Origin of the sequence: Thermomonas haemolytica (assembly GCF_004346265.1) — a bacterium.
GTDB classification, from domain to species: domain Bacteria; phylum Pseudomonadota; class Gammaproteobacteria; order Xanthomonadales; family Xanthomonadaceae; genus Thermomonas; species Thermomonas haemolytica.
The window spans coordinates 1-54212 of sequence record NZ_SMAP01000009.1 but is presented as its reverse complement, the minus strand read 5'-3'; the positions used below and the strand labels follow the sequence as shown (position 1 = coordinate 54212).

The 54212-nt window shown below is 71.0% G+C and carries 56 protein-coding genes, 2 tRNA genes and 2 pseudogenes (1 of these 60 running past the window's edge); 42 read left to right on the top strand and 18 right to left on the bottom strand.

Annotation, left to right across the window (positions count from 1 at the left end; translation table 11 throughout):
* Positions 1–377: the start of a Fe/S-dependent 2-methylisocitrate dehydratase AcnD gene (acnD, locus tag EDC34_RS10520; protein WP_114960801.1), read on the bottom strand. 2254 nt of this gene lie to the left of the window's left edge; 377 of the gene's 2631 nt are visible here — the first part of the coding sequence; the start codon lies at positions 375–377; its stop codon lies beyond the left edge, outside the window.
* A gap of 74 nt (positions 378–451) precedes the next feature.
* Between acnD and dusA the strand changes: the two genes are divergently transcribed.
* The 4 genes from dusA to EDC34_RS10500 all read left to right on the top strand — a co-directional run bounded on the left by dusA (position 452) and on the right by EDC34_RS10500 (position 4194).
* Positions 452–1456, top strand: coding sequence for a tRNA dihydrouridine(20/20a) synthase DusA (gene dusA / locus EDC34_RS10515; protein ID WP_114960747.1), 1005 nt, complete (start codon positions 452–454; stop codon positions 1454–1456).
* Between the two features lie 137 nt (positions 1457–1593).
* On the top strand, positions 1594–1959 hold the full coding sequence (locus EDC34_RS10510; protein ID WP_132982885.1) for a PepSY domain-containing protein: 366 nt from the start codon (positions 1594–1596) through the stop codon (positions 1957–1959).
* Positions 1960–2040: 81 nt separating this feature from the next.
* Positions 2041–2724 carry a response regulator transcription factor gene (locus EDC34_RS10505; RefSeq protein WP_114960745.1) on the top strand — a complete coding sequence of 228 codons (684 nt, stop codon included), beginning with the start codon at positions 2041–2043 and terminating at the stop codon, positions 2722–2724.
* Between the two features lie 99 nt (positions 2725–2823).
* A complete protein-coding gene (locus EDC34_RS10500; RefSeq protein ID WP_205388077.1) occupies positions 2824–4194 on the top strand; it encodes an ATP-binding protein in 1371 nt (456 codons plus the stop codon).
* Positions 4195–4221: 27 nt separating this feature from the next.
* On the opposite strand, the gene EDC34_RS10495 is transcribed toward EDC34_RS10500, so the two are convergent.
* The gene (locus EDC34_RS10495) at positions 4222–4983 is read right to left on the bottom strand and encodes a M90 family metallopeptidase (protein ID WP_338067053.1); all 762 of its coding nucleotides are present in this window, start codon (positions 4981–4983) and stop codon (positions 4222–4224) included.
* Between the two features lie 13 nt (positions 4984–4996).
* Entirely contained in the window at positions 4997–5299 is a 303-nt protein-coding gene (locus EDC34_RS10490; RefSeq protein WP_114960743.1) for a hypothetical protein, read from the bottom strand.
* 128 nt (positions 5300–5427) lie between these two features.
* On the opposite strand from EDC34_RS10490, the pseudogene EDC34_RS10485 reads away from it, so the two are divergent.
* From EDC34_RS10485 to EDC34_RS10435, 10 genes and pseudogenes are all read left to right on the top strand, one after another.
* Positions 5428–7184 (top strand): annotated as a pseudogene (locus tag EDC34_RS10485) (DegV family protein).
* A 58-nt stretch (positions 7185–7242) separates the two neighbouring features.
* On the top strand, positions 7243–7863 hold the full coding sequence (gene plsY, locus EDC34_RS10475) for a glycerol-3-phosphate 1-O-acyltransferase PlsY (RefSeq protein ID WP_162797710.1): 621 nt from the start codon (positions 7243–7245) through the stop codon (positions 7861–7863).
* The gene (gene birA / locus EDC34_RS10470) at positions 7860–8849 is read left to right on the top strand and encodes a bifunctional biotin--[acetyl-CoA-carboxylase] ligase/biotin operon repressor BirA (protein ID WP_114960739.1); all 990 of its coding nucleotides are present in this window, start codon (positions 7860–7862) and stop codon (positions 8847–8849) included. The genes plsY and birA overlap by 4 nt, the downstream gene beginning before the upstream one ends.
* A complete protein-coding gene (locus EDC34_RS10465) occupies positions 8846–9565 on the top strand; it encodes a type III pantothenate kinase (protein ID WP_114960738.1) in 720 nt (239 codons plus the stop codon). Before birA ends, EDC34_RS10465 begins: the two co-directional genes overlap by 4 nt.
* Before the next feature lie 9 nt (positions 9566–9574).
* Positions 9575–10279: an SPOR domain-containing protein gene (locus tag EDC34_RS10460; RefSeq protein WP_114960737.1), complete on the top strand. Its 705-nt coding sequence runs from the start codon at positions 9575–9577 to the stop codon at positions 10277–10279.
* Between the two features lie 48 nt (positions 10280–10327).
* Positions 10328–10403, top strand: a tRNA-Thr gene (locus EDC34_RS10455).
* Between the two features lie 53 nt (positions 10404–10456).
* Positions 10457–11380: an arginase gene (gene rocF, locus EDC34_RS10450; RefSeq protein WP_114960736.1), complete on the top strand. Its 924-nt coding sequence runs from the start codon at positions 10457–10459 to the stop codon at positions 11378–11380.
* A gap of 160 nt (positions 11381–11540) precedes the next feature.
* Positions 11541–11693: an entericidin A/B family lipoprotein gene (locus EDC34_RS10445; RefSeq protein WP_114960735.1), complete on the top strand. Its 153-nt coding sequence runs from the start codon at positions 11541–11543 to the stop codon at positions 11691–11693.
* A gap of 88 nt (positions 11694–11781) precedes the next feature.
* Entirely contained in the window at positions 11782–11913 is a 132-nt protein-coding gene (locus EDC34_RS10440) for an entericidin A/B family lipoprotein (protein ID WP_114960734.1), read from the top strand.
* Between the two features lie 122 nt (positions 11914–12035).
* Complete coding sequence (locus EDC34_RS10435; RefSeq protein WP_114960733.1) at positions 12036–13355, top strand: tryptophan--tRNA ligase; 1320 nt, start codon at positions 12036–12038, stop codon at positions 13353–13355.
* Between the two features lie 39 nt (positions 13356–13394).
* Here EDC34_RS10435 and EDC34_RS10430 read toward each other — a convergent pair whose 3' ends face one another.
* From EDC34_RS10430 to pdhA, 4 genes are all read right to left on the bottom strand, one after another.
* On the bottom strand, positions 13395–13784 hold the full coding sequence (locus tag EDC34_RS10430; protein WP_114960732.1) for a VOC family protein: 390 nt from the start codon (positions 13782–13784) through the stop codon (positions 13395–13397).
* 76 nt (positions 13785–13860) lie between these two features.
* Positions 13861–15255 carry a dihydrolipoamide acetyltransferase family protein gene (locus EDC34_RS10425; RefSeq protein WP_114960731.1) on the bottom strand — a complete coding sequence of 465 codons (1395 nt, stop codon included), beginning with the start codon at positions 15253–15255 and terminating at the stop codon, positions 13861–13863.
* A 10-nt stretch (positions 15256–15265) separates the two neighbouring features.
* Positions 15266–16267 (bottom strand): alpha-ketoacid dehydrogenase subunit beta, encoded by a 1002-nt coding sequence (locus EDC34_RS10420; protein WP_114960730.1) that lies wholly within the window; start codon positions 16265–16267, stop codon positions 15266–15268.
* Positions 16264–17340 (bottom strand): pyruvate dehydrogenase (acetyl-transferring) E1 component subunit alpha, encoded by a 1077-nt coding sequence (gene pdhA / locus EDC34_RS10415; RefSeq protein WP_114960729.1) that lies wholly within the window; start codon positions 17338–17340, stop codon positions 16264–16266. The genes EDC34_RS10420 and pdhA overlap by 4 nt, the downstream gene beginning before the upstream one ends.
* Positions 17341–17471: 131 nt before the next feature.
* On the opposite strand from pdhA, the gene EDC34_RS10410 reads away from it, so the two are divergent.
* Together EDC34_RS10410 and EDC34_RS10405 are read left to right on the top strand one after the other, a co-directional pair.
* The gene (locus tag EDC34_RS10410) at positions 17472–18350 is read left to right on the top strand and encodes a tryptophan 2,3-dioxygenase (protein ID WP_114960728.1); all 879 of its coding nucleotides are present in this window, start codon (positions 17472–17474) and stop codon (positions 18348–18350) included.
* 141 nt (positions 18351–18491) lie between these two features.
* Positions 18492–20024: a peptide MFS transporter gene (locus tag EDC34_RS10405; RefSeq protein ID WP_114960727.1), complete on the top strand. Its 1533-nt coding sequence runs from the start codon at positions 18492–18494 to the stop codon at positions 20022–20024.
* A gap of 88 nt (positions 20025–20112) precedes the next feature.
* On the opposite strand, the gene EDC34_RS10400 is transcribed toward EDC34_RS10405, so the two are convergent.
* Positions 20113–20580, bottom strand: a complete 468-nt coding sequence (locus EDC34_RS10400; RefSeq protein ID WP_205388076.1) for a MarR family winged helix-turn-helix transcriptional regulator — start codon at positions 20578–20580, stop codon at positions 20113–20115.
* A gap of 76 nt (positions 20581–20656) precedes the next feature.
* Here EDC34_RS10400 and hppD point away from each other — a divergent pair, with 76 nt between their 5' ends.
* From hppD to nhaA, 4 genes are all read left to right on the top strand, one after another.
* Positions 20657–21742: a 4-hydroxyphenylpyruvate dioxygenase gene (gene hppD / locus EDC34_RS10395; RefSeq protein WP_114960725.1), complete on the top strand. Its 1086-nt coding sequence runs from the start codon at positions 20657–20659 to the stop codon at positions 21740–21742.
* Between the two features lie 107 nt (positions 21743–21849).
* Positions 21850–22191: an endonuclease domain-containing protein gene (locus EDC34_RS10390; RefSeq protein WP_205388075.1), complete on the top strand. Its 342-nt coding sequence runs from the start codon at positions 21850–21852 to the stop codon at positions 22189–22191.
* 13 nt (positions 22192–22204) lie between these two features.
* Positions 22205–23554, top strand: coding sequence for a homogentisate 1,2-dioxygenase (gene hmgA / locus EDC34_RS10385; RefSeq protein WP_114960723.1), 1350 nt, complete (start codon positions 22205–22207; stop codon positions 23552–23554).
* A 302-nt stretch (positions 23555–23856) separates the two neighbouring features.
* Entirely contained in the window at positions 23857–25074 is a 1218-nt protein-coding gene (gene nhaA, locus EDC34_RS10380; protein WP_114960722.1) for a Na+/H+ antiporter NhaA, read from the top strand.
* Positions 25075–25111: 37 nt separating this feature from the next.
* On the opposite strand, the gene EDC34_RS10375 is transcribed toward nhaA, so the two are convergent.
* Positions 25112–26008 (bottom strand): phosphoribosylaminoimidazolesuccinocarboxamide synthase, encoded by an 897-nt coding sequence (locus EDC34_RS10375; protein ID WP_114960721.1) that lies wholly within the window; start codon positions 26006–26008, stop codon positions 25112–25114.
* A 72-nt stretch (positions 26009–26080) separates the two neighbouring features.
* On the opposite strand from EDC34_RS10375, the gene EDC34_RS10370 reads away from it, so the two are divergent.
* A complete protein-coding gene (locus tag EDC34_RS10370; RefSeq protein ID WP_114960720.1) occupies positions 26081–26458 on the top strand; it encodes a J domain-containing protein in 378 nt (125 codons plus the stop codon).
* A gap of 4 nt (positions 26459–26462) precedes the next feature.
* On the top strand, positions 26463–27140 hold the full coding sequence (gene rpe / locus EDC34_RS10365) for a ribulose-phosphate 3-epimerase (RefSeq protein ID WP_114960719.1): 678 nt from the start codon (positions 26463–26465) through the stop codon (positions 27138–27140).
* A 10-nt stretch (positions 27141–27150) separates the two neighbouring features.
* Here rpe and EDC34_RS10360 read toward each other — a convergent pair whose 3' ends face one another.
* Positions 27151–28677, bottom strand: a complete 1527-nt coding sequence (locus tag EDC34_RS10360) for a glycosyltransferase family 39 protein (RefSeq protein WP_114960718.1) — start codon at positions 28675–28677, stop codon at positions 27151–27153.
* A gap of 515 nt (positions 28678–29192) precedes the next feature.
* Between EDC34_RS10360 and trpE the strand changes: the two genes are divergently transcribed.
* The 10 genes from trpE to EDC34_RS10310 all read left to right on the top strand — a co-directional run bounded on the left by trpE (position 29193) and on the right by EDC34_RS10310 (position 37344).
* On the top strand, positions 29193–30599 hold the full coding sequence (trpE, locus tag EDC34_RS10355) for an anthranilate synthase component I (RefSeq protein ID WP_425477496.1): 1407 nt from the start codon (positions 29193–29195) through the stop codon (positions 30597–30599).
* 148 nt (positions 30600–30747) lie between these two features.
* Positions 30748–30957, top strand: coding sequence for a hypothetical protein (locus EDC34_RS10350; RefSeq protein ID WP_114960717.1), 210 nt, complete (start codon positions 30748–30750; stop codon positions 30955–30957).
* Positions 30958–31065: 108 nt separating this feature from the next.
* Positions 31066–31302 carry a hypothetical protein gene (locus EDC34_RS10345; protein WP_114960716.1) on the top strand — a complete coding sequence of 79 codons (237 nt, stop codon included), beginning with the start codon at positions 31066–31068 and terminating at the stop codon, positions 31300–31302.
* 227 nt (positions 31303–31529) lie between these two features.
* Complete coding sequence (locus tag EDC34_RS10340; protein ID WP_114960715.1) at positions 31530–32204, top strand: response regulator transcription factor; 675 nt, start codon at positions 31530–31532, stop codon at positions 32202–32204.
* Between the two features lie 5 nt (positions 32205–32209).
* Positions 32210–33565, top strand: coding sequence for a sensor histidine kinase (locus tag EDC34_RS10335; protein ID WP_132982884.1), 1356 nt, complete (start codon positions 32210–32212; stop codon positions 33563–33565).
* 67 nt (positions 33566–33632) lie between these two features.
* Positions 33633–34211, top strand: coding sequence for an anthranilate synthase component II (locus tag EDC34_RS10330; protein ID WP_114960713.1), 579 nt, complete (start codon positions 33633–33635; stop codon positions 34209–34211).
* Between the two features lie 2 nt (positions 34212–34213).
* Positions 34214–34756, top strand: coding sequence for a DUF1543 domain-containing protein (locus EDC34_RS10325; RefSeq protein WP_114960712.1), 543 nt, complete (start codon positions 34214–34216; stop codon positions 34754–34756).
* A 16-nt stretch (positions 34757–34772) separates the two neighbouring features.
* Complete coding sequence (trpD, locus tag EDC34_RS10320) at positions 34773–35810, top strand: anthranilate phosphoribosyltransferase (RefSeq protein ID WP_114960711.1); 1038 nt, start codon at positions 34773–34775, stop codon at positions 35808–35810.
* A gap of 32 nt (positions 35811–35842) precedes the next feature.
* Entirely contained in the window at positions 35843–36631 is a 789-nt protein-coding gene (trpC, locus tag EDC34_RS10315; RefSeq protein ID WP_114960710.1) for an indole-3-glycerol phosphate synthase TrpC, read from the top strand.
* Positions 36628–37344 carry a haloacid dehalogenase-like hydrolase gene (locus EDC34_RS10310; RefSeq protein WP_114960709.1) on the top strand — a complete coding sequence of 239 codons (717 nt, stop codon included), beginning with the start codon at positions 36628–36630 and terminating at the stop codon, positions 37342–37344. The genes trpC and EDC34_RS10310 overlap by 4 nt, the downstream gene beginning before the upstream one ends.
* 12 nt (positions 37345–37356) lie before the next feature.
* Here the strand turns inward: EDC34_RS10310 and EDC34_RS10305 are convergent, their stop codons facing one another.
* Both EDC34_RS10305 and crp read right to left on the bottom strand, forming a co-directional pair.
* Positions 37357–37827: a GNAT family N-acetyltransferase gene (locus tag EDC34_RS10305; protein ID WP_114960708.1), complete on the bottom strand. Its 471-nt coding sequence runs from the start codon at positions 37825–37827 to the stop codon at positions 37357–37359.
* A 20-nt stretch (positions 37828–37847) separates the two neighbouring features.
* Positions 37848–38528: a cAMP-activated global transcriptional regulator CRP gene (gene crp, locus EDC34_RS10300; RefSeq protein WP_114960707.1), complete on the bottom strand. Its 681-nt coding sequence runs from the start codon at positions 38526–38528 to the stop codon at positions 37848–37850.
* 145 nt (positions 38529–38673) lie between these two features.
* Here crp and speD point away from each other — a divergent pair, with 145 nt between their 5' ends.
* Complete coding sequence (speD, locus tag EDC34_RS10295; protein ID WP_114960706.1) at positions 38674–39465, top strand: adenosylmethionine decarboxylase; 792 nt, start codon at positions 38674–38676, stop codon at positions 39463–39465.
* A 114-nt stretch (positions 39466–39579) separates the two neighbouring features.
* Here speD and coq7 read toward each other — a convergent pair whose 3' ends face one another.
* Complete coding sequence (gene coq7, locus EDC34_RS10290) at positions 39580–40236, bottom strand: 2-polyprenyl-3-methyl-6-methoxy-1,4-benzoquinone monooxygenase (protein ID WP_114960705.1); 657 nt, start codon at positions 40234–40236, stop codon at positions 39580–39582.
* A 182-nt stretch (positions 40237–40418) separates the two neighbouring features.
* On the opposite strand from coq7, the gene rplM reads away from it, so the two are divergent.
* The 3 genes from rplM (at position 40419) to EDC34_RS10275 (ending at position 41396) form a co-directional block, all read left to right on the top strand.
* The gene (gene rplM, locus EDC34_RS10285; RefSeq protein WP_114960798.1) at positions 40419–40847 is read left to right on the top strand and encodes a 50S ribosomal protein L13; all 429 of its coding nucleotides are present in this window, start codon (positions 40419–40421) and stop codon (positions 40845–40847) included.
* Positions 40848–40859: 12 nt separating this feature from the next.
* Positions 40860–41252 (top strand): 30S ribosomal protein S9, encoded by a 393-nt coding sequence (gene rpsI / locus EDC34_RS10280; RefSeq protein ID WP_114960704.1) that lies wholly within the window; start codon positions 40860–40862, stop codon positions 41250–41252.
* 69 nt (positions 41253–41321) lie between these two features.
* Positions 41322–41396, top strand: a tRNA-Gln gene (locus EDC34_RS10275).
* A 74-nt stretch (positions 41397–41470) separates the two neighbouring features.
* On the opposite strand, the gene radC is transcribed toward EDC34_RS10275, so the two are convergent.
* On the bottom strand, positions 41471–42145 hold the full coding sequence (radC, locus tag EDC34_RS10270) for a RadC family protein (protein ID WP_114960797.1): 675 nt from the start codon (positions 42143–42145) through the stop codon (positions 41471–41473).
* 96 nt (positions 42146–42241) lie between these two features.
* Here radC and coaBC point away from each other — a divergent pair.
* The 3 genes and pseudogenes from coaBC to EDC34_RS10255 all read left to right on the top strand — a co-directional run bounded on the left by coaBC (position 42242) and on the right by EDC34_RS10255 (position 46289).
* Positions 42242–43452 (top strand): annotated as a pseudogene (gene coaBC, locus EDC34_RS10265) (bifunctional phosphopantothenoylcysteine decarboxylase/phosphopantothenate--cysteine ligase CoaBC).
* The gene (gene dut / locus EDC34_RS10260) at positions 43449–43910 is read left to right on the top strand and encodes a dUTP diphosphatase (protein WP_114960703.1); all 462 of its coding nucleotides are present in this window, start codon (positions 43449–43451) and stop codon (positions 43908–43910) included. Before coaBC ends, dut begins: the two are co-directional and overlap by 4 nt.
* Before the next feature lie 12 nt (positions 43911–43922).
* Positions 43923–46289, top strand: a complete 2367-nt coding sequence (locus EDC34_RS10255; protein WP_114960702.1) for a phosphomannomutase/phosphoglucomutase — start codon at positions 43923–43925, stop codon at positions 46287–46289.
* Between the two features lie 110 nt (positions 46290–46399).
* Here EDC34_RS10255 and EDC34_RS10250 read toward each other — a convergent pair whose 3' ends face one another.
* Positions 46400–47074, bottom strand: a complete 675-nt coding sequence (locus EDC34_RS10250; RefSeq protein ID WP_114960701.1) for a hypothetical protein — start codon at positions 47072–47074, stop codon at positions 46400–46402.
* 31 nt (positions 47075–47105) lie between these two features.
* Complete coding sequence (gene pyrE, locus EDC34_RS10245; protein ID WP_114960700.1) at positions 47106–47756, bottom strand: orotate phosphoribosyltransferase; 651 nt, start codon at positions 47754–47756, stop codon at positions 47106–47108.
* 64 nt (positions 47757–47820) lie between these two features.
* Between pyrE and EDC34_RS10240 the strand changes: the two genes are divergently transcribed.
* Both EDC34_RS10240 and EDC34_RS10235 read left to right on the top strand, forming a co-directional pair.
* A complete protein-coding gene (locus EDC34_RS10240; RefSeq protein ID WP_114960699.1) occupies positions 47821–48639 on the top strand; it encodes an exodeoxyribonuclease III in 819 nt (272 codons plus the stop codon).
* A complete protein-coding gene (locus EDC34_RS10235) occupies positions 48636–49943 on the top strand; it encodes an AmpG family muropeptide MFS transporter (protein WP_425477482.1) in 1308 nt (435 codons plus the stop codon). Before EDC34_RS10240 ends, EDC34_RS10235 begins: the two co-directional genes overlap by 4 nt.
* On the opposite strand, the gene EDC34_RS10230 is transcribed toward EDC34_RS10235, so the two are convergent.
* Positions 49931–51061, bottom strand: coding sequence for an anhydro-N-acetylmuramic acid kinase (locus EDC34_RS10230; RefSeq protein WP_114960698.1), 1131 nt, complete (start codon positions 51059–51061; stop codon positions 49931–49933). The two genes, EDC34_RS10235 and EDC34_RS10230, sit on opposite strands and share 13 nt — an antisense overlap.
* A 26-nt stretch (positions 51062–51087) precedes the next feature.
* Entirely contained in the window at positions 51088–52560 is a 1473-nt protein-coding gene (locus tag EDC34_RS10225; RefSeq protein WP_114960697.1) for a M23 family metallopeptidase, read from the bottom strand.
* 172 nt (positions 52561–52732) lie between these two features.
* Here EDC34_RS10225 and tyrS point away from each other — a divergent pair, with 172 nt between their 5' ends.
* Entirely contained in the window at positions 52733–53959 is a 1227-nt protein-coding gene (gene tyrS / locus EDC34_RS10220; RefSeq protein ID WP_114960696.1) for a tyrosine--tRNA ligase, read from the top strand.
* The last annotated feature ends 253 nt before the right edge of the window (positions 53960–54212 follow it).

Genomic DNA, 54212 nt, shown 5'->3' with positions numbered 1-54212 from the left:
GCCTCCACCGCCAGCGAGTGGTCCACGATCAGCTGCACCGGCACCACCGGGTTCACCTGCGCGGGGTCGCCGCCGGCCTCGGCGATCGCCTCGCGCAGCCCGGCCAGGTCCACCAGCGCGGTCTGGCCGAGGATGTCGTGGCAGACCACGCGCGCCGGGAACCACGGGAAGTCGAGGTCGCGCCGGCGCTCGATCAGCTGGCGCAGGTAGTCGTTGAGGTGCTCGGGGTTGGCCTTGCGCACGATGTTCTCGGCGTGCACGCGCGCGGTGTACGGCAGGCGCGCCCAGGCCCCGGGCTGCAGGGCGTCCACCGCCTCGCGCGCGTCGAAATAGTCGAAGGCGGTGCCGGGCAGGGGCTTGCGGTAGCTGGTGTTCATCATGGCGGCGGGCTGCGTCGAGCGGATCGCGCTATTGTCGCGCATCGCCGCTGCGGCTGCCCCTGCTCCGTACAATGCGCGGCGTGAACGCCTCGCCCGCCATCCCCGCCGACCGCGTGCGCCTGTCCGTCGCCCCGATGATGGACTGGACCGACAGCCATTGCCGCGCCTTCCACCGCGTGCTGGCGCCGCACGCGCGGCTGTATTCGGAGATGGTGCACGCCAACGCGGTGATCCACGGCGACCGCGCGCGCCTGCTGGCGATGGACCCGAGCGAGCACCCGGTGGCGCTGCAGCTGGGCGGCAGCGAGCCGGCGCTGCTGGCGCAGGCGGCGCGGATCGGCGCGGAGGCGGGCTTCGACGAGATCAACCTCAACTGCGGCTGCCCGTCCGACCGCGTGCAGGCCGGCCGCTTCGGCGCCTGCCTGATGCGCGAACCGGCGCTGGTGGCCGAGAGCGTGGCGGCGATGATCGCGGCCTGCCCGGTGCCGGTGACGGTGAAGTGCCGGCTGGGCGTGGACGACGACCACGAGTGGGAGCGTTTCGTCCATTTCATCGACACGATCGCCGCGGCCGGCTGCCGCAGCTTCATCGTGCATGCGCGCAACGCCTGGCTGCAGGGCCTGTCGCCCAAGGAGAACCGCGAGGTGCCGCCGCTGCGCTACGACTGGGCCTACCGGCTCAAGCGCGAGCGGCCGGCGCTGCAGGTGGTGGTCAACGGTGGCATTGCCGATGCAGCGGAAGCTAGCGCGCACCTGGCCCACGTCGATGGCGCCATGCTGGGCCGCGCCGCCTATCACACGCCCTATCTGCTGCATGAACTCGATGTTGCCTGGTTCGGGGGGGCGCTGCGTTCGCGGGCCGAGCTGCTGCGCGCCTATCGGCCGTATGTGGAGGCGCAGTTGGCGCGCGGGGTGTTCCTCAAGCACATCACCCGCCACCTGCTGGGGCTGTTCGCCGGCCAGCCCGGCGGGCGCGCGTTCCGGCAGGTGCTGAGCGAAGGCGCGCACAGGCCCGGCGCCGGCTGGGCGCTGGTGGAACAGGCGCTGGCCCTGACCGAGCGCGCGCAGGCGGCCTGAGCCGGGCCCGGCGCGGGCGAGGGGCGACCGCCGGCACTTGCCTGAACGACGCGCTATCCTGTTCAGGAAACTTCAGGGGGGGTTCACCCCCGGATTCCAAGAATGCCTGCCAACCCGTCGTTCGCCACAGACACGCCATGTCCCGTCTTCCGCACGCTTCGTTGAACCTGCTTGCCGCTGCCGTGCTGGCCGCGCTGCCGGCGGCGTCGGCGTGGGCGCAGCAGCCGCCGCCGTGGATGCAGCAGGGTGCCCCGCGCGAGCGTCCGCAGCCGCCGGTGGACTTGCCGCAACAGCGCCGCGACAACCTCTCGGACGCGGTGCGCCGCGCCGAGCGCGACACCCGCGGCGAGGTGCTCTCGGCCGAGCGCATCCAGTTCGACGGCCGCGACATGCACCGGGTGAAGGTGGTGGACGACCAGGGCCGGGTGCGCGTGTACATGCAGGATCCCGCCCGCCGCGGCGATGGCGGCCGGCGCCCGCCCGCGCGCGACGGCGACGACTGATCGCCCGGGCGCCCGTTCCGCATCGCTTCGCCCAGCCCCACCCCTGCAAACGCCCTTTCGACCGTTTCCCAAGGAGTGACCATGCGTATCCTGCTCGTCGAAGACGAAGCCCCGCTGCGCGAGACCCTGGCCGCCCGCCTGAAGCGCGAAGGCTATGCGGTGGATGCCGCGCAGGACGGCGAGGAAGGCCTGTACATGGGCCGCGAGGTGCCGTTCGACGTGGGCATCATCGACCTCGGCCTGCCCAAGATGAGCGGCATGGAGCTGATCAAGGCCCTGCGCGACGAGGGCAAGAAGTTCCCGGTGCTGATCCTCACCGCGCGTTCCAGCTGGCAGGACAAGGTGGACGGCCTCAAGCAGGGCGCCGACGACTACCTGGTCAAGCCGTTCCACGTCGAGGAGCTGCTGGCGCGCATCAACGCGCTGGTGCGCCGCGCCGCCGGCTGGAGCAAGCCGACCCTGGAATGCGGCCCGGTGATGCTGGACCTGGCCGCGCAGACGGTCAGCGTCAACGGCAGCAATGTGGACCTGACCAGCTACGAGTACAAGGTGCTCGAGTACCTGATGATGCACGCCGGCGAACTGGTCTCGAAGGCCGACCTCACCGAGCACATCTACCAGCAGGATTTCGACCGCGATTCCAACGTGCTCGAGGTGTTCATCGGCCGCCTGCGCAAGAAACTCGACCCGGATGGCGAACTGAAGCCGATCGAGACCGTGCGCGGCCGCGGCTACCGGTTCGCCATCCCGCGCAGCGGCGAGTAAGCGCGCGGCAGGGCGCGGATGACGGCCCCTCCTGTGGAATCCGAGGCGGAGGCGCAAGGGCCGCGCAGGCGGCGCCTGCGCATCGCCCAGCCGCGTTCGCTGCGGTCACGCCAGCTGTGGGCGGCCAGCCTCGGCCTGGTAGCATTCCTCGCGCTGGCCGGTTTCGCGCTCGACGGCGCCTTCCAGCGCACCGCGCAGAGCGGCCTGCGCGAGCGCCTGCACAGTTATGCGCTGGCCTATGCCAACAGCGACTTCGCGCGCGACGGCAGCGTGATCCCGCCGTGGGACCCGCCGGACGCGCGCTTCCGGCGCCCCGGCAGCGGCCTGTACGCGCAGATCGTGCTCGAGAAGGGCACCTGGGAATCGGAGTCGGCGCAGGGCCCGGAGCTGCCGCCGGCGGAGATGCTGCCGCCCGGCAAGCAGGTGTTCGAAGGCCCGCTGCCGCTGAAACAGATCAACGGCGCGCCCGGCTTCGCCTACCGCTTCGGCTATGGCCTGACCCTGAGCGACGACGAGGGCGGCGGCCGCGAGATCCCGTACACGGTGTACATCCTGGAGGACAGCACCGCGCTGGCGCGCCAGGTGTCGGCGTTCCGCGCCGCGCTGTGGTGGTACCTCGGCGGTGCCGGCCTGGTGCTGCTGCTGCTGCAGATGTTCGTGCTGCGCTGGAGCCTGCGCCCGCTGGGCGATGTGATCGACGAGCTCAAGCGGGTCCAGCGCGGCGAGGCCGCCGGCATGAGCCAGGCCCATCCGCGCGAACTGGAGCCGCTGACCGAGAGCATCAACGCCTTCATCCAGAGCGAACGCGAGAACCTGGAGCGCCAGCGCAACACCCTGGCCGACCTCGCGCACAGCCTGAAAACCCCGCTGGCGGTGCTGCGCGCGCGGCTCGATAGCGGCAGCAGCGAGGCCGAGTTGCGCGAGGAGGTGGACGCGCAGCTGCGGCGCATGGGCGATCTGGTGAGCTACCAGCTGGCGCGCGCGGCGCGCTCCGGCCACCAGCTGTTCGCGGCGCCGGTGGAGATCGAGCCGCAGGCCGAGCAGATCGTGGTCGGGCTGGAGAAGGTGTATGCCAGTAAAGGCGTGCTGTGCGAATTCGAGATAGCCCCGGAGGCGCGTTTCCACGGCGAGACCGGCGACCTCCAGGAGCTGCTTGGCAACCTGTTGGAGAATGCCTTCAAGTGGGCGAAATCCCGGGTCCTGCTGACCGTGGCCGAGGGTGCGCAGGTGCCCGGGCGCCGGCCGGGCCTGCGGATCGTGGTGGAGGATGACGGCCCGGGCATCGCCGAGGACCGCATCGGCTACATCCTGCAGCGCGGCGTGCGCGGCGACGAGCGCGTGCAGGGCCACGGCATCGGCCTGTCGATCGTGCAGGACATCATCAAGAGCTACCGCGGGCAGTTGCACGTCGGGCGTTCGGCCGAACTCGGCGGCGCGCGCTTCGAGGTCGAACTGCCGGGCGGCCTGTAGCGGCGGCGTCCACGGCAGGGCGCGCGCCTACGCGCCCGGCAGCAGCGGGTCGCCGTAGAAGCGCTGCAGGTGCGCGGCCACCTCCGGCAGCGCCGCACGCAGCCGCTGCGGCTGGCTGAAGTGGTATTCGCTGCAGACCGCGAAGAACTCCTCGGGCGCTTCCGCCGCGTAGGGGTCGATCGCGCTGTCATGGCCGGCGTCCAGCGTGGCGCACAGGGCGTCGTAGGCGCGCTGGAAATCCGCCGCCCATTGCCGCTGCCAGGCGCGCGGCAGCGGCGGGGTGCCGTCCATCACTCCGTCCAATGCGTCGAGCTTGTGCGCGATCTCGTGCACCGCCACGCAATAGCCTTCGGCCGGGGCGGCGATGTCGGCGCGGATGTCGGCCCAGGACAGGATCACCGGTCCGTGCAGCCAGGCTTCGCCGATCAGTTCCTCCTCGCCCTCGTGCAGCACGCCGTAGGCATCCATGTGGCTGCGGCGCACCCGGAACGCCCCGGGATACACCACCAGCTCGCGCCAGCCGTGCAGGCCTTCGCTGCCGAACTCCAGCAGCGGCATGCAGCACAACAGCGCCAGCCGCAGGCGCTGCACGTCGTCCAGGCGCAGGCCCTGCAGCGGGGTGATGGTCTTTTCGTGCAGAAAGCGCGCCGCCAGCGCGTGCAGGCGTTCGCGGCGGGTGGGGTCGAGCGCGCGCAGCCACGGCAGGCCGGCGCTGGCCTGGCGCAGCAGGGCGGGATCGAGGGTGGGCGGGGACGGTGCGCGCCGGCGGCGCGAGAACGGCCAGATCACGAGGGCCGTGGGCTCAGCGGAACATGCCCGGCAGGAAGCTGTGGAAGCGCGAGGGCAGCATCCGGTCGCCGCCGCTGTTGCCTCCGCGGGCCGGCACTGCGGGCGCGGCCTTCGGCTTGGGCGCGCGTGCGGGATGGCTGGCGGCCACCGCGCCGTCGATGTCCACCTCGTCCAGGCGGTCGATCTGCGCGGGCACCGGGTCGGTCGGCGGGGTGCTGTCCGGGGCCGGATGCCGCATGTCGGCGGCGGCGACCGGGCCGAACGCGCCCGTCAGGGCAAGGCAGACCAGCAGCTGGCGCGAGGAGGGCAGGCGCATGGACGGTCACCGGGCGAGGGCGGACGGGGCGGACGCACCGATCCGGCTCTCGACTATAGCAGCGCGGGCGGGCCGCTGCTGCTGCGCCGCAGCAAGCGTACGGGCGGGCCTGTCTGCACACTGGCGGGATGCACGAAGCCGTCCTCGATCCCGCCCTGCCCGCGCCCGCCCCATCGTTCGTCACCGCCGCCGCCCTGCGCCGCGCCCTGATCGCCGGCGCGCGCCGGGTGATCGCCGCGCGCGAGGAGCTCAACCGCATCAATGTGTTCCCGGTCCCCGACGGCGATACCGGAAGCAACCTGGCCGCGACCCTCGGCAGCGTGCTGCACGGCGTGCTCGGGCGGCGCAGCCGGCATGCCGGCGAACTGCTGGTGCAGGTCGGCCACCAGGCGATCGACGGCGCGCGCGGCAATTCCGGCGCGATCATGGCGCAGTTCCTGGTCGGCCTCGGCGAGCAGGCGCGCAGCCTGCCGCGGCTGGACGCGCAGGCGTTGGCGCAGGCGGTGCGGCGCGGTGCCGACAGTGCGCGCGCGGCGCTGGCGCATCCGGTGGAGGGCACCATCCTGAGCGTGATCGCGGCGTTCTCCGAGGCGTTGGAGGAGGGCGCGCGGCGCCAGGGCGGCGGCCTGCGCGAGGCCTACGCGCAGGCCCTGCAGCGCGCGCGGCGGGCGCTGGCGGACACTCCGCGGCAGATGGCGGTGCTGCAGAAGGCCGGGGTGGTGGATGCCGGGGCGCGCGGTTTCGTGGACTGGCTGGAAGGCATCGCCGACTACGCCGAGGGCGGAGTGCGCGCGCTGCGTGCCGGCGCGGCGGCGGTGCACATCGAGGCCGAGCCGGTGGCGCACGTGCACGAGGACATCGACCCGCAGCGCCGGTTCTGCACCGAGTGCCTGGTGGTCGGAGAGGGGATCGACCGTGCGGCCCTGCGCGCGGCGCTGGAGGCGCAGGGCATCGATTCCCTGGTGGTGGCCGGCAGCTCCGGCCGGGTGCGCGTGCACGGCCATGCCGGCGCGCCGCAGCGGCTGTTCGATGTGTGCGCAGGGTTCGGCCGGGTGGAGGCGATGAAGGCCGACGACATGCTGCTGCAGCAGCGCAGCGTGGAATCGCCCGCGCAGGTGGCGGTGGTGGTGGATAGCGCCTCCGACCTGCCGCCCGTATTGGCCGACCGCTACGGCATCCACGTGGTGCCGGTGCGGGTGAGCCTGGATGGGCGCGATTACCTCGACCGTCTGGGGCTGACCGCGGCCGAGTTCTATCGCCGCATGGCGGCCTGCGCGCAGCTGCCGCAGACCAGCCAGCCGCCGCCGGGCGATTTCCGGCGCGTGTTCGAGCACGTGCTCGCCTACCAGCCGGCGGCGGTGTACGTGGGCTTGTCGCGCCCGTTGTCGGGCACGTTGCAGGCGGCCGAGACCGCCGCTCGCGCGCCGGCGAGCTGGCGCAGGCCGGCGCGGATGCCGAGGCGATCGCCGCCGAGATCCGGCGGCTGCGCCCGCTCACCCGCACCTGGGCGATGGCGCGCGACATCCGGCACGCGGTGCGCGGCGGCCGCATCCCGCGCTGGGCCGGCCCGCTGGTGCGCTGGACTGGGCTGACCCCGATCGCCAAGGTCAGCCCCGAGGGCCTGCTCAAGGTCGCCGGCGGGCTGCTGGCGCGCCGGCGCGCGCCGGAGGCGTTCGCCCGCTTCGTGGCGCGGCGGGTGCCGGCCGGCCAGCGCTGGCGGCTGATCGTCGGGCATGCCGATGCCCTGGCCGACGGCGAGCGCCTGCTGGCGGCGCTGCGGCAGCGCCTGGACGTGGCGGAGGCGCATCTGGTGGACGTGGGCCCGGCGGTCGGCGCGCATGCCGGCCAGGGCACCCTGGTGGTGGGGCTGCAGCCGGCGCCGTGAACGCACAGGCTGCGCCGCGCAGGTGCGGGCCGTGCGCGCGGCTGCGTATCATCCGCGCATGACGATGACGCTTGCCGATGCCGGCGTGCTGCTGGCCGCCTACCTGCTGGGCTCGCTGTCCGGCAGTCTGCTGCTGGGCCGCCTGCGCGGGGTGGATATCCGCCGCCACGGCAGCGGCAATGCCGGCGGCACCAACGCGCTGCGCACCCTGGGCTGGCGCTTCGCGCTGGGGGTGGTGGTGATCGATGTCGGCAAGGGCGCGCTCGCGGCCTGGCTGGGCCTGCGCTTTGCGCAGGGTTTTGCATATCCAGCGGCGGCGCTGGCGGTGGTCGGCCACGTGTGGCCGCTGTGGCACGGCTTCCGGGGCGGTAAGGGCGCCGCCACCGTGGTCGGCGCGCTGCTGGTGCTGTGGCCGCAGGCGCTGCTGCCGCTGCTCGCGGTGTGGGCACTGGTGCTGGTGGCCAGTGGCTATGTCGGCCTGTCCACCGTGCTGGCGATGGCCAGCCTGCCGGTGTTCGCGTGGTGGCAGCAGGCGGGGCCCGCGCGCACCGGGTTCGCGCTGGCGATGGCGCTGTTTCTGCTGTTCACCCACCGCGGCAACCTGCAGCGGCTGCGGCGCGGCACCGAATCGCGGTTCGAACGCGCGCGCCTTCTGCGGCGCCGGCGGGCCGGGGCATGAGCGATGGCCGCGACGAGCGCGTGCTGCTGCGGCGGCTAGCGGCCGGGCCGGTCAGCGGCGACGTGCTGGCCGGCGAACTCGGATTGACCCGCGCCGCGGTGTGGAAGCGGATCGAGGCCCTGCGCGAGGCCGGCCTGGCGATCACCGCGCTGCCCGGGCGCGGCTACCGCCTGCAGCCGCCGCCCGACCTGCTGGAAGCGGACGCGATCCGCGCCGCGCTGCCCGCCGCCGTGCGCGCCGAACTGGCGGCGCTGGAGGTGGCCTGGACGCTGGAATCCACCAATACCAGCCTGCTGCAGCGCGCGGTGCCCACGCGCGGCTGCGCGGTGCTGCTGGCCGAGCGCCAGACCGGTGGGCGCGGCCGCCGTGGCCGCACCTGGGCCTCGCCGCTGGCGGCGCATGTGTACCTGTCGTTGGCGCGCCGCTTCGATGGCGGGCTGGCGCGGCTGGGGGGCCTCAGCCTGGTGGCCGGGGTCGCCGCCGCCGAGGCGGTGCAGGCGCTGGGGTTCCCGCAGGTGCGTCTGAAATGGCCGAACGATCTGGTGGTGGCGGACGGAGCGCAATTGCGCAAGCTCGGCGGGCTGCTGGTAGAAGGCGGCGGCGAGGCGGGCGGCGCGGCGCGAGCGGTGGTCGGCCTCGGCCTGAACGTGCGCATGCCGCCGGCCTTCGCCGCGGCCATCGACCAGCCGTGGACCGATCTGTCCGCACTGACGTCCACGCCGCCGGCGCGCAACGCGGTGGTGGCGCAGCTGCTGCAGCACCTGCTGCCCGCGCTGGCGCAGTTCGATGCCGAAGGCCTGGCGCCGTTCCTGCCGCGCTATGCCGCGCTGGATGCGCTCGCCGGCCGCCGCGTGCGCCTGCATGAGGCGTCCGGAACTTCTGCCACGCTGGCGCTGGGCGTGGCCGCCGACGGTGCGCTGCGGGTACGCGACGAGGATGGCGGTGAGCGCTGCGTGCACGCCGGCGAAGTGAGCGTGCGCGCATGAGCACCTGGCTGTTCGATCTCGGCAATACCCGCCTGAAATGCGCCCCGCTCGGGGCCGACGGCCGCCTCGGCGCGGTGCGCGCGCTGGCGCACGACGAGGGCGCGGCTTGGCTGCAGGACCTGCCGTCCGGCGAGGTGGCCTGCATCGCCAGCGTGGCCTCCGACGCGCGCCGGGTGGCGCTGCTGGAGGCGCTCCTGCCGCGTTTCGCGCGCCTGCACCGGGTCGCCACCGAGGCCGCGCTGGGCCCGCTGCGGATCGCCTATGCCGAGCCGTCGCGGCTGGGCGTGGACCGCTTCCTGGCCATGCTCGGCCAATGCGATGGGCAGGCCATGCTGGTGGTCGGGGTCGGCACCGCGCTCACCCTCGACCTGGTGGATGCCGACGGCTGCCATCGCGGCGGCCGCATCGCGCCCTCGCCGCAGTTGATGCGGCAGGCGCTGCATGCGCGCGCCGCGCAGCTGCCGGAGAGCGGCGGCGCCTACGCCGAGTTCGCCGACGACACCGCCGACGCGCTGGCCTCCGGCTGCGAGGGCGCCGCGCTGGCGCTGATCGAGCGCAGCCTGCACGCGGCACACGCCCTGCTCGGGGTGATGCCGGAGCTGCGCCTGCACGGCGGCGGCGGCGAGGGACTGCGCGCGCACCTGCCGCCGCATGCCTGGGTGCCGGAGGCCGTGCTGCAGGGGCTGGCGCGCTGGCATGCGCTGCGGATCGCATAAACTGCGGCGATGCTGCTGCGCGCCGCCATCGTCATGCTGGTCATGCTCAACCTCGGCGCCGCCGGCTGGTGGGCCTTCGCGCCCGCAGCGCCGAGGGAGGCGCCGCCGCGCGAGGGCCCGGGCCTGCGCCTGCTGACGGAAGCCGCGCCTCCCGCCGCGCAGGCCACCCGCGCGCCGTCCGCGCCCGCCACGCCCTCCGACGCCCCCGCCGTGACGGCCGCGCCCGTGCCGTCCGCGCCGCCTGCGGCGGCATCCCCGGCGGCCGCCTCCTGCCTGCGCTTCGGGCCCTTCGCGGACGCGCCGGCGCGCGATGCCGCGCAGGCGGCGCTGGACGCGCTCGGGGCGTCGGTGCGCGCAGTGCCGGCCGCCGCCAGGAGCACGCGCGGCTGGAAGGTGTTCCTGCCACCGCAGCCCTCGCGCGAGGCGGCGCAGGCGCTGGCCGAGCGCCTGCAGGCCTCCGGCGTGCGCGATCTGTTCGTGCTGTCGGGCGGCGAGGACGCCAACGGCATCGCGCTGGGCCGCTTCAGCAGCGAGGCCGGCGCGCGCCGGCGGGCCGAAGAATTGGCCGCCAAGGGCGTGCAGGCGCAGGTGGCCCCGGTGGAGCCGGCCGCCGGCGTGGGCTGGCTGGACGCACGCCTCCCCGCGGACGTGGAGCCGGCGCGGTTGGCGGCGATCGCCCCCGCGCGCGCGCAGGCCTGCTCCGCGGCGCGCTGAGCCAGGTCGCGGCCGGCGTCGGCCACGGCTGCTAGAATCCGGGTCCGCGCCGCTTTAGCTCAGTCGGTAGAGCAGCTGCCTTGTAAACAGCAGGTCGTCCGTTCGATTCGGACAAGCGGCACCAGTCCCGGGATGCCTGTCGCGCGCGCGGGCGCCCAGCGCCATGCAGGAGGCCCCATGACCCGTTCCTATCCTTCCGTGTCCGTGTTCGGCGTGCCCACCGACATCGGCGCCTCCCGGCGCGGTGCCTCGATGGGCCCGGAAGCCCTGCGCGTGGCCGGGCTGGTGGAGGCGCTGGTCGCGCGCGGGGTGGATGCGCGCGACGTGGGCGACGTGCAGGGGCCGCGCAACCCGATGGCCCCGCCCAGCGGCGGCTACCGCCACCTCGACGAGGTCGTGGCCTGGAACCGTGCGGTGTTCGATTGCAGCACCCGTGAACTGCAGGCCGGCCGCCTGCCGATCATGCTCGGCGGCGACCATTGCCTGGCGATCGGCTCGATCGCCGCGGTCGCCGCGCACTGCCGCGCCGCCGGCAAGCGCCTGCGCGTGCTGTGGCTGGACGCGCACGCCGATTTCAACACCTCCGCCATCACCCCCAGCGGCAACATCCACGGGATGCCGGTAGCCTGCCTGTGCGGGCTGGGGCCGGAGGCGCTGACCGGCCTCGGCGGGGTGACGCCCGCGATCACCCCGGATCAGGTGCGCCAGATCGGCATCCGGTCGGTGGATCCGGGCGAGAAACGCCTGGTCAAGGAATACGGGCTGGACATCTACGACATGCGCTACATCGACGAGGTCGGCATGCGCCGCGCGATGGAGGAGGCGCTGGAAGGCGTGGACGCGGACACCCACCTGCACGTGAGCTTCGACGTGGACATGCTGGACCCGGCGATCGCCCCCGGCACCGGCACCCGGGTGCCGGGCGGGATTAACTACCGCGAGGCGCAGCTGATCATGGAGATGGTGGCCGACACCGGCCGCCTGGGCTCGCTTGACCTGGTCGAGGTCAACCCGACCCTGGACAAGCGCAATGCCACCGCGAAGCTGGCGGTGGACCTGGTGGAAAGCCTGTTCGGCAAGTCCACCCTGATGCGGGATTGAGCCGCGCGGCTGAACGCCAGGGCCGGAGCCGGGCGACGGCGGTTCACCTGCGGTTCGGCCGCAGCGCCCGGCGTCCACGCCAGCTTCACGCAGGGGGATGCTTCCATCGGCACGCGGGCCAGACGTGCCTGCGCCCATCATCTTTCGAGGAGGTATCCCCATGAAGCGTTTGCTTGCCCTGGCCCTGCTGGCCGCCTTCGCCAGCACCACCCTGACCGCCTGCAACACCGTTGCCGGTGCCGGCAAGGACGTGCAGAAGGTCGGCGAGAAGGTCGAGCAGAAGGCCGAGGACTGCAAGGACATGAAGTGCTGAACGCGCACACCGATGCGCGGGCGGCGGGGCGTTGCGTGCCCGCCGCCCGGCTTCTAAGCTGCCGCCGTCCTTCCACTGGAGAGCAGCGATGATGCGTATCGGGAAATTGGCACTGGCGATGCTGGCGTGCATGGTCGCGCTGACCGCCTGCAACACCGTCAAGGGCGTCGGCAAGGACGTGCAGAAGGCGGGCGAGGCGATCGAGCGCGCGGGCAAGTAAGCCTGGATGCGTCTGGCAGGGCCGGCTCCGTGCCGGCCCTGCGCGCGTCCGGGCCGCGCAGGCGGCATCGCCGCGGCGGGTAGAATGCAGGCCCGTTCCATCGTGCCTGCGTGCAGCATCGAATGAGCAAGACCCGCGTCCTGACCGGCATCACCACCTCCGGCACCCCGCACCTCGGCAACTACGTCGGTGCCATCCGCCCGGCGATCGCCGCCGCGCGCGCGCCGGAAGTGGAAAGCTTCTACTTCCTCGCCGACTACCACAGCCTGATCAAGGCCCAGGACCCGGCGCGCACCCAGCGCAGCACGCTCGAGATCGCCGCCGCCTGGCTGGCCTGCGGGCTGGACCCGCAGCGGGTGTGGTTCTACCGCCAGTCCGACATTCCCGAGATTCCCGAGCTCACCTGGCTGCTGACCTGCGTGGCCGGCAAGGGCATCCTCAACCGCGCGCATGCCTACAAGGCGGCGGTGGACAAGAACCGCGCCGAGGGCGAGGACGACGATGCCGGCATCACCGCCGGGCTGTTCATGTACCCGGTGCTGATGGCGGCCGACATCCTGATCTTCAACGCGCACCGGGTGCCGGTGGGGCGCGACCAGATCCAGCACATCGAGATGGCGCGCGACTTCGGCCAGCGCTTCAACCACGTGTATGGCGGCGACTATTTCGTGCTGCCGGAAGCGGTGGTGGACGAGCAGGTGGCCACCCTGCCGGGCCTGGACGGCCGCAAGATGAGCAAGAGCTACGGCAACACCATTCCGCTGTTCGCGCCGCGCGCGGAGCTGAAGAAGCTGATCGCCGGCATCGTCACCGATTCGCGTGCGCCGGGCGAGCCCAAGCCCACCGAAGGTTCGGCGATCTTCCAGCTGTACCAGGCCTTCGCTTCGCGCGAGGAAACCGCCGCCTTCGCGCGTGCCTTCGCGGAGGGAATCGCCTGGGGCGAGGCCAAGCAGGCGCTGTTCGAGCGCATCGATGCGGAAGTGGCGCCGCTGCGCGAACGTTACGAGGCGCTGATGGCGCGCCCCGGCGAGATCGAGGCGATCCTGCGCGACGGCGCCGCGCGCCTGCGCGAGGCCTATGCGCGCCCGGCGATCGCGCGCCTGCGCGAGGCGGTGGGCCTGCGCGATCTCTCCCGCATCAGCGTGCCGGCCGCCGATGCGCGGGCGAAAAAGAGCCATGACGCGCCGACCTTCAAGCAGTACCGCGAGGCCGACGGCAAGTTCTATTTCAAGCTGGTGCAGGGCGAGCGCGTGCTGCTGCAGAGCATCGGCTTCGACTCCCCGCGCGATGCCGGCCAGCGCCTGGCGGCGCTCAAGCAGGGCGAGGTCGGTGAGCCGGGCAGCGATTTCATGCTGGGCGAGGGGGTCACTGCCGACGAAGTGAACGCCGCGCTGGCGGCGTTCGTGGCGGCGACGCTGGAAGGCGAGGCGGGCAAGCCGTAAGCACGGCGCGGACCGGGCGGCTGCGGCCGCCGGCAGCGCTCAATCCCAACGGCGGGGTGGCGCGCCGCGCTCGGGGTGCGCCATCGGCACCACGCAGAAGCGTTGGCCGGTCGGCGCTTCCATCGCCCACCAGCGCTCGCGCACGAAGGCGATCTTCTTCGCGCCCAGCGCTTCCAGCCGAGCGGCCTCGGCGTGCACGTCGTCGGCCTCGATGTCCAGGTGCACGCGCGAGGGGTGCGCCACCTGTTGCACTTCGATGTGCAGTTCGCCGGGCGTGTTGCCCAAGCGCTGGTAGCGCGCGGCGGCATCGCCCGCATCGCGCTCGGCGACCGTGCAGCCCAGGGCCTGCGCCCAGAAGTCGGCGGCGGCGTCGAGGGCATCGGTCTGGCAGTCGATGATGAAACCGGCCAGGCGGCTGCGGTGGGCCATGGCGGAATCTCCGGTGAGAGCTGGAACGACGACGGCGGGCCGGTGCCCGCCGTCGAGGGGAGTGCAGCCGCAGGGATTATTGCGGCAGCGCCAGGTCGTCCAGCAGCGCCTTGAGGAAGCGCGCGGCTTCGCCGCCGGTGCAGGCGCGGTGGTCGAAGGTCAGCGAGATCGGCAGGCGGCGGTGCACCTCGATGCCGCCGATCACCGCGACCACGTCGTGGCACAGCTTGCCGGCGCCGACGATGGCCACGCACGGCGGCACCACCACCGGCGTCGCGTAGCGGCCGGCGAACATGCCGAAGTTGGACAGCGAGATGGTGTAGCCCGACAGCTCGCTGGCCGGGATGGTGCGGCTCTCCACCTGCGCACGCAGGCGGTTGATGCCCTCGCGGATGCCGCGCGCGTCCAGCATGTCGGCGTTGCGCAGGGCGGGCACGAACAGGCCGTCGTCGGTGTCCACCGCGATGCCGATGTCCACCTGCGGGTGCAGCGTGCGGCTGAGGGTCTCGCCGTCGAACCAGGCGTTCAGCGCCGGCACCGTCTTGCAGGCCGTCACCATCGCGCGGATCAGGCGCGCGGTGATGTCCTGCTTGCCGATCCAGGCGTGCAGGTCGGCATCGTCCACCAGCGTGGTGGGCACCACCTTGGCGTGGGCGTCGGCCATCACCCGCGCCATGTTGCGGCGCACGCCCTTGAGCTGCTCGGGCTGGCCGGACGCGGCCACGCCCGGCGGCTGGGTGCGCATCGGCTTGCCGGACTGCGACAGCGTGCTGCGCTGCTGCTCTTCCCTTCTCCCCCCGGGAGAAGGTGCCCGCAGGGCGGATGAGGGTTCGTTACGGGAAGTGGCTGCATGGTGCTGCGCACCCTCACCCCCAGCCCCTCTCCCGGTGGGAGAGGGGAGCAGGAGCGAGCCGTCCGCGGCGGCGCGCTTCACGTCGTCCATCGTCACCGTGCCGTCCGGGCCGCTGGCGCGCACGCGGGTGATGTCCACGCCCAGTTTGCGGGCCATCGCGCGCACCGCAGGCACGGCCTTGACGCCGCCCACCGCGACCGCGGCTTCGCTCACCACCGCGTTGCCGACCTGCATCGCGCCGACCACGGTGCCGGCGTCCTCCTCGATCGGCACGGTCTTGGTCTCCGCCGCCGGTGCGGGCGCGGCCGCTTCCGGCGCGGCGTGGGACGGGCCGTGGTGGTGGCCGGTGTCCTGGCCTTCCGCGCGCTGCGGCAGGTTGGGGTCGATCTCGAACTCGGCCAGCAAGGTGCCGGTGACGATCACGTCGCCCGGGCCGCCGGCCAGCTTCAGCACCTTGCCGGAAACCGGCGAGGGCACGTCGACCACCGCCTTGGCGGTCTCCATCGAGACCAGGTTCTCGTCCAGGCGGATCACGTCGCCTTCCTTGACGTGCCACTCCACGATGGTGGCGTCCGGCAGGCCTTCGCCGAGGTCGGGCAGGAGGAACTTCTTGCTCATGGGGCGTCCTTTACGAATAGGCCATCGCGCGCTTGGCGGCGGCGACGATCTTGTCCACGCTCGGCAGGTACTTCATCTCGAGGCGGAACAGCGGGATGTGGGTGTCGTAGCCGGTGACGCGCTCGACCGGCGCCAGCAGGTCGAACAGGCACTCCTCGGCGACGCGCGCGGCGACTTCGGCGCCGAAGCCGGCGGTCTTGGCGGCTTCATGCACGATCACGCAGCGGCCGGTCTTGGCCACCGACTCGGCGATGGTGGCAAAGTCCAGCGGCTTGAGCGTGGCCACGTCGATGACCTCGGCGCTGATGCCCGCGGCCGCCAGCTTGTCCGCGGCCTCCAGGGTCTCCTTCACCTGCGCGCCCCAGGTCACCAGGGTGATGTCGGAACCGTCGCGCAGCACGTAGCACACGTCCAGCGGCAGGGCCTCGCCGTCGTCCGGCACCAGCTCCTTGTACTGGCGGTAGATGCGCTTGGGCTCCATGTAGATGACCGGGTCCGGGTCGCGGATCGCGGCCAGCAGCAGGCCGTAGGCGCGCTGGGGGGAGCTGGGCATCACCACGCGCAGGCCGGGCACGTTGGTGAAGATCGCTTCGTTGGCCTCGCTGTGGTGCTCCGGCGCGCGGATGCCGCCGCCCCACGGCACGCGCAGCACCATCGGGCAGGTCAGGCGGCCGCGGGTGCGGTAGCGCATGCGCGCGGCGTGGCAGACGATGAAATCCACCATCGGATACATGAAGCCGTCGAACTGGGCCTCGGCGACCGGCTTCATGCCCTGGCTGGCCATGCCGACGGTGAGGCCGGCGATCGTGGTTTCGTCCAGCGGGGTGTCGAGGATGCGCTCCGGGCCGAACTCGGCCGACAGGCCGGCGGTGGCGCGGAACACGCCGCCGTTCACGCCCACGTCTTCGCCCAGCACGACCACGCTGGGGTCCTGGCGCAGCTCATAGGCCAGCGCCTGGGTGATCGCCTCGATGAGCGTGATAGGAGCAGGGGTGATGGCTTGCGTGCTCATGCCCGGCCCTCCAGCGCGAGTGCGGCATTGCGCTGCGCCAGCAGGTCGGCCGGCATGTCTCCGTACAGGTAGTCGAACATCGCTTCCACCGGCTGCACCGGCGTCTCCAGATAGGCGTTGATTTCCGCGTCCACGCGCGTGCCGCACTCCTCGATCCAGGCCTTCTCCTGCGCCTCGTCCCACAGGCCGGCGGCGGTCAGGAAAGCGCGCAGGCGCAGGAAGGGCTCCTTCTCCCACGCCGCCTTCACCTCGTCCTCGCTGCGGTAGCGGCGGGCGTCGTCGGCGGTGGTGTGGTCGTGCAGGCGGTAGGTGAGGAACTCGATGACGCTGCCGCCTTCGCCCTTGCGCGCGCGCTCGGTGGTGCGGCGCATGGCTTCCAGCACCGCGACCAGGTCGTTGCCGTCCACCTGCAGGCAGTGCAGGCCGCCGGCCAGGCCCTTCTGCGCCAGCGTCTGCGCGCCGGTCTGGGCCTTGCGCGGCACGCTGATCGCCCAGCCGTTGTTGATCACGCACAGCACCAGCGGCAGGGTGTAGGCGCCGGCGGAGTTCACCGCCGCGTAGAAATCGGTCTTGGAGCTGCCGCCGTCGCCGCAGCAGGCCACGGCGATGCGATCCTGTTTGCGCAGCTTGAAGCTCAGGGCCGCGCCCGAGGCCATCAGGCACTGGGTGGAGATCGGCACGCACCACGGGTAGTCGTGCGCCGGCCCGCCGATGAGCAGGTTGCCGCGCTCGTCGCCGCCCCAGTACATCAGCACCTCGCGCGGGCGCACGCCGCGCATGAACTGCGCGCCGTATTCGCGGTAGCTGGGCGCGAACACGTCCTCCGGCCGCAGCGAGGCGCCGATCCCGACGTGGGTGGCCTCGTGCCCCAGGCAGGCGGCGTAGGTGCCCAGCTTGCCGGTGCGCTGCAGGGCGATCGCCTTGCTGTCGAAGGTGCGCACGAACAGCATCTGCTTGAACAGCGGCAGCAGCGCCTTGGCGTCGGGCACCGCCGGCGGCAGCGGGCCGGCCAGGGTGCCGTCGGGCTTGAGGTATTGCAGGTATTCGATGTCGAAATGGGCGGCAGTGGTCATGTTCGCCTTGGGTCTGGAGCAATCGCTCTATGATACCGGGCAATGTGTGACGGCCCGTTGCGCGCTGCGGCATCGGCCCGGCCTTGACCCGGATCAGCCGCTGCGCGGCGGCCGCGTGCGAGAATCCCGCGATGACCAGCGAACACGACACGGCGGGCGCCAACCGGCGCGACCTCGAGGCCGACATCCACACCGACCTGGCCGGCCGCATCACCTACGGCGGCTACCTGCAGCTGGACAAATTGCTGTCGGCCCAGCAGCCGCTGTCGCAGCCGCCGCACCACGACGAGATGCTGTTCATCATCCAGCACCAGACCAGCGAGCTGTGGCTGAAACTGCTGATCCACGAGCTGTCGGCGGCGATCGGGCACTTGCGCAACGACCGCGTCTGGCAGTTCGGCAAGGGCGCGGCGCGCTGCAAGCGGGTGCTGGACCAGCTCACCGCGCAGTGGTCGGTGCTGGAGACGCTGACGCCGTCGGAATACATGGAGTTCCGCGACGTGCTGGGGCCATCCTCCGGCTTCCAGTCGCTGCAGTACCGCACGCTGGAGTTCCTGCTGGGCAACAAGAACGCGGCGATGCTGAAGGTGTTCGCGCACGATGCGGCCGGGCACGCCGCGCTGGAGGCGGTGCTGCAAGCGCCCAGCCTGTACGACGAGTTCCTGCGCTACCTGGCGCGCTGGGGGCATGCGGTGCCGGATGCGCACCTGGTGCGCGATTTCAGCCAGCCGCATGCGCTCGACCGCGCGCTGCTGCCGGTGTTCGAGCGCATCTATGCCGATACCAGCCGTTACTGGCGCGAATACCAGCTGTGCGAGGACCTGGTGGACCTCGAGACCCAGTTCCAGCTCTGGCGCTTCCGCCACATGCGCACGGTGCAGCGGATCATCGGCTTCAAGCGCGGCACCGGCGGCTCCAGCGGGGTGGCGTTCCTCAAGCGCGCGCTGGAGCTGAGCTTCTTCCCCGAGCTGTTCGAGGTGCGCACCACGGTCGGGCCCGGCGCGGGCTGACGGCGCGGGTTTTGTTGCGACGCAGCAGGCGGCGGGTTTGACGCCGGTGCGCCGGCTCGGCCATCCTCGCCCGGTTCCGCGCCCGCCGTGGCCCGGTTCGCATCCTTTGAAACCAATAGACGACCACGAGGGGGACGCCGCATGAGCGGAGCCACAGACACGCCCACCCCGGTGAATCCACCGGAATTCCCGCAGCTGATGGGGCATCCGCGCCCGCTGTGGATGCTGTTCATGTCGGAATTCTGGGAACGCTTCGCGTTCTATGGCATCCGTTGGGCGATGGTGCTGTACATCGTGGCCCAGTTCCACGGCGGCAACGCCGCCGGCGAGAAGCCGGCCAGCGAGCTGTACGGCGCGTATCTTGCGCTGGTGTACGCGGGCGCGATCTTCGGCGGCTACGTGGCCGACAGGCTGATCGGCTTCCAGCGTTCGATCCTGCTGGGCGCGCTGGTGATGTCGGTGGGGCTGTTCCTGCTGGCGGTGCCGGACGAGAACGTGTTCAAGCTCGGCCTGGCCACCATTATTGTCGGCAACGGCCTGTTCAAGCCGATCATCTCGACCATGGTCGGCAAGCTGTACGCGCAGGGCGACGAGCGCCGCGATTCGGGCTTCACCATCTTCTACATGGGCATCAACCTCGGCGCGCTGCTGGCGCCGCTGGTGACCCAGTACCTGGCCAAGAAGATGTTCGGCATCGAGGACATGCCGGCCTACAAGGTCGTCTTCATCTCCGCCGGCATCGGCATGCTGCTGAGCCTGGTGTGGTTCTGGTTCGGCCGCCGCCAGCTCAAGGGCATCGGCCTGCCGGCCAGCCACCAGACCGGCCTGCGCAACGTCAGCCTGGTGCTGCTGTTCGGGGTGGTGATCGGCATCCCGCTGTTCTATGCGCTGCTGACCATCGACGCCAACCTGCTGCAGGCGATCCTGATGGCGCTGTTCATCATCCCCGCGGTGATGCTGGTGCGCGAGGGCGTGGTCGAGGGCCGGGTGGCGCGCGACAAGGTGATGGCGATGTTGACCATCTTCGTGTTCAACGTGCTGTTCTGGATGTTCTTCGAGCAGGCCGGCAGTTCGTTCAACTTCCTGGCCGATAAGATCGTCAACCGCGACCTCGGCATGCCGGGCCTGTTCCAGGCGCTGGCCGGCACCGACGACTTCCCGGTGTCCTGGTTCCAGTCGGTGAACTCGGTGGCGATCATCGTGCTGGCGCCGGTCATGGCCTGGCTGTGGGTGAAGATGGGCAAGAACAACCCGATCATCCCGCGCAAGTTCGGCCTCGGCCTGATCTTCAACGGCCTGGCCTTCCTGCTGCTGATGGTGGCGCTGTCGAGCATGCTCGACGCCAACGGCAAGATCCCGTTCTGGACCCTGTTCATGGTGTACGTGATCCAGTCGGTGGGCGAGCTGTGCCTGTCGCCGATCGGGCTGTCGATGACCACCAAGCTGGCGCCGTCGCGGCTGGCGGGCCTGGCGATGGGCTGCTGGTTCCTGTCGATCGCGATCGGCAACAACCTGGCAGGCATCTTCGCCGGCCACGTCAGCGGCGAGGGCGGCATGACCGTGGCCTCGGCGCACGCCGGCTACACCTTCGGTTTCTATGCGCTGGTGGGCGCGGGCGTGGTGCTGTTCCTGATCGCGCCGCTGATCCAGCGCTGGATGCACGGCGTGAAGTAAGTCCGGCGGGCCGCATCCCGAACGGTGCGGCCCGGCCCGGGTTCCCGGCGGCGGCCTGCGGGCCGCCGTCTGCGTTTACGGCGCGCCTTCAGCCGGCGTGGTGGCTGGATTCGGCGCGCAGCTCCAGCTCGTCCAGGCGGTCGAGCAGGCGGAACAGCAGCTCGCGCTCGTCGGCGGCGAGCTCGCCCAGCACCTGCTGTTCGAAGCCCAGCGCCAGCGGCACCACCGCGTCGTAGATCGCGTAGCCGGCCTCCGACAGCCGCAGCACCGAGCGCCGGCGGTCGTTCTCGTCGAACTCGCGCTCGATCCGCCCCGAGGCCAGCAGGCGCGCCACCGCGCGGCTCACCGCCACCTTGTCCATCGCGCTGCGCTGCGCCACCTGGTTGGCCGACAGGTCCGGGGTGCGGCCGAGGATCGCCATCACCCGCCATTCGGTGACGCCGAGGTCGAACCGCTGCGAGTACTCGCGCGCGATCGCGCCGCTGAGGCGGTTGGACAGCACGCTCAGGCGGTAGGGCAGGAAGCGTTCGAGGACGAGCTGGGCGTGGTCGGCCATGGCGGGATGCAGGGTGCCTTGAAAATGGTTGCAGATGCAACTATAAAATGCGCTCCCCGGCGTTGAGGACTTCCGCATGAACGCGCAACCCAATCTTGGCATGCAGCCGACCACCTTCGACAACCCGATGGGCATCAACGGGTTCGAGTTCGTCGAGTTCGCCGCGCCGGCCGGGCAGGGCCCGCGCATGCGCGACTACCTGGAGAAGCTGGGCTTCACCGCGGTGGCGCGGCACAAGGCGCGGCCGATCACCCTGTTCCGCCAGGGCACCATCAATTTCCTGCTGAACGAGTCCGAGGATTCGTTCGCCGCCGATTTCGCCGCCCAGCATGGGCCGTCGGCCTGCGGCTTCGCGATCCGCTTCAAAAAGCCCACCGCCGAGGTGCTGGCGCACGTGCTGGCCAACGGCGGCGCCAAGGCCGACCACAAGCCGGAAACCGGCGCGGTGGACACCCCGGCGATCAAGGGCATCGGCGACTGCATGCTGTATCTGGTCGACGACGGCCGCGAGGATCTGTACGCCGATTACCTGCCGCTGCCGGGCGTGGACCAGCACCCCAAGGGCTTCGGCCTGACCTTCATCGACCACCTCACCCACAACCTGTTCGTGGGCAACATGGCGAAGTGGTCGGACTACTACGAGAAGCTGTTCAACTTCCGCGAGATCCGCTACTTCGACATCAAGGGCGCCAAGACCGGCCTGCTGTCGAAGGCGATGACCGCACCGGACGGCGTGGTGCGCATCCCGCTGAACGAGTCCAGCGACGAGAAGAGCCAGATCAACGAATACCTGCGCGAGTACAAGGGCGAGGGCATCCAGCACATCGCGCTGTTCACCGACGACATCTACACCACGGTGGAGCGGATGCGCGCGGCGGGCGTGGAGTTCCTCGACACCCCGGACACCTACTTCGAGGTGATCGACCAGCGCGTGCCGAACCACGGCGAGGACGTGCCGCGACTGGCCCGGAACAAGATCCTGATCGACGCCGACCCGGAGACGAAGACGCGCAAGCTGCTGCAGATCTTCACCCAGAACGCGTTCGGCCCGATCTTCTTCGAGATCATCCAGCGCAAGGGTAACGAGGGCTTCGGCGAAGGCAACTTCCAGGCGCTGTTCGAGAGCATCGAGCGCGACCAGATGCGCCGCGGGGTGTTGTGACGTGGACAGCCCCTCTCCCGCCGGGAGAGGGGTTGGGGTGAGGGTCCGGCGAAGTGACGACATCCAAACCGCCATTGCCTACCACGACGCGCCGGCATGCCCGCGGCATGCGTCGCGCGGCCACCGACGCGGAGCGCGTGCTTTGGCGACGGTTGCGGGCAGGGCAGCTGGATGGATTGAAGTTCCGCAGGCAGCATCCGATCCCGCCCTACATCGCCGATTTCTGCTGTGTCGAATTGAAGCTGGTCGTCGAATTGGACGGTGGCCAGCATGCCGCCGACGCCGATGTGGTGCGAACGCGTCGGCTTGAGGCACAGGGCTGGAATGTCCTGCGGTTCTGGGACAACGCCGTCTTGTCGAACGTTGAATCCGTGGTGGAGGCGATCTGGAACACGGCCGCCCACCGAACCCTCACCCCAACCCCTCTCCCGGAGAGAGAGGGGCTCTGACTGCGAGCAGACCATGAGCATCCACAGCAACGGCTACCAGAGCGGTTTCGGCAACGAGTTCGCGAGCGAGGCGCTTGCCGGCACCCTGCCGGTGGGGCGTAATTCGCCGCAGAAGGTGGCGCACGGGCTGTACGCCGAGCAGCTGACCGGCACCGCGTTCACCGCGCCGCGGCATGCCAACCGCCGCAGCTGGCTGTACCGCATCCGCCCGGCGGCGGTGCACGGCCGCTTTGCTCCGTTCGCGCAGCCGGCCTTCCACAACGATTTCGGCTCGGGTGCGGTCACCCCGGAGCAGCTGCGCTGGAACCCGCTGCCGCTGCCAGAGGCGCCCACCGATTTCATCGAGGGCCTGTTCACCATGGGTGGCAACGGTGGCCCGCAGGCCGGCACCGGCGTCGGCATCCATCTGTACGCGGCCAACCGCGACATGCAGGGCCGCTTCTTCTACGACGCCGACGGCGAGCTGCTGATCGTCCCGCAGCTGGGCCGCCTGCATATCGAGACGGAGTTCGGCGTGCTGGACGTGGAGCCGCAGGAGATCGCGGTGATCCCGCGCGGCGTGCGCTTCCGCGTGACGCTGCCGGACGTTGATCAGGCGCGTGATGCACAGGGATGTGCGAGTGTCGCGGGCGCAGGATGCGCAGGAGCGACCGGCTACGTGTGCGAGAACTTCGGGGCGCTGCTGCGCCTGCCCGACCTCGGGCCGATCGGCAGCAACGGCCTGGCCAACCCGCGGGATTTCCTCACTCCGCAGGCGGCGTTCGAGGATGTGGAAGGCGAGTTCGAGCTGATCGCCAAGTTCCAGGGCCACCTGTGGCGCGCGCCGATCGACCACTCGCCGCTGGACGTGGTGGCCTGGCACGGCAACTACGCGCCGTACAAGTACGACCTGCGCCGCTTCAACACCATCGGCTCGATCAGCTACGACCACCCGGATCCGTCGATCTTCCTGGTGCTGCATTCGCCCAGCGACACCCCGGGCACCAGCAACATGGACTTCGTGATCTTCCCGCCGCGCATCCTGGTGGCGCAGGACACCTTCCGGCCGCCATGGTTCCACCGCAACGTGGCCAGTGAGTTCATGGGCCTGATCCATGGTGTGTACGACGCCAAGGCCGACGGTTTCGTGCCCGGCGGCTGCTCGCTGCACAACTGCATGACCGGGCATGGCCCGGACGCGGCGACCTTCGAGAAGGCCAGCGCGGCCGACACGTCGAAGCCGGACTACATCACCGGCACCATGGCCTTCATGTTCGAGACCCGCGCGGTGATCCGACCGACGGCGCAGGCGCTGGACGCCGCGCACCGCCAGCACGACTACCAGGCCTGCTGGGCCGGGCTGGGCAAGCACTTCCGCGCCTGAGGCGGCGCGTGCCGGCGACGCCCGCGCGGGCGTCCGGGAGTCCGGGAGCGCGGCCTGATGCGCGCGCGGGATTTCCGCCCAGGGCGTCGGATGGCTATTCGGAGCGCGTGGGGTCGCTTTAGGGCGCGTAGGGTCGGCGTCCGCGGCGTGTTGGATCGCTGCCCGGGGCGTGTCGGTTCGCCGTTGGTGGCCTGCTGGATGCCGTTCGTGGTGAGCCTGTCGAACCACGGACGGCCATCGCGGCGCACGGCGCCGTGAACACCGCGCGGGCGCCTGCGCGCGGGCCGTCTATACTCCCGGCCATGCAGAAGATCCGATACATCTCCGTTTTCGCGCGCGCCCAGCACGTGCTGGGCGAGTTCTTCCGGCTCGAGGCCGCTGGCGGCATCGTCCTGATCGCCGCCGCGGCGCTGGCCATGCTGGTGGCCAATTCGCCGCTGGCGGATGCCTACGAGGTGTTCCGCGACACCCCGCTGGGGCCGGCGCCGTGGGGCAAATCCGCCCACTGGTGGATCAACGACGGCCTGATGGCGATCTTCTTCCTGCTGGTGGCGCTGGAAATCAAGCGCGAGGTGGTCTCCGGCCAGCTGTCCAGCCGTGACCAGCTCCTGCTGCCGGTGGTGTGCGCGATCGGCGGCGTGGCGGTACCGGCCCTGCTATATACCGCGCTCAATCATGCCGATGCCGAATCCATGCGCGGCTGGGCCGTGCCCACCGCCACCGACATCGCCTTCGCCTTGGGCGTGCTGGCGCTGCTGGGGTCGCGGGTGCCGCTGGGGATGAAGCTGCTGCTGTCCACCATCGCGGTGGCCGACGATTTGATCGCGATCCTCATCATCGCCCTGTTCTACACGCAGGGGCTGTCGCTGCCGGCGTTGGCCGGCGCGGCGGTGGTGGTGGTGGCGATGTGGGGGCTGAACCGGCGCAAGGTGACCCACCTGGCCCCGTATCTCGGCTTGGGGCTGGTGCTGTGGGGCCTGGTGCTGGCCTCGGGCGTGCACGCCACCCTGGCCGGGGTGGTGACCGGGTTGATGATCCCGCACTACGACCGCCGCAACGCGATCGAGGATGCCAACGAGCATTCCCCGCTGGAGGCGCTGGAGCATGCGCTGCACCCCTACGTGGCGTTCGGGATCCTGCCGCTGTTCGCGTTCGCCAATGCCGGCCTGGCGCTGGGGGGGCTGCAGGTGTCCGATCTTGCCGCGCCATTGCCGGCCGGGATCGGGCTGGGGCTGGTGCTGGGCAAGCCGGTCGGGATCGTCGGCGCGGCGCTGCTGATGCGCGCGCTGGGGCTGGCGCGTTTCCCCGAGGGCATGGACCTGCGCGCGATGCTGGGCCTGGGCCTGCTGTGCGGCATCGGCTTCACCATGAGCCTGTTCATCGCGGGGCTGGCGTTCGGCGGGCAGGGGCTGCACTACACCGAGAGCGTGCTCGGGGTGCTTGGCGCCTCGGTGGTGGCGGCGCTGGCCGGCATGCTGTGGCTGGCGCTGGTGCTGCCGCGGGCGCAGGCCGCGCGCTAGGCGCGGTAGGCGGGCGTCGTTCCGGGCCTGCCGGCGCTCAGTCGATGCGCAGGCCGGCCAGTTTTTCCAGCGCTTCGGCGTACTTGGCGCGGGTCTTGGCGATCACCTCGGCCGGCAGGCGCGGACCGGGCGGGGTCTTGTTCCAGTCCAGCGTCTCCAGGTAGTCGCGCACGAACTGCTTGTCGTAGCTCGGCGGGCTGGTGCCGACGGCGTACTGCTCGGCCGGCCAGTAGCGCGACGAATCCGGCGTCAGCATCTCGTCCATCACGTAGAGCTTGCCGTCTTCGTCGGTGCCGAACTCGAACTTGGTGTCGGCGAGGATGATGCCGCGCTGCGCGGCGTAGTCGCGGGCGAAGGCATACAGCGCCAGGGTCGCGTCGCGCACCTGCTCGGCGCGTTCGCGGCCGACCAGGTTCACCGCCTGCGCAAAGCTGATGTTCTCGTCGTGGTCACCCACCGCCGCCTTGGTGGAGGGCGTGAAGATGGGTTCGGGCAGCTGCTGCGCCTGCTGCAAGCCGGCGGGCAGGGCGATGCCGCTGACCGTGCCGGTGCGCTGGTAGTCCTTCCAGCCGCTGCCGATGAGGTAGCCGCGCGCGATGCATTCCACCGGCACCGGCTTGAGCTTCTTGGTCACCACCGCGCGCTTGGCATACAGCGCCTTGTCCACGCCGGCCGGCAGTACCGCGGCGACGTCGATCCCGGTCAGGTGGTTGGGAATGATGTGGGCGGTCTTGTCGAACCAGAAATTGCTGATCTGGCACAGCATCTCGCCCTTGCCGGGGATCGGGTCGGGCAGCACCACGTCGAATGCGCTCAGGCGGTCGGTGGCGACCATCAGCAGCGTGCCGTCGCCGAGGTCGAACACGTCGCGGACCTTGCCGCGGTGGATCAGGTTCAGGCCGGGCAGGTCGGACTGGAGCAGGGTGGTGGCCATGGGCGCGCGGGCAGGGGAATGGGGCGCCTAGTTTAAGGCCGGCACCCCCGGCCCGCCCTGTAAACTGCGCGGATGCGACGCTGGTACGGACAATTCCTGGGCTTCATCGCCGGCTGGCTGCTGCTGCGGCATCCGGTCGGCGGCTTCATCGGCCTGCTGGTGGGCTATCTGTTCGACCACGATGCGTTCTCCCGCCGCAGGCCCCCGCGCCCGCCACCGGCCGATCCGCCGCCCGGGGATGCCGACGTGGACTGGGCCTACCGCGTGTTCGGCGTGGGGGCCGATGCCAGCGATGCCGAGATCGACCGCGCCTACCGCCGCCTGATGGCGCAGTACCATCCCGACCGCGTGGCCGGCGCCGCGCCCGAGTTGCGCGCGCTCGCCGAGCAGAAGGCGCGCGAGATCAACGCCGCCTACGACCGCATCCGCAAACTCCGCAGGAACGCTTAAGACCATGCAGCCGACCGTCATCGCCCCCTCCATCCTGTCTGCCAACTTCGCGAAACTGGGCGAGGAGGTCGATGCCGTGCTCGCGGCCGGCGCCGACTGGGTGCACTTCGACGTGATGGACAACCATTACGTGCCCAACCTCACCATCGGCCCGCTGGTATGCGAGGCGCTGCGCAAGCACGGCGTCACCGCGCCGATCGACGTGCACCTGATGGTGGAGCCGGTGGACCGGATCGTGCCCGACTTCGCCAAGGCCGGGGCCAGCCTGATCAGCTTCCATCCCGAGGCCAGCCGCCACGTGCACCGCACGCTCCAGCTGATCAAGGCGCAGGGCTGCCAGGCCGGGCTGGTGCTCAACCCGGCCACCCCGGTGGAGGTGCTGGACTGGGTACTGGAGGAACTCGACCTGGTGCTGGTGATGTCGGTCAACCCCGGCTTTGGCGGGCAGGCGTTCATCCCGTCCGCGCTGGACAAGCTGCGGCGGGTGCGCGAAAGGATCGATGCCTGCGGCAAGCCGATCCGGCTGGAGATCGACGGCGGCGTGAAGCCGGACAACATCGGCGAGATTGCGGCCGCCGGCGCCGATACCTTCGTCGCCGGCAGCGCCATTTTCGGCCAGCCCGACTACGCCGCCATCATCGCGCGCATGAAGCAGGCGGTGGCGCAGGCGCGCGCCCGCTGAGCCGCCTGCCTTACTCCGCCGCGCCCACCGGCTGGCGCGGCTTCCACATCAGCACCTCCACGGTCTGCAGCCCCTGGCGCCGGCGGTCCGGGTCGTGCACGCGCCATTGCAGGGTGCGGGTCTGGTCGGGTGGCCCGAACAGGGCGGTTGCGCGCGTTGCGCACTCTGGCGCCGGCGGCTGTCCGAAATAGCGCAGGCTGCCGCACAGGGCCACTTTATTGCCGGCGCGCAGGGCCACAGGATCGATCCAGGTCGATTGCCCGAGGTCGAATTCGTACAGCGCGTGCGGGTGGTCGCTGCCGTAGAAGGCGAGGAAGTACGGCAGCGGGAAGCTGCCGGCCGCGTATTCGATCGGCGCACCGTAGGCCTGCCGGTAGAGCCGCTGCACCTGCTCGGCCATGGTCTGCGGCAGCACATAGACCGGCGGTGCCGGCAGGCGGCGGTAGCGTGCCTCCATGACGCCTGCAGCGATCCCCATCGTCACCAGCCAGGCCAGCGCGGCGATCAGCACCCGGCGCGCCATCAGGCCGCTGTCGCGATCCTCCGGCACGCGTTCCACCAGCGCCCAGCCGGTGAACAGCAGTACCGGGATCAGCCACGGCGGGACCGGCGTCACCCGTTCCAGCAGCGCCCCGCCCAGGGTCAGCACCAGCGCCGCGAGCAGGATGCGCCCGCCCAGGCGCGGCGCGGCTGATGCGGCGGGCAGCGGCGCGGATGCGGCACGCGGCAGCTCAAAGCGCGCCAGCGCCCACACCAGCAGCGCCAGCGCGCAGTAGAGCAGCGCCGAGACCAGCACGGTCAGGTGCGCCAGCGCGATGTCGGCGGCGCTGCTGGCCTGATGCGCCGAGTGCATGTAGTGCAGGCTGGGCCAGCCGTGCCGGATCGACCACAGCACGTGCGGCAGCAGCAGCGCTCCCGCCACCGCGGCCGCCAGCGCGCCGCCGGAAACGAGCGTGCGCCACGGCGGGCGTAGCGCCAGCACCGCCGGCAGCGCCACCGCCGCCAGCACCAGCAGCGCCGAGTACTTGCACAGCAGGGCCGCGCCAGCGAATGCGCCCGCCAGCGCGAACCAGCGCAGGCGCCGGCCCTGCAGCGCGTGCAGCAGGCTCCAGGCGAAGCCGGCGATGAACGGCAGCTGCGCGGTGTTGGCGTTGTACTTGTAGCCGCTGTCGGCCCCGTACAGGGTCACCAGGCTGGTCAGCACGACACCGATCAGCACCCGGTCCCAGGCCATGCAGCGGCGCATCGCCAGCGCCAGCCACCACAGCGCCAGCACCAGGTTGGCTTCCTCCAGCAGGTAATAGGCCCAGTCGCGGGTCGGCAGCAGGGAAAACCAGGCCGCGGTGATCCAGCCGAACAGCGGCGGGTGCTTGTTGTTGCCCCACTGCCATTCCATGCCCCAGACGTAGTTCTCGACCATGTCGGCGTGGTCGAGGGCGTGCCGGGTGAAGGCGAAGATCGCCCACCACGCCAGCCCGAACAGCAGCAGGTAGGCCAGGGTCCAGCGTTTGTAGCGGAGGTCGGAAGCGGTGTGCACGGATGCGGCGTGGCGTCCGGGCACGCAGGCCCGGGGTGACGTGGGGTGGCGGCTAGAGTCGTGGCAGGCGCGGGAAGTTCCGTGGCCGTGGCCTTGGCGGCGGCGGACGGCGGCGCATTCTAGCTATTGCAAGCCCAGCCATGCGGGCTGCGCCGGGCGGACGCGAAAAAAACCGGCGCCGCGAGGGGGCGCGCGGCGCCGGTCGTCACCAATATTTGGGCGTCCTGCCCGTCCGCCGTCCCTGCGATGGACTCCCATGCTGCCCGCCGTCGATGACGGGCAGATGACGCAGGCGTGTTTGCGTGCGGGCGGCGGCTGCCGCTAGAGTGCGCGCATGGATCGGACGGGCACTTCCTGCGGGCATGGCTGGCGATGGTGGCGTGGCGATGCCGCCGCGTCCGCCCCTGCCGTATCGTCCAAGGAATCCCTACGTGACCGTTCCCGCTTCGTCCCCGCAACAACGCTTCGCCCAGGCCGCGGCTGACGGCCATACCCTGGTCCCGGTGGTGCGCGAGGTGCTGTCCGACCTCGACACCCCGCTGTCGGTCTACCTGCAGCTGGCGGATGGCCCGCACACCTACCTGTTCGAATCGGTGGAAGGCGGCGAGCGCTTCGGCCGCTATTCGATCATCGGCCTGCCGGCGCGGCGGGTGTACGAGTTCCGCGGTCATGTCCTGACCGTGCGCGAGCACGGCGAGGTGGTGGAAGCACGCGAGGTGGCCGACCCGCTGGCCGAGGTCGAACGCCTGCGCGCGCAGCAGCACGTGCCGGAGATTCCGGATCTGCCCGGGTTCACCGGCGGCCTGGTCGGCTGGTTCGGCTTCGAGTGCATCGAGTACATCGAGCCGCGCCTGCGTGCCAACCCGAAGCCGGACGAGTTGGGCACGCCCGACATCCTGCTGATGCAGAGCGATGAGCTGGCGGTGTTCGACAACCTCAAGGGCCGGCTGTACCTCATCGTGCATGCCGATCCGCGCGCGCCGCAGGCGTGGGCGCGCGCCAACCGCCGGCTGGACGCGCTCACCCACCGCCTGCGCCACGGCGGCGCGCCGTATCCGGAGACGCTGCAGCCGGCGGCGCTGGACGAGGCCGACTTCGTCAGCGGCTTCACCCGCGAGGGTTTCATTGCCGCGGTGGAGCAGGTGAAGGACTACATCCGCGCCGGCGATGCGTTCCAGGTGGTGCTCAGCCAGCGCATGCGCGTGCCGTTCCGCGCGCGCCCGGTGGATGTGTACCGCGCCCTGCGCGCGCTCAATCCGTCGCCCTACATGTACTTCCTCGACGTCGGCGGCACCCAGGTGGTCGGCTCCTCGCCGGAGATCCTGGTGCGGCTGCAGGGCGGCAAGGTGACGGTACGCCCGATCGCCGGCACCCGGCCGCGCGGACGCACGCCGGAGGAAGATGCGGCGCTGGAGGCCGAGCTGCTGGCCGACCCCAAGGAGCGCGCCGAGCACCTGATGCTGATCGACCTCGGTCGCAACGATGTCGGGCGGGTGTCGCAGGCGGGCAGCGTGGAGGTGCGCGAGCGCTTCGTGATCGAACGCTACAGCCACGTCATGCACATCGTCAGCGAAGTCACCGGCCGCCTGCAGGAGGGCCTGAGCTATACCGACGTGCTGCGCGCCACCTTCCCCGCCGGCACCGTGTCCGGCGCGCCCAAGATCCGCGCGCTGGAGATCATCCGCCAGCTCGAGCCGGTCAAGCGCAACGTGTACGCCGGCGCGATCGGCTACATCGGCTGGCATGGCGATGCCGATACCGCCATCGCCATCCGCACTGCGGTGATCCAGGACGGCTTCCTGCACGTGCAGGCCGGCGCCGGGATCGTGTACGACTCCGACCCGCAGAAGGAATGGGAGGAGACCATGAACAAGGGCCGCGCCCTGTTCCGCGCGGTGGCGCAGGCGGCCCGCGGCCTGTAGCCACGGCGCGCCGGCATCGCGCCGGATTACAAATCGTTCATCGCCCCGCAAGCGGCGGGTGAAGCGGGCAGGCGCAGTCTGCACCTGCACCGGGGAGATCACCCCGGCGAACCGCAAACCCTGCCGCAACCCTCCCGAGGAATCCGCGATGAACACCCTGAGCAAGTCCCTGATCGCCGTCGCCCTGGCCGCCGTCGCCGGCGGCGCCCTGGCCGCCACCCCGGCGGCACCGGCCAAGCCGGCCAAGCCCGCCACCGCCGCGGCCACCGCCGCCAAGCCGGCCGCCGGCAAGTCGGTCGCCAAGACCGGCAAGACCGAGGCCAAGCCGGCCGCGCCGGTCGCCCCATCCAAGAAGTAAGCCGCGCCACCGCGGCGGCCCTCCCCCACGTCGGCACGCAGCGTCCGCGGCACCCGCGCACCAGCACGACCACGTTCCACCACCCCAGACACATCCGAGGAATCGACCATGAACATCGTCCGCAAGAGCCTGATCGCCGTTGCCTTCACCGCCTTGACCGGCACCGCCGTGGCCGCCGTGCCCGCGCAGTCGGGCCAGAGCGCCCCGGCCTCCACTCCGGCCGCCAGCAGCGCCACCGCCGCCAAGCCGGCCATGCACAAGAAGCACCACCGCAAGCACCACAAGCACGGCAAGGCGCAGGCGGCCGCTCCGGCCGCGAGCAGCGACGCCCCGGCCAAGAAGTAAGCCGGTTCCGCGTGCCGGCGGTCGCGCGCCGGAGGATGCCTCCCTCGTCCATCCCGGCCGGTCCGCCCCATGCGCGGAATACCCCGCAGGTTGCTGCCTGCGGGGTATTCTTTTTTTTGAGGATGCCGTTTGCGGACGGGCAGCCGGCCGTGGAGGCGGTGTCCGCGAGTAGCGCGCGATGGGCGCAAGAGATGCGGGACAGGGACACACGGGAGCTGCGATCCGCCATGCGAATCCTTCTGGTCGAGGACGATGCACATACCGCCGCCTTCATCTGCAAGGGCCTGCGCGAGGACGGGCACGTGGTGGACCACGCCGCCGACGGCAAGCAGGGCCTGTTCCTGGCCACCACCGAGCCATTCGACGCGCTGGTCCTGGACCGCATGCTGCCGGGGTTGGACGGGTTGACCCTACTGCGCACCCTGCGCGGCGCCGGCAACCACGTGCCGATCCTGCTGCTGACCGCGCTCGGCGATACCGACCACCGGGTGGAAGGCCTGCGCGCGGGGGCCGACGACTACCTGGTGAAGCCGTTCGCCTATGCCGAGCTGAGCGCGCGCCTGGACGGCATCGTGCGCCGCCACCACGGCGCCGAGCGCGAGCCCACCCGGCTGCGGGTCGGCGAGCTCGAGCTGGACCTGCTCGCGCGCGAGGCGCGTCGCGAGGGCCGCCGGATCGAGCTGCAGCCGCGCGAGTTTCGCCTGCTCGAATACCTGATGCGCCACGCCGGCCAGGTGGTGACCCGCACCATGCTGCTGGAGGCGGTGTGGGATTACCACTTCGACCCGCAGACCAACGTCATCGACGTGCACATCAGCCGCCTGCGCCAGAAGATCGATCACGGCTTCTCGCATCCGCTGCTGCATACCGTGCGCGGTGCCGGCTACCGGCTGTCGGAGTGATCGCCATGAAGCGGCTGCTGCCGTCCACCAGCGCGCGCCTGGCCCTGCTGGTGATGGGCAGCTTCCTGGCCGCGGTGGTGCTGATCGGCGGCGGCCTGTACTACGCGGTCTCCAGCCTGCTGCTGCACGAAGCGCGCGACCTGGTGCGCGCCGATGCCATCACCCTGGTGGATACCTACCGCGAGGGCGGACGCGCCGCGTTGCTGGCCGAGTTGCGCGCGCGCATCCAGGGCGACGATGGCGATCCGGATGCGGTGTATGCGCTCACCGGCGCGGACGGTGCTGCGCTGGTCGGCGAACGGCCGGATGCCGGCCTCCCCGGCCCGCGCGGGCGCTGGGTGGAGTTCACCGAACGGATGCCGGAAACCGGCGATGCGCTGCGGGTGATCGCCTACGAGCAGCGCCTGCGCGGCGGCGAGGTGCTGCTCACCGGGCAGCGCCTGCAGGCCCAGGACCGCCTGCTCGGGCTGATGCAGCAGGCCGCGCTGCGCGCCCTGCTGGCAGCGGCGGCGCTGGCGGCGCTGGTGGGCTGGCTCACCTCGCGCTGGGTCGCGCGCCGGCTGCGCGGGCTGGAGGCCACCGCGGCCCGGGTCAGCGCCGGCCAGCTCGGCCTGCGTGCGCCGCTGGACCACAGCGGCGATGCCTTCGACCAGGTGGCGTTCCGCTTCAACGCCATGCTCGACCGCATCGAGGAGCTGCTGGGCGGCGTGCGGCATGCCACCGATCACATCGCGCACGACCTGCGCACCCCGCTGACGCGCCTGCGCAACCGGCTGGAGGACCTGCGCCAGCAGGCGCGCGAGGCCGAGCTGCAGGTGCACCTGGACCGCGCGGTGGCGGAGACCGACCAGCTGCTGCAGTCGTTCGGTGCGCTGTTGCGGCTGTCGCGGATCGAGGCGCAGGCGCTGGACGCGGATGCCCCGCGGGTGGCGCTGGCCGAGGTGGTGGAGGACGCGGTGGATCTGTATGCCCCGATCGGCGCCGAGCGCGGGATCCGCCTGCAGGTGCAGCTGGCGGCGGCGAGCGTGCGCGGCGACCGCGACCAGCTGTTCCAGCTCGCGGTGAACCTGCTGGACAACGCGCTGAAGTACGCGCCGGCCGGCAGCGAGGTGGAGGTGCGGCTGGATGCGGTGGCCGCCGGCGTGCGCCTGCAGGTGGGTGACCGTGGCCCCGGCATCCCCGAGGCCGAGCGCGAGCGCGTGTTCGACCGCTTCCAGCGGCTGGAGGCGCACCGCGGCTCGCCCGGCACCGGGCTCGGGCTGAGCCTGGTGCGCGCCATCGTGCGCCACCACGGCGGCCAGGTGCAGCTGCTGGACAACGCGCCCGGGCTGCGCGTGCAGGTGCTGTTGCCGCCCGGCTGAGGCGGCCCGCGGTGCGTTATCCTGCGCGGCTCCCCCGTTGCTTGCCCATGTCCGGGCGCAGGCCGCCATGCTGCTGATGATCGACAACTACGACAGCTTCACCTACAACCTCGTGCAGTACCTGCAGGAGCTGGGTGCCGAGGTGCGGGTGGAGCGCAACGACGCGCTCAGCGTGGACGCGATCGAGGCGCTGGCGCCGGAGAGGATCGTGATCTCGCCCGGCCCGTGCACGCCGAACGAGGCCGGGGTGTCGCTGCAGGTGATCGCGCAGCTGGGCGCGCGCATCCCGATCCTCGGCGTCTGCCTCGGCCACCAGGGCATCGGCCAGGCCTACGGCGGGCAGGTGGTACGCGCTGGCCGCATCATGCACGGCAAGACCTCGCCGATCCGGCACCGCGGCGAAGGCGTGTTCGCCGGCCTGCCGGATGCCTTCGAGGCCACCCGCTACCACTCGCTGGTGGTGGACGCGGCCAGCTTGCCCGACTGCCTCGAAATCACGGCGTGGACCGAGAACGCCGACGGCTCGGTCGAGGAGATCATGGGCCTGCGCCACCGTGAGCATCCGGTCGAAGGCGTGCAGTTCCATCCCGAATCGATCCTCACCCAGCACGGCCACGCGCTGCTGCGCAACTTCCTGGAGCGCTGAGGATGCCGGCCCCGCATGCCGCTTCCGGCGGGGACGCGCCGCCCGCGCCGCGCCTGTTCGTGGTGCTGCTGGGCGGGCGCCATGCGCGCGCAAATACCGAGGTGCACGACGTGGTGTTCGCGGTCGCGCCGGAGATCGGTGCCGCCCATGCGCAGTTGCGCCGGCAGTGGTTCGGCGCGCCCGAGGGCCTGCACATCGACGCCTGGATGGCGGTGGACGGGGTGGAGGACCGCCAGGTGCGCCTGCTGCCCGAGCCGCCGCCGGCGGACGCGCCGCGGCTGTACTTCGCTAACCTCGGCGGCTACCAGGCCGGCGTGTTCGGCGAGGACCACCGCTACCTGCTGGTGGTGGCCCACGACCTCGCCGAGGCCAAGCGCAAGGCGCTGCGCCAGGCGGCCGCGGACTGGGTGCAGCCGCACCGCGACGCCCTGTTCGAAGTGGACGCCTGCCTGCCGCTGGGGCCGATCGGCGGCCTGCACGTGCACCTGCCGCGCGGCCCGCACGCCGGCATCGAAAGCCAGAGTGCCTACATCGTCCTGTCCTGAAACCTGTTTACGCGCCATGTCCATCACGCCCCAGCAAGCCCTGCAGCGCACGATCGAGCACCGCGAGATCTTCTTCGACGAAATGGTGCACCTGATGCGCCAGATCATGCGCGGCGAGGTCAGCCCGGCGATGACCGCGGCGATCCTCACCGGGCTGCGCGTCAAGAAGGAAACCGTGGGCGAGATCGCCGGCGCGGCCACCGTGATGCGCGAATTCGCGCTGCCGGTGGAGGTGGCCGACAAGACGCACCTGGTGGACATCGTCGGCACCGGCGGCGACGGCGCGCACACCTTCAACATCTCCACCTGCGCGATGTTCGTCGCGGCCGCGGCCGGCGCGCGGGTGGCCAAGCACGGCAACCGCAGCGTGTCCTCGAAGTCGGGCAGCGCGGACGCGCTGGAGGCGCTGGGCGCGGCGATCGAGCTGTCGCCCGGACAAGTGGCGCAGGCGATCGCGCAGACCGGGATCGGCTTCATGTTCGCGCCCATCCACCACCCGGCGATGAAGGCGGTGGCGCCGGTGCGGCGCGAGATGGGCGTGCGCACCATCTTCAACATCCTGGGGCCCCTGACCAACCCGGTGGGGGCCACCAACATCCTGATGGGCGTGTTCCACCCCGACCTGGTCGGCATCCAGGCGCGCGTGCTGCGCGAGCTGGGCGCGCAGCGCGCGCTGGTGGTGTGGGGGCGCGATGGCATGGACGAGATCTCACTGGGCGCCGCCACCCTGGTGGGCGAGCTGCGCGACGGGGTGGTGCGCGAGTACGACATCCACCCCGAGGATTTCGGCATCCCGATGTCGGCCAGCCGCAACCTGCGGGTGGCCGATCCCGCCGAGTCGATCGCGATGCTGCACGCGGTGCTGGACAACCGGCCGGGCCCCGCCACCGACATCGTCGCGCTCAACGCCGGCGCCGCCCTGTATGCCGCCGGGGTGGCCGACGACATCGCCGACGGCCTGGCCCGCGCCCGCGCGGTGATCGCCGACGGCAGCGCGCGCGCGCGCATGCAGCAGTACGTGGCCACCACCCGCGCGCTGGCCGGCCTGGCCTGATCCCTGCCGCCTTTCCGACGGAAGCAAGCACCGTGACCACCATCCTCGACACCATCCTCGCCCGCAAGCACGAAGAAGTGGCCGCGCGCCGCGCGCAGGTGCCGCTGGCCGAGCTGCGCGCGCGGCATGCCGATGCCCCGCCGCCGCGCGGCTTCGCCGATGCCGTTGCCGCCAGGATTGCATCCGGCCAGCCGGCGGTGATCGCCGAGGTGAAGAAGGCCAGCCCGAGCAAGGGCGTGCTCCGCGCCGACTTCGACCCGGCCGCCATCGCGCGCAGCTACGAAGCCGGCGGCGCGGCCTGCCTGTCGGTGCTGACCGACGTCGATTTCTTCCAGGGCAGCGATGCCTACCTACAGCAGGCGCGCGGGGCCTGCGCGCTGCCGGTGCTGCGCAAGGACTTCGTGGTCGATGCCTACCAGATCCACGAGGCGCGCGCGCTGGGCGCCGACTGCGTGCTGCTGATCGCCGCCGCGCTGGACGATGCGCGGCTGTCGGAGTTCGGCTTCCTCGCCGCCGAGCTGGGCCTGGACGTGCTGCTGGAAGTGCACGACCTGGACGAGCTGGAGCGCGCGCTGCCGGTGCCGGCGCGCCTGCTGGGCATCAACAACCGCAACCTCAAGACCTTCGAGGTCTCGCTGCAGACCACGCTCGACCTGCTGCCGGCAGTACCGGCCGACCGCGTGCTGGTGACCGAGAGTGGCATCCTCGCGCGGGATGACGTGGCGAAGATGCGCGCCTCTGGCGTGCATGCGTTCCTGGTCGGCGAGGCCTTCATGCGCCAGCCCGATCCGGGCGCGGCGCTGCGGGATCTGTTCGCATGACGGCGACGTACCCGCCGCCGCGCGACGATGCGCCGCTGGTGGTGTTCGATTTCGACCACACCCTGTACGACGGCGACTCCGGCACCCACCTGTTCCGCTGGCTGATCATGCGCGCCTGGTGGCGGCGCCTGCTGGCGCTGCTGCTGGCGCCATTCGCCGGCCCGCTGGTGGCCTTCCTGCCCACCCGCCGCGCCGGCATCTCGGCCTTCGTGTGGGCGGGGACTGTGTGCGAGCGCGCCCCGCTGGATGCGCTGATCGATTGCTATGTTGCGCTGCATGCCGAGGCCCTCCGCGCGCGGCTGCTGCCGGTCGGGCTGGAGGTCTTCGCCCGCCACCGCGCAGCGGGTGACTGCGTGGTGGTCGCCACCGGTGCTCCGCCTGAGCTGGCGCGCGCGATTCTGGCGCTGGCTGGGCACGGCGACGTGCCGGTGATCGGCACCCTGCTCGGGCAGCGCCTGGGCGGGATGGGCGCGCGCCGGCACTGCCACCATGCGATGAAGATGACCATGCTCCGCGCGGCCGGCTACACCCAGCCGGTGGCGCAGGCCTATTCCGACAGCAGCGCCGACCTGCCGCTGCTGCAGGCGGCGGCGCAGCCGGTGGTGGTCAACCCGAAGCGCGCGCGGGTGGCGATGTTCCGGCGCGTGCTGCCGCCCGGCACTCCGATCCTCAACTGGGGCTGCCCGGGCCGCGGCGGCGAGGCCGTCGCCTGAGCCGGGGTCGGTTCAGGCCGAGCCCAGCGGTTTGACGAAGCGCACCGAGCTGTCGCTGTAGCCGCAGGCGCGGTAGAACGCATGCGCCTCGCTGCGCTGGGCGCCGGAGGTCAGCTCGATCCGGGCCGCACCGCCGGCGCGCGCGCGACGCTCGGCTTCTTTCAGCAGCGCGCGCCCCACGCCCTGGCCCTGTTCGCTGGCGCTCACGACCAGCGCGGTGACGCGGCAGGTGGTGGTGCCCAGCGGCAGGTAGTACATGAAATCCAGCGCCACCAGCCCGCACACGGCGCCGTTGCGGCGGGCCAGCACCAGCGCCTGGCGGTCGTTGGCGAGGATCGCGCTGATGCGTTCCGCTGCGTCCGCGATGTCGCAGGGATAGCCCAGTTCCACCAGCAGCTGCGCGACGTCGTCGGCATCCGCGGGGACCGCGTTGCGCAGGTCGATGTCGAGCGCGCGCGGGCCGGGGGAAAAGGCGTGGCTCATGCGCGCGTCGCTCCTTCGTCCTAGCGGGTGCCGTACACCACCACGGTCTTGCCGCGGGCGTGCAGTTTTCCGTCCGCCTGCAGTTTCTTCAGCACCCGCCCGGCCATCTCGCGCGAGCAGCCCACCAGCCGTGCCAGCTCCTGGCGCGAGACGCGCAGCTGGGTGCCCAGCGGGTGGGTCATCGCGTCGGGCTCGCGGGCGAGGTCGAACAGGGTGCGGTAGATGCGGTCGGACACGTCCAGGAAGGCCAGCCGCCCGGCCTTGCGGCTGGTGTCCAGCAGGCGCTGGCTGATCTGCGCGCCGATCGAATACAGCAGGCGGGTGGCGTCGTTGGCCTGCGCCGCCAGCAGCGCCTGCAACCGCTCGTGGCTGATCTCGGCCAGCTCGCAGGGGGTGCGGGTGCGCAGCGCGACCCCGCGCTGCTCGGTATGCACGAACAGGCCCATCTCGCCGACGAACTCGCCGGCGCCGATGTAGCCGAGCACCAGCTCGCGCTCGTCGTCCTCGCGCGCGATGATGCTGACCGAGCCGGAGATGATGTAGTACAGGGTGCCCGCCGGGTCGCCCGGGTGGAACACTTCCGCCCGCGCCGGGTACTTGCGGCGGTGGCAGTTGGCGATGAACCGCTCGATGGTGCCGGCATCCGCCAGCAGCGGGCTGGCGGGGGGCGTCTTGGCGGGCTTCGGGAAGGTGCTGCTCATGCGGGTAGGCGCCTGTGAATGCGCAAGCTTAGGCGCAACCGGCGCGGGGGGGCAAATCCTCCCGCCGCCGGCCGGACCGTCACGCGGTAGCCGCCCTTTTGCCGCATAATTGCGTTTCTGTCTCGCTCCCGCCGGATCCAATGCCGTGGTCAAGCCGCTGCCGCGCCTGAAGCTCCAGGGCTTCAACAACCTCACCAAGTCGCTGTCCTTCAACATCTACGACGTGTGCTACGCGGCGTCGGAGGACGAGCGCCGCCGCTACATCGAATACATCGACGAGGAATACAACGCCGACCGCCTGACCCAGATCCTGACCGACGTGGCGGAGATCATCGGCGCGAACATCCTCAACATCGCGCGCCAGGACTACGACCCGCAGGGCGCCTCGGTGACGATCCTGATCTCCGAGCAGCCGGTGATCGACAAGGCCGATGCCAAGGGCGTGATCTCGGACGCGGTGGTGGCGCACCTGGACAAGTCGCACATCACCGTGCACACCTACCCGGAAACCCATCCGGACAACGGCATCGCGACCTTCCGCGCCGACATCGACGTGTCCACCTGCGGCGTGATCTCGCCGCTGAAGGCGCTGAACTACCTGATCGAGAGCTTCGAGTCCGACATCGTGGTGATGGACTACCGCGTGCGCGGCTTCACCCGCGACATCAAGGGCAGGAAGCATTTCATCGATCACAAGATCAACTCGATCCAGGACTACCTGGCCAAGAACGTGCGCTCCCGCTACGAGATGCTGGACGTCAACGTGTACCAGGAGAACATCTTCCATACCAAGATGCACCTGAAGGACTTCGACCTCGACCAGTACCTGTTCGAGGAGAAGGCGCGCAACCTGTCCTTCAAGGAACGCATGAAGATCGAGGCGCGGCTCAAGCGCGAGATCGAGGAGCTCTACCACGGGCGCAATCTGGTCGATTGATCCCGCGCGAGGTAGCCATGTGCAAGCCGGCGTAAGCCGGCTTGCGGCGTTTCAGGGCCGGGGATGCCGCTGGTCGTCGCGCAGGGTCCGGGCGCGCAGCCCGGCGCCGGGCGATCAAATCCGGTACGCCATCGCCTTCATCACTTTCGACATCCCTGCCATCAGCGCCGGGATCGGCGGCGGCAGGGTGCGCGCGCCGGCGGCCAGCGCATTGTCGGCGTGGCGGGCCTCGTCGTCCTTCATCACCGCCAGGATCGCGCGGCTGCGTGCATCGGCCGGCGGCAGTGTCTGCAGGTGTTCTTCCAGGTGCGCCTCGACCTGGCGCTCGGTTTCGACCACGAAGCCCAGGTTCCAGCCGTCGCCGCGCAACCCCGCGGCGGCGCCGATCGCCCAGCTGCCGGCGTACCACAGCGGGTTGAGCAGGCTGGGGCGGCTGTCCAGCTCGCGCAGGCGGTCCGCGCACCAGGCCAGGTGGTCGGTTTCCTCCTGCGCCGCTTCCAGCAGGTGGTCGCGGGTGGCGGGTTCGCGCGCCACCGCGGCCTGGCCGACGTACAGCGCCTGCGCGCAGACCTCGCCGGTATGGTTGATCCGCATCAGTCCGGCCGCGTGCCGGCGCTCGGGTTCGTCCAGGACCACCTCGGGCTCGCCCAGGCCGGGGTTGGCGCGCGCGGCGCGCGGCGCACCCAGCACGGTGGACAGGGCGTTCTGGGCCGAATCCAGCAGGCGGTCCAGCGGGCTCAGGTGGCGGAAGGGCGAGGGGCCGGTATGCATGCCGGCATTCTAGGTCGCCGTCGCCGGATGGTGGGCGGGCTTGCGCGGCGCCAGCCGGGCCGCTACACTTCCGCTTCTTTCGCGTCCGGGTGCTGGTTGCCTGCGCGAAAAACAACGCGAGGCGACCTTCGGCCATGCCGCCGAACCAGCCCGACAAGGCACCCCTGAACAAGAGTTCCCCCATGAAGACTTTCATCGCCAAGAACGAGACCGTCCAGCGCGACTGGTACGTCGTCGACGCCGAGGGCAAGACCCTGGGCCGCCTGGCCGCAGCCCTGGCCTACCGCCTGCGCGGCAAGCACAAGCCCGTTTTCACCCCGCACGTCGATACCGGCGACTACCTCGTGGTGGTCAACGCCGACAAGATCGTGGCGACCGGCAAGAAGATGCAGGACAAGCTGTATCACCGCTTCACCGGCTACATCGGCAACCTCAAGACCGAGACCCTGGCGCAGGCGCTGGAGCGCCACCCGGAGCGCGTGATCGAGATCGCGGTCAAGGGCATGCTGCCGAAGGGCCCGCTGGGCCGCGCCATGTACCGCAAGCTCAAGGTCTATGCCGGCCCTGAGCATCCGCACGCCGCCCAGCAGCCGCAGCCGCTCGACATCTAAGGTCCGCACACCATGGCTATCACCCAGAATTACGGCACCGGCCGCCGCAAGTCCTCCACCGCCCGCGTGTTCCTGCGCAAGGGCAGCGGCAACATCACCATCAACGACCGTCCGCTGGACGAGTTCTTCGGCCGCGAGACCGCGCGCATGATCGTGCGCCAGCCGCTCGAGCTGACCAAGAACACCGACAAGTTCGACGTCGTCGTCACCGCCAGCGGCGGCGGTACCACCGGCCAGGCCGGTGCGATCCGCCTGGGCATCGCCCGCGCGCTGGTGGAGTACGACGAAACCCTGAAGTCCGAGCTGCGCAAGGCCGGCTTCATGACCCGCGACGCCCGCGAGGTCGAGCGCAAGAAGGTCGGCCTGCACAAGGCCCGCCGCGCCACCCAGTTCTCCAAGCGCTAAGCGCGGAGGCAACGCGCCCGGTCGGATTGTTCATCCATCGGGCGCATTTGGTCGTACAATTCGCAGCATAGCCCCGTCGCCAAGCGGTAAGGCACCTGACTCTGACTCAGGCATTCGGTGGTTCGAATCCATCCGGGGCTGCCATCTTCGACGAAAAAGCCCGCCGCAAGGCGGGCTTTTTCGTGCCCGTCGCCATGCCGCCCGCGCCATGGCAGCGCTTACAGCAGGCCGCGTTCCGCCATCGAGGTGGGTGCGCCGTCGCCGACCACGAAATGGTCGAGCAGGCGTACGTCCACCAGCGCCAGCGCCTGGCGCAGGCGCGCGGTGAGCGCGCGGTCGGCGGCGCTGGGTTCGGGATTCCCGCTGGGATGGTTGTGGCCGACGATCGCGGCGGCCGCGCCGTGCGCCAGCGCGCGCTGCACCACGATGCGCGGATGCACTTCGGCGCCGTCGATGGTGCCGCGGAAAAGTTCCTCGAAGGCCAGCGCGCGATGGCGGCTGTCGAGGTACAGCACCGCGAACACCTCGTGGCCGAGCGCGCGCAGGCGGCGCGCGAAGTAGCGCCCGGCCGCGCCCGGATCGGTCAGCGCCTCGCCGCGTTCCAGCCCGGCCGCCAGATGGCGCCGCCCCAGCTCCAGCGCGGCCGCCAGCAGGCAGGCGCGGGCCGGGCCGATCCCGCGCAGGCGCAGCAGCGCGCGCGGTTCGTGGTCCAGCAGCGGGCGCAGGCCGGCATGCGCGGCCAGCAGGGCGCGCGCATTGCTGACGGCATCCTGCCCGGCGCAGCCGGAGCCGAGGAACAGCGCCAGCAGCTCGGCATCCGACAGCGCGCCCGGGCCGCGCGCCAGCAGCTTCTCGCGGGGACGTTCGGTGGCGGGCCAGTCGCGGATGTGCATGCCGCCAGCGTGCGCCGGCCGGCGCATCCCGGCTAGCGGAATATGGCGCCGCATCGGGTAAGCTGGCCGCTGGTGAAGTGGTCAGGAAACGGCCTGATGCAGGTTCAGGATGCTCCCGAGGGCGGCCGTCGCGTGCTGCTGTGCGTGTGCGGCGGGATTGCCGCCTACAAGGCCGCCGAGCTGGTGCGCCGCCTGCGCGATGCCGGTGCCGAGGTGCAGGTGGCGATGACCGAGAGCGCGCAGCGCTTCGTCGGCGCGCAGACCTTCCAGGCGCTCTCGCACCGGCCAGTGCGCACGTCGCTGTGGGACGCCCAGGCCGAGGCCGCGATGGGGCATCTCGAGCTGGCCGGCTGGGCGCAGCAGGTGGTGGTGGCGCCGGCCACGGCCAACACGCTGGCGAAGCTGGCGCATGGGCTGGCGGACGATCTGGTCAGCACCCTGTGCCTGGCCACCGAGGCGCCGCTGCTGCTGGCGCCGGCGATGAACTACCGCATGTGGCGGCACCCGGCCACCCAGGCCAACGTGGCCCTGCTGCTGGCGCGCGGTGCGCATCTGGTCGGGCCCAACGACGGCCCGCTGGCCGAGGGCGAGTCCGGGCCCGGGCGGATGGCGGAGCCGGCCGAGATCGTGGCCGCGCTCGGGGCGCTGGCATGAGTGCCGGGTTGGCCGGTCGCCGGCTGCTGGTCAGTGCCGGCCCGACCTACGAGGACCTCGACCCGGCGCGCTTCCTGGGCAACCGCAGCAGCGGCAAGATGGGGTTTGCGATCGCCGCGGTGGCCGCCGCGCGCGGCGCGCAGGTGGTGCTGGTGGCAGGCCCGGTGCACCTGGCCACGCCCGCGGGGGTACAGCGCATCGACGTGCGCAGCGCCGCGCAGATGCACGCTGCGGTGATGCAGGCGCTTCCCTGCGATGCCTACATCGGGGCGGCGGCGGTGGCCGATTTCACCCCGCGTGCTCCGTCCGCGCAAAAGATCAAGAAGCAGCCGGGGCAGGACGTGCTGGTGCTGGAGCTGGTGAAGACCCGCGACATCCTGGCCGAGGTGGCCGCCAGCGCGCAGCGCCCGCGTTTGGTGGTGGGATTCGCGGCGGAGACCGAACGGGTGGCCGACTACGCGCGCGCCAAGCTGGAGCGCAAGCGCCTGGACCTGATCTGCGCCAACCAGGTCGGGCAGGCGGGCTGCGGATTCGAGAGCGACGACAACGCGCTGCTGGTGATCGACGCCGCCGGCGCGCGCGCGTTGGGCCCGGCACCGAAGGCGGAGCTCGCCGGCCAGCTGCTGGACATCGTGGCGGAGCGGCTGGCATGAGCGCGCACGTGCTGCAGGTGAAGGTGCTGGATCCGCGCTTCGGCCGCGAATGGGAGTTGCCGGCCTATGCCACCGCGCACAGCGCGGGGATGGACCTGCGCGCCGCGCTGGAGGCGCCGCTGCGGCTGGAGCCCGGCGCGACCGCGCTGGTGCCCTCCGGGCTGGCCATCCACATCGCCGATCCCGGCCTGTGCGCGGTCATCCTGCCGCGCTCCGGGCTGGGCCATAAGCACGGCATCGTGCTCGGCAACGGCACCGGCCTGATCGATGCCGACTACCAGGGGCCGCTGATGGTGAGCCTGTGGAACCGCGCCGCGCAGGTGTTCGAGATCGCACCCGGGGACCGCATCGCCCAGCTGGTGTTGCTGCCGGTGGTGCGCGCTGTGCTGCAAGTGGTGGATACTTTCGAGGAGAGCGCGCGCGGGCAGGGAGGCTTCGGCCATACCGGCGTGCGCTGACGGGGGAATCGCATGGCTGTGTTCGGATTGGGTCGCAAGGACAAGGACGGGGCGGACGATGACGCGCCGCGCGGGTTGCAGTTCGACCCACTGCAGGCGGCGCGGCTGCTGCCCTGGCTGGTCGCGCTGCTGCTGGTGCTGGGCGTGTGGTGCCTGGTCGCCGGCGGGCTGCGCTTGCGCGATGAGACCCGCCAGCATTCGCTGGAGTTCGCGCGCGACGACGCGGTGGTGTCGGTGCGGCGCGTGCTCAACGAGCAGCGCCAGCGGTTCGGCACCCAGCTGGCTTCGCGCGAGCTGGCGGCCGCGCTGGCGACAGGCGACCGCGAGGCCGCGGCCGCGGCGCTGAAGCAGGGCTGGAGCGACGTCGCCCGCGCCGCGGTCTGGCCGGCAGACCTGGAGGAGCTCTACGCCAACCTGCCGCGGGCCGGCTTCGGCACCGTGGCGGTGATCGAGGACGCGCTGTCCAGCGGCAAGACCAGCACCCGCATCGTGCAGGCGCAGGGCCAGCACCGGCTGGCGCTGGCGGCGCCGGTGAAGGGCGCGACCCCGATGGTGGCCTACGTCGAACTGCCGCTGACCCGGCTGGAGAGCGGGGTCGAGTCACCGGCGCTGCCGGGCGGTACCTACCTCGCCCTGCGCCAGGGCCAGCGCAGCGTGATCGAGCGCGGCGAGTTGGCGTTGGGCAATGCGGCCGAGGCGATGGCCGCGCGCGTGCCCGACAGCGATCTGCGCATCTCTGCGGCGGCTCCTGACATGGCGGCCACGCCGTTCGCGCTGGACGGCATCCCCGCGCTCGCGCTGGGCGTGATCCTGCTGGTCCTTGCGGGCATTCTCTGGCTGCGGGTGCGGCCGCGCCTGCTGGCGCTGGGCGGCGCCGGCGTGGTCGAGGCCGGGCCGACCCTGGCCGATCTGCAACAAGAGCTGCCGGCGGCCGAGCCGGCGCCGAAGGTGAAGGTGCGCGAGCACGACCGCCCCGAGCGCGCCGCGCGCGTGCCGGTGGTGATCGACCATCGCATCTTCCGCGCCTACGACATCCGCGGCGTGATCGGGCATTCGCTGGATGCCGGAGTGGCCGAACTGATCGGCCAGGCCATCGGCTCGGTGATGGCCGAGCAGGGACTGGAGGCGATCGTGGTCGGGCGCGACGGCCGCCTGTCCGGCCCGGACCTGGCGCAAGGCCTGATCCGCGGCCTGCGCAAGGCCGGCCGCAACGTGATCGACATCGGCATGGTGCCGACCCCGGTGGTGTACTTCGGCACCTACCACCTGCGCACCGGCTGCGGGGTGGCCATCACCGGCAGCCACAACCCGCCCGATTACAACGGCTTCAAGATCGTCATTGGCGGTGAGACCCTGGCTGGGGAGGCGATCAAGGACCTGCATGCGCGGATCGCCGAGGACCGCCTGCTGCAGGCCGAGGTGGAAGGCACCCTGGACGAGCGCGACATCGGCGAGGACTACGTGCAGCGGATCGCCGGCGACATCCAGATCGGCCAGCCGCTGAAGGTGGTGGTGGATGCCGGCAACGGCGCCGCCGGCATCCTCGGCCCGCGCGTGCTGGAGGCGATCGGCGCCGACGTCACCCCGCTGTTCTGCGACGTGGACGGCAACTTCCCCAACCACCATCCGGACCCGGGCGACCCGCACAACCTGGAGGCGCTGGTGCAGATGGTGCAGCGCCTGGACGCCGACCTCGGCATCGCGTTCGATGGCGACGGCGACCGCCTCGGCGTGGTCTCCAAGTCCGGCAAGGCCATCTTCCCCGACCGCCTGCTGATGCTGTTCGCCGCCGACGTGCTGGAACGCAACCCGGGTGCGGTGATCGTGTACGACGTGAAGTGCACCGGCCGCCTGCCGGTGCAGATCCTGCGCCACGGCGGCAGCCCGCTGATGTGGAAGACCGGGCACTCGCTGATCAAGGCCAAGATGCGCGAGACCGACGCCGCGCTGGCCGGCGAGATGAGCGGCCACTTTTTCTTCGCCGAACGCTGGTTCGGGTTCGACGACGGCATCTACGCCGCGGCGCGCCTGCTGGAGATCCTGGACGTGCGCGGCGAGGCGCCGGAGGCGGTGTTCGAGGCGCTGCCGGACGGCGTGTCCACTGCCGAGATCAAGGTCGAGCTGCCGGACGACGGCGACCCGCACGAGTTCGTCGAGCGGTTGCGCCTGATGGCGGGGTTCGAAGGCGCGCGCATCACCACCCTCGACGGCGTGCGCGTGGACTGGCCGGACGGCTGGGGCCTGGTGCGTGCCTCCAACACCACGCCGGTGCTGGTGATGCGCTTCGATGCCGAGACCACCAGCGGCATGGCGCGCATCCAGCAGGCGTTCCGCGACAAGCTGCTGCAGCTGGAGCCGAATCTGCGCTTGCCGTTCTGAGCCTCCTCTGAGCTATTTCGAGGCTGCTCGGAGTCTGCCTTCATGTCTTGGCCCCGCACTGGCGGGGCCTTGCCGTTCGCCGCGCCTGCGGCGACCTGGAGCGGTGCGGCCTACTTGTCCGAAGCGGGCGCGGCGGCGGCCGCTGCCGCGCCGCCCTTCATCTCGCGGTAGCGGCGCAGGGAGTCGGCCAGCTCGTTTTCCAGCGCGGCGCGGTCTTCCTCCTGCGCCAGCAGGATCTGGCGCTGGCGCAGCAGCTCGGCATGCTGCTGCAGGATGGAGCGGGTGAGCCGCGGCGGGACCGGGGTGCCGGCCAGTTCCTGGTCGCCGGCCTGGCGCAGCAGCGACAGCAGGCTGGCATGCAGGGTGGTGATGCCCAGCCGGCTGGCCTTCAGGGTTTCGTCCAGCAGCGCGGTGCGCTCGCCATAGGCGCGGCGCAGGTCGGCTTCGGTCATGTACGACTCGACCATCGCCAGGTCGCGCCGCTTCTGCATGGCATCGGCTTCGGCCTGGCGGCGCGCGGCGTCGGCCGCCTGCTGCGCGGCGCTGCGCTCTTCCTCGGTCAGCGCGCGGCCGACCTGCGCGGTGGGCAGCCCGCTCTTGATGCTGATCTCGGTGCGCGCGCTGTCGGCGGCGGAAGCGGGCAGGGCGTCGCCGCAGACCTTGCGGCCGTTTTCCTCCCAGCAATAGATCTTCTTCTGCGGTGGCGGTGCGGTCTGCGCGGCGGCATGGCCCGCGCCGGCAAGGGCGAGGGCGGTGACGGCGATCAGGCGGAAATGGTGCGGCATGGACGGCCCCCCGTGGCTGCCGATGAGCGTATCAGACGACCCCGTAGCGCGCGCGGTAGGCGAGCAGGGCATCGCGGTGGGCGGCCAGCGCCGCGCTGCCGCCGGCGAAGGCCAGCAGGTCGGACAGGGTGGCCACGGCCACGACCGGGATCGCGTGCTCGGCCGCCACCGCCTGCGCCGCCGATGCGGCCGCGTCTTCGCGGACGCGTTCCTGGCGGTCGAGCGCGATCACGATCCCGGCCGGGATGCCACCGGCGTCGCGGATGATGGCCAGCGCCTCGCGGATCGCGGTGCCGGCGGTGATCACGTCGTCCACGACCAGCACCCGGCGCCCGGCCAGCGGCGCGCCGATCAGGCTGCCGCCCTCGCCGTGCGCCTTGGCTTCCTTGCGGTTGAACGCCAGCGGCAGGTCGCGGCCGCGGCGGGCGTACTCGCAGGCCAGCGCCGTGGCCAGCGGGATGCCCTTGTAGGCCGGGCCGAACAGCAGGTCGAAGTCCAGCGCCTCAGCGTCCACCGCGTCGGCGTAGCAGGCGGCCAGTTCGGCCAGAGCGGCGCCGGAGTCAAAGCGGCCGGCATTGAAGAAGTACGGGCTGACGCGGCCGGATTTCAGGGTGAATTCGCCAAAGCGCAATGCCTCGGCGCGCAAGGCCAGCTGCAGGAAACGGTGGCGGTGGTCGGACATGGATGGAGGGGCGAGAGCGTCGGAGGGTGCAAAGGTTAGCGCATGGAACCGCTATCCTTGGCCGATGCGCATCCTCACCTTCAACGCCAACGGCCTGCGGTCGGCCGCCTCCAAGGGCTTCTTCGACTGGTTCACCGCGCGCGACGTGGACGTCCTGTGCGTGCAGGAGACCAAGGCCCAGGAACACCAGCTCAGCGACGCCGCGTTCCGTCCCGACGGCTACCAGGCGTGGTTCAAGGACGCCACGACCAAGAAAGGCTACAGCGGCGTGGCGATCTACAGCCGCCACGCGCCGGACGAGGTGCGCACGGCGCTCGGCTGGGCGCCATTCGACGACGAGGGCCGCTACATCGAGGCGCGCTTCGGCAATCTTTCGGTAGTTAGCTTCTACATTCCGTCGGGTAGTTCCGGCGAGCTGCGCCAGCGCTTCAAGGAAGAAGTGATGGCCTGGCTGCGGCCCATCCTCGACCAATGGCTCGCCAGCGGCCGCGAGTACGTGCTGTGCGGGGACTGGAACATCGTCCGTTCCAAGAACGACATCAAGAACTGGACCGGCAACCAGAAGAACTCCGGCTGCCTGCCGCACGAGCGCGCCTGGCTCAATAGCCTGATCGCGGACGGCTGCCACGATGGCCTGGTGGTGCCCCCGACCCACGGCTGGAAAGATGCGTTTCGCGTGGTCAAGCCGAACGCGGTGGAGTACTCGTGGTGGTCGCAGCGCGGTGCCGCGCGCGCCAACAACGTCGGCTGGCGGATCGATTACCAGCTGTGCACGCCGGGGATCGCCGCCGGCATCCGCAGCGCCGAGATCTTCCCGGAGCCGAAGTTCTCCGACCACGCCCCGGTGCTGGTGGATTACGGCCACGCCGGGGGCCGGGCGTGAGCGCGGCGGCGGGCGGTGCGCGCAAGCCCTCGCTGTGGCGCGCGTTCGCGCAGCCGGCGGCGCGCACCATGTTCTTCTTCGGCTTTTCCTCGGGGCTGCCGTTCCTGCTGGTGGCGGGCACGTTGGCATTCTGGCTGAAGGACTTCGGCATCGTGCTGAAGGACATCACCATGATCGCCAGCGCCGGCATGCTGTATGCGTTCAAGTTCGTATGGGCGCCGCTGCTCGACCATTGGCGCCTGCCCGGGTTCGCACGTCTGGGACGCCGCCGCGGCTGGCTGCTGGCCGCGCAGCTGGGGGTCATCGCCAGCCTGCTGGCGATGGCGGCGCTGACGCCGGCGCAGCTGGGGCCGTTCGTGGCCGCCACCCTGGCGGTGGCGTTCTTCGGTGCCACCCAGGACATCGCGGTGGATGCCTACCGGATCGAGATCGCGCCGGTCGAGGACCAGGGCGCGCTGGTGGCGACCTATTCGCTGGGCTACCGGATCGGGCTGATCGTGGCCGGCGCGCTGGCCGCGATCATGGCCGACCACGTGGCCTGGTGGCTGGTGTACGTGGCGATGGCGGCGGCGATGCTGGTGCCGCTGGCGGCCAACCTGCTGGCGGCCGAGCCGCCGCTGCGGCCGCTGCCGGCGCGCCCGTGGCGGGAGGCGATGGCGAATGCGGTGGTGGACCCGTTCGCGGATTTCTTCCGCCGCTACGGCCTTGTGCTGGCGCTGTCGCTGCTGGCCTTCATCCTGCTGTTCAAGGTGCCGGAGCAGGCCACGGTGGGCGGCATCATGAGCCCGTTCTACCTCGATCAGGGCTTCAGCAAGACCCAGATCGGCTCGATCACCAAGCTCTGGGGCGTGTGGGTGGGCATCCTCGGCGTGTTCTGCGGCGGCGCCCTGGTGGCGCGCCTGGGCGCGTGGAAATCGCTCGGGCTGATGATGCTGGTGTGCGGCAGCTGCAACCTGCTGTACCTGCTGCTGATGGTGCACAAGGGCGATGTGTGGGTGCTGACCGCGGTGATCTCCGCCGAGAACTTCACCCTCGGCATGCTCGGGCCGCCCACGGTGGCGTTCCTGTCGGCCCTGGTCAGCCGCGAGCACACCGCCACCCAGTACGCCCTGCTCAGTTCGCTGGTGAACCTGCCGGGCAAGATCCTCGGCTTCTTCGCCGGCGGGATCGTGATGGCCACCGGCTATGGCATGTACTTCATCATCACCGTGCTGGCGCTGGTGCCGGCGCTGCTGCTGTATGCGTGGCTGACGCCGGCGCTGCGCCGGCGGGTGTTCGCCGCGGCACCGGCTCAGGCCGGGTAGAGCGCGCCCAGCACGCGCGGCCCGGCGGCGCCGGTGACGGCGGGCAGATTGCCGGGACGCCCGGCCAGATGCTCGCGTGCCAGCCAGGCGAAGGCCATCGCCTCCACGAAATCCGGGTCCAGCCCGTGCAGCGCGCTGGACTCGATGGTCGCTGCGGGCATCGCGTCGGCCAATGCGGCCATCAACAGCGGGTTGTGCACGCCGCCGCCGCAGACGATCACCCGCGACGTCGCAGGTTGGGTTGCGTGCAGCGCATCGGCGACGGTTCGGACGGTCAGCGCCAGCAGCGTGGCCTGCACGTCGGCCGGGGATTCACCGCCGGCCAGCGCAGCTTCGACCCAATCCAGATGGAACTGGTCGCGCCCGGTGGACTTGGGCGGCGCCAGCGCGAACCACGGCTCCGCCAGCAGCCGCGCCAGCAGCGCGGGATCGACGCGGCCCTGCGCCGCGAAGCGGCCACCGGCATCGAACGGTTGGCCGGTGTGGCGCAGGCACCAGGCATCCATCAGCCCGTTCGCCGGGCCGGTATCGAACCCGCGCACGTCGCCATGCGCTGGTAGCAGGGTGAGGTTGGCGATGCCGCCCAGGTTCAGCACGGCGCGATCTTCGTCCGCGGCATGCAGCACTGCGGCGTGGAAGGCCGGCACCAGCGGCGCGCCGTGGCCGCCGGCGGCGACGTCGCGGCGGCGGAAGTCGGCCACCACGGGCAGGCCGCAGCGTTCGGCGATCACGTGCGCATCGCCCAGTTGCAGGGTGAAGGGGGCTTCACCCTGCGGGCGATGGCGCAGGGTCTGCCCATGCGAGCCGATCGCGGCGATCGCCGTGCGGTCGATGCCAGCGGCGGCGATGCTGGCGTTGGCGGCGTCCGCGAACGCGCGCCCGATGCGCACGTCCAGCTCACCCACCGCGTCCAGGGTCAGCGCCTGCGCCTGCTGGCCCAGCGCGACCAGGCGCGCGCGCAGCGCGGCGTCCCAGCCGTGGGTGCGGCCGTGCAGCAGTTCCGGGCGCGCGTGCGGCCCGTCGCCATGGAAGCGCACCAGCGCGGCATCGATGCCGTCGGCGCTGGTGCCGGAGATCAGGCCGAGGAAGAGCTCGGCGCGGGAGGAAGGCGCGGGCATGCCGCGCAGTATCGCATCGGGTCGGCTCAGCCGCGGCTGCGCTTGCCGGCGCTCTTGCCCGTGGTTTTGGCGGTGGCCTTGGCGGCGGGCGCGGTGCTGGCCACGCGGCTGCCGTCGTCGAGCTGGAACACCACGTCCTCGACCTCGTGGATCTTCTCCAGCGCGCGGTGGGTCTCGCTCTTGAAGGCCACCAGGTCGGCGCCGGACAGCGGTGCCGGCGGCGGCAGGGTCATCTTCAGCGGGTTCATGTGCACGCCGTTGACCCGGAATTCGTAGTGCAGGTGCGGCCCGGTGGCCAGCCCGGTGCTGCCCACGTAGCCGATCACCGTGCCCTGCGCGATGCGCTGGCCGACGTGGATCTTGGCGAAGCGCGACATGTGCCCGTACAGGGTGGTCTTGCCGCCGCCATGGTCGAGGATGACCACATTGCCGTAGCCGCCCTGCTGGCCGACGAAGGCCACCCGCGCATCGCCCGCGGCCTGGATCGGGGTGCCGGTGGCGGCGGCGTAGTCCACGCCCTTGTGCATGCGGAAGGCGCCCAGGATCGGGTGGTTGCGGCCGCCGAAGCCGGAGGTCAGTCGCGCGTACGGGATCGGCATGCGGATGAAGGGGCGCTTGAGCGAGCGGCCGTCCGGGGTGAAGTACTCCGGCTTGCCGTCGCGCATGAAGCGGAAGGCGCTTTTCACCTTGCCATCCACGGTGAAGGTGGCCGCCAGCACCGGCCCGGTGTTGACCAGCACTCCGTTCTTCCAGGTCTGGTCCACCACCACGCTGAAGCGGTCGTTCTCGCTCAGGTCCGAATCGAAGTCGATGTCGTACTTGAACATCTCGTCGGTGAGCTGGTTGATCTGCGCGCTGCCAAGCCCGAGCTTGCGCGCGGAGGCGAACAGCGACTTGCCGACTTCACCGGTCAGCACCACGGTGCGGGTGGTGATTTCCACCGGCACCGCGCGCTCGCGCAACGCGTCGCCGTCGAACTCGAGCTCGATCGGCAGTTCGCCGATCCCCGGGCCCGGCTCCAGGCGCATCGCGCGCACGCTGCCATCGGCCGGCAGGTTGAAGCTCAGCTCGGTGCCCGGGCGCAGCCTGCGCAGGGTCGGCTTGATCTTCGGGTGCTGCATCACCCGCGCCAGCTGGTCGTAGGGGATGCCCAGTTCCTCGAACACCCCGCTCAGGGTCTGGCCGGGCTTGAGCGTCACCGTCTGCCAGTGGTCGTCGGTGGCCTTGCTCGCGCGCCGCGACAGCTTCGGCAGGGTCAGCTGCAGCGTCATCTTCTGCAGCTGTGGGCCGTTGTGGGTGTCGAGCACGCTGGAGAAGCCGGGCACGATCGCGGCCAGCAGCACGCCAATGGTGGTGAGCACGCTGGCATGCGCCCACTGGCGGCGCGACCAGCGGCCCTTGAACGGATGCGGCGCAGCGGGATCGGGACGACGGTCGGCATTGACGCGCGCACGCTCGAGGTTGCCCTGGAGCACGGCGTCATGGTTCGAATCCGTCATATCATCGTCCCCTGCGTCGCGAAAGCATCGACGCGCTACCATAGACATGCGTGAAAGGTGCGTCAACCCGTTGAATCTGCGAAAGTTTTTCTGCTTCACGGTTTAACGCCCGGTTAACGCCAACCCCCACAAACATGAATGCGGCACCTGCGGCCGCCGGAGAGAAGTGCCCGTGTCCGATCCCGTCACCGCCGATGCCGCTTCGGCCCTTGCCCTGATCGCCCGCGGCAGCGAGGAAATCCTCAAGCGCGAAGAGCTGCAGGCGCGCCTGGCGCTGGGTCGCCCGCTGCGGATCAAGGCCGGCTTCGACCCCACCGCGCCCGACCTGCATCTCGGCCACACCGTCCTGCTCAACAAGATGCGCCAGTTCCAGGACCTCGGGCATCAGGTGGTCTTCCTGATCGGCGACTTCACCGGGATGATCGGCGACCCCACCGGCAAGAGCGCCACCCGCAAGCCGCTGACCCGCGAGGACGTGCTGGCCAACGCGCAGACCTACGCCGAGCAGGTGTTCAAGGTGCTCGACCGCGAGCGCACCGAGGTGCGCTTCAACAGCGAGTGGTTCGGGCAGATGGGCGCCGCCGACATGATCCGGCTCGCGGCCCAGCACACCGTGGCGCGCATGCTCGAGCGCGACGATTTCGCCAAGCGCTACGCGGCGCAGCAGCCGATCGCCATCCACGAGTTCCTGTATCCGCTGGTGCAGGGCTACGACTCGGTCGCGCTGAAGGCCGATGTCGAGCTGGGCGGCACCGACCAGAAGTTCAACCTGCTGATGGGACGCGGCCTGCAGGAGCACTACGGGCAGCCGCCGCAGGTGGTGCTCACCATGCCGCTGCTGGAAGGCCTCGACGGCGTGCACAAGATGTCGAAATCGCTGGGCAACTACATCGGCATCAACGAGCCGGCGATCGACATCGTCACCAAGACGATGAAGATCGGCGATGCGCTGATGTGGAAGTGGATCGACCTGCTCAGTTTCGAGATCGGCATCGACGAGGCGAAGAGGTTGCGCGAAGAGGTCGCAGCCGGCATGAACCCGCGCGACGTCAAGCTGCGGCTGGCGCGCGAGCTGGCGGCGCGCTTCCATGGTGCGGAGGAGGCCGAGCGCGCGATTGCCGGCTGGCACGCCGCGGTGCGCGGCGAGGGTGACCTGTCCAGCCTGCCGTTGCAGGACGTGGCGGTGCCGGCCGAGGGGCTGCGCATCGCCGCGCTGCTGGTCGCGGCCGGGCTGATGCCCAGCAACTCCGAGGCCAACCGCAAGCTCAAGGAACGCGCCGTGCGCGTGGATGGCGAGGTGTTCGAGGACGCGGCCCGCGTCTTCCTGCCGGGGTTCGAGGGCGTACTGGCAGTGGGCAAGCGCAACTTCGCCCGCGTGCGCCTGATTGCCGGCGCATGAGCCGGGCTCGATGTGCCTGCGAGGCATGAACGCGCGCGCAATGCACGATCCGTCGCAGTGACGTCAAGACTTCCCAATCGCGATTGGATGGAGGAAGATGCGCGCCCTTGCCGAGGGGCCGTGGGTTCCGGGGCGGGGAGGCGGTAAAAAAGTCCATTGCGGGGTGTTGACAGCAGTCGAAACCCCTGTATGATGGGCGGCTCACTCGGACGCTGCGGCGGACGGGTGGAGAGGAGAGGCGCTGAGGCCGATC

Coding starts and splice junctions, on each gene's coding strand:
- dusA (WP_114960747.1), top strand. CDS start 452: ATGCGCGGCGTGAACGCCTCGCCCGCCATCCCCGCCGACCGCGTGCGC.
- EDC34_RS10510 (WP_132982885.1), top strand. CDS start 1,594: ATGTCCCGTCTTCCGCACGCTTCGTTGAACCTGCTTGCCGCTGCCGTG.
- EDC34_RS10505 (WP_114960745.1), top strand. CDS start 2,041: ATGCGTATCCTGCTCGTCGAAGACGAAGCCCCGCTGCGCGAGACCCTG.
- EDC34_RS10490 (WP_114960743.1), bottom strand. CDS start 5,299: ATGCGCCTGCCCTCCTCGCGCCAGCTGCTGGTCTGCCTTGCCCTGACG.
- plsY (WP_162797710.1), top strand. CDS start 7,243: ATGACGATGACGCTTGCCGATGCCGGCGTGCTGCTGGCCGCCTACCTG.
- birA (WP_114960739.1), top strand. CDS start 7,860: ATGAGCGATGGCCGCGACGAGCGCGTGCTGCTGCGGCGGCTAGCGGCC.
- EDC34_RS10465 (WP_114960738.1), top strand. CDS start 8,846: ATGAGCACCTGGCTGTTCGATCTCGGCAATACCCGCCTGAAATGCGCC.
- EDC34_RS10460 (WP_114960737.1), top strand. CDS start 9,575: ATGCTGCTGCGCGCCGCCATCGTCATGCTGGTCATGCTCAACCTCGGC.
- rocF (WP_114960736.1), top strand. CDS start 10,457: ATGACCCGTTCCTATCCTTCCGTGTCCGTGTTCGGCGTGCCCACCGAC.
- EDC34_RS10445 (WP_114960735.1), top strand. CDS start 11,541: ATGAAGCGTTTGCTTGCCCTGGCCCTGCTGGCCGCCTTCGCCAGCACC.
- EDC34_RS10440 (WP_114960734.1), top strand. CDS start 11,782: ATGATGCGTATCGGGAAATTGGCACTGGCGATGCTGGCGTGCATGGTC.
- EDC34_RS10435 (WP_114960733.1), top strand. CDS start 12,036: ATGAGCAAGACCCGCGTCCTGACCGGCATCACCACCTCCGGCACCCCG.
- EDC34_RS10430 (WP_114960732.1), bottom strand. CDS start 13,784: ATGGCCCACCGCAGCCGCCTGGCCGGTTTCATCATCGACTGCCAGACC.
- EDC34_RS10425 (WP_114960731.1), bottom strand. CDS start 15,255: ATGAGCAAGAAGTTCCTCCTGCCCGACCTCGGCGAAGGCCTGCCGGAC.
- EDC34_RS10420 (WP_114960730.1), bottom strand. CDS start 16,267: ATGAGCACGCAAGCCATCACCCCTGCTCCTATCACGCTCATCGAGGCG.
- pdhA (WP_114960729.1), bottom strand. CDS start 17,340: ATGACCACTGCCGCCCATTTCGACATCGAATACCTGCAATACCTCAAG.
- EDC34_RS10410 (WP_114960728.1), top strand. CDS start 17,472: ATGACCAGCGAACACGACACGGCGGGCGCCAACCGGCGCGACCTCGAG.
- EDC34_RS10405 (WP_114960727.1), top strand. CDS start 18,492: ATGAGCGGAGCCACAGACACGCCCACCCCGGTGAATCCACCGGAATTC.
- EDC34_RS10400 (WP_205388076.1), bottom strand. CDS start 20,580: ATGGCCGACCACGCCCAGCTCGTCCTCGAACGCTTCCTGCCCTACCGC.
- hppD (WP_114960725.1), top strand. CDS start 20,657: ATGAACGCGCAACCCAATCTTGGCATGCAGCCGACCACCTTCGACAAC.
- EDC34_RS10390 (WP_205388075.1), top strand. CDS start 21,850: ATGCGTCGCGCGGCCACCGACGCGGAGCGCGTGCTTTGGCGACGGTTG.
- hmgA (WP_114960723.1), top strand. CDS start 22,205: ATGAGCATCCACAGCAACGGCTACCAGAGCGGTTTCGGCAACGAGTTC.
- nhaA (WP_114960722.1), top strand. CDS start 23,857: ATGCAGAAGATCCGATACATCTCCGTTTTCGCGCGCGCCCAGCACGTG.
- EDC34_RS10375 (WP_114960721.1), bottom strand. CDS start 26,008: ATGGCCACCACCCTGCTCCAGTCCGACCTGCCCGGCCTGAACCTGATC.
- EDC34_RS10370 (WP_114960720.1), top strand. CDS start 26,081: ATGCGACGCTGGTACGGACAATTCCTGGGCTTCATCGCCGGCTGGCTG.
- rpe (WP_114960719.1), top strand. CDS start 26,463: ATGCAGCCGACCGTCATCGCCCCCTCCATCCTGTCTGCCAACTTCGCG.
- EDC34_RS10350 (WP_114960717.1), top strand. CDS start 30,748: ATGAACACCCTGAGCAAGTCCCTGATCGCCGTCGCCCTGGCCGCCGTC.
- EDC34_RS10345 (WP_114960716.1), top strand. CDS start 31,066: ATGAACATCGTCCGCAAGAGCCTGATCGCCGTTGCCTTCACCGCCTTG.
- EDC34_RS10340 (WP_114960715.1), top strand. CDS start 31,530: ATGCGAATCCTTCTGGTCGAGGACGATGCACATACCGCCGCCTTCATC.
- EDC34_RS10335 (WP_132982884.1), top strand. CDS start 32,210: ATGAAGCGGCTGCTGCCGTCCACCAGCGCGCGCCTGGCCCTGCTGGTG.
- EDC34_RS10330 (WP_114960713.1), top strand. CDS start 33,633: ATGCTGCTGATGATCGACAACTACGACAGCTTCACCTACAACCTCGTG.
- EDC34_RS10325 (WP_114960712.1), top strand. CDS start 34,214: ATGCCGGCCCCGCATGCCGCTTCCGGCGGGGACGCGCCGCCCGCGCCG.
- trpD (WP_114960711.1), top strand. CDS start 34,773: ATGTCCATCACGCCCCAGCAAGCCCTGCAGCGCACGATCGAGCACCGC.
- EDC34_RS10310 (WP_114960709.1), top strand. CDS start 36,628: ATGACGGCGACGTACCCGCCGCCGCGCGACGATGCGCCGCTGGTGGTG.
- EDC34_RS10305 (WP_114960708.1), bottom strand. CDS start 37,827: ATGAGCCACGCCTTTTCCCCCGGCCCGCGCGCGCTCGACATCGACCTG.
- crp (WP_114960707.1), bottom strand. CDS start 38,528: ATGAGCAGCACCTTCCCGAAGCCCGCCAAGACGCCCCCCGCCAGCCCG.
- coq7 (WP_114960705.1), bottom strand. CDS start 40,236: ATGCATACCGGCCCCTCGCCCTTCCGCCACCTGAGCCCGCTGGACCGC.
- rplM (WP_114960798.1), top strand. CDS start 40,419: ATGAAGACTTTCATCGCCAAGAACGAGACCGTCCAGCGCGACTGGTAC.
- rpsI (WP_114960704.1), top strand. CDS start 40,860: ATGGCTATCACCCAGAATTACGGCACCGGCCGCCGCAAGTCCTCCACC.
- radC (WP_114960797.1), bottom strand. CDS start 42,145: ATGCACATCCGCGACTGGCCCGCCACCGAACGTCCCCGCGAGAAGCTG.
- dut (WP_114960703.1), top strand. CDS start 43,449: ATGAGCGCGCACGTGCTGCAGGTGAAGGTGCTGGATCCGCGCTTCGGC.
- EDC34_RS10255 (WP_114960702.1), top strand. CDS start 43,923: ATGGCTGTGTTCGGATTGGGTCGCAAGGACAAGGACGGGGCGGACGAT.
- EDC34_RS10250 (WP_114960701.1), bottom strand. CDS start 47,074: ATGCCGCACCATTTCCGCCTGATCGCCGTCACCGCCCTCGCCCTTGCC.
- pyrE (WP_114960700.1), bottom strand. CDS start 47,756: ATGTCCGACCACCGCCACCGTTTCCTGCAGCTGGCCTTGCGCGCCGAG.
- EDC34_RS10240 (WP_114960699.1), top strand. CDS start 47,821: ATGCGCATCCTCACCTTCAACGCCAACGGCCTGCGGTCGGCCGCCTCC.
- EDC34_RS10230 (WP_114960698.1), bottom strand. CDS start 51,061: ATGCCCGCGCCTTCCTCCCGCGCCGAGCTCTTCCTCGGCCTGATCTCC.
- EDC34_RS10225 (WP_114960697.1), bottom strand. CDS start 52,560: ATGACGGATTCGAACCATGACGCCGTGCTCCAGGGCAACCTCGAGCGT.